Annotated in this window: 58 protein-coding genes and 5 tRNA genes (2 of these 63 cut by a window edge); 13 read left to right on the plus strand and 50 right to left on the minus strand. The window is 61.1% G+C overall.

Annotated elements, in window-relative coordinates:
- The 33 genes from PLANPX_RS26055 to rpsJ form a co-directional block, all read right to left on the minus strand.
- A protein-coding gene (locus PLANPX_RS26055) for a DUF3891 family protein (RefSeq protein WP_152101551.1) crosses the window boundary here: on the minus strand, window positions 1-337 show its 5' portion. It extends 500 nt beyond the left edge of the window; 337 of the gene's 837 nt are visible here — the first part of the coding sequence; the start codon lies at window positions 335-337; its stop codon lies off the left edge, out of view.
- 243 nt (window positions 338-580) lie between these two features.
- Window positions 581-1618 carry a class II fructose-bisphosphate aldolase gene (gene fba / locus PLANPX_RS26060; protein ID WP_152101552.1) on the minus strand — a complete coding sequence of 346 codons (1038 nt, stop codon included), beginning with the start codon at window positions 1616-1618 and terminating at the stop codon, window positions 581-583.
- 530 nt (window positions 1619-2148) lie between these two features.
- Window positions 2149-2961: a hypothetical protein gene (locus PLANPX_RS26065; RefSeq protein WP_152101553.1), complete on the minus strand. Its 813-nt coding sequence runs from the start codon at window positions 2959-2961 to the stop codon at window positions 2149-2151.
- A gap of 266 nt (window positions 2962-3227) precedes the next feature.
- Window positions 3228-3809, minus strand: a complete 582-nt coding sequence (locus PLANPX_RS26070) for a putative metallopeptidase (protein WP_152101554.1) — start codon at window positions 3807-3809, stop codon at window positions 3228-3230.
- Window positions 3810-3909: 100 nt separating this feature from the next.
- The gene (locus PLANPX_RS26075) at window positions 3910-4485 is read right to left on the minus strand and encodes a bL17 family ribosomal protein (RefSeq protein ID WP_152101555.1); all 576 of its coding nucleotides are present in this window, start codon (window positions 4483-4485) and stop codon (window positions 3910-3912) included.
- A 74-nt stretch (window positions 4486-4559) separates the two neighbouring features.
- On the minus strand, window positions 4560-5552 hold the full coding sequence (locus PLANPX_RS26080; protein ID WP_152101556.1) for a DNA-directed RNA polymerase subunit alpha: 993 nt from the start codon (window positions 5550-5552) through the stop codon (window positions 4560-4562).
- Window positions 5553-5638: 86 nt separating this feature from the next.
- Entirely contained in the window at window positions 5639-6265 is a 627-nt protein-coding gene (gene rpsD / locus PLANPX_RS26085; RefSeq protein ID WP_152101557.1) for a 30S ribosomal protein S4, read from the minus strand.
- Between the two features lie 91 nt (window positions 6266-6356).
- Window positions 6357-6758 (minus strand): 30S ribosomal protein S11, encoded by a 402-nt coding sequence (gene rpsK / locus PLANPX_RS26090; RefSeq protein ID WP_152101558.1) that lies wholly within the window; start codon window positions 6756-6758, stop codon window positions 6357-6359.
- 85 nt (window positions 6759-6843) lie between these two features.
- Window positions 6844-7227, minus strand: coding sequence for a 30S ribosomal protein S13 (gene rpsM / locus PLANPX_RS26095; protein WP_152101559.1), 384 nt, complete (start codon window positions 7225-7227; stop codon window positions 6844-6846).
- Window positions 7228-7362: 135 nt separating this feature from the next.
- Window positions 7363-7476 carry a 50S ribosomal protein L36 gene (rpmJ, locus tag PLANPX_RS26100; protein ID WP_145435971.1) on the minus strand — a complete coding sequence of 38 codons (114 nt, stop codon included), beginning with the start codon at window positions 7474-7476 and terminating at the stop codon, window positions 7363-7365.
- 138 nt (window positions 7477-7614) lie between these two features.
- On the minus strand, window positions 7615-8409 hold the full coding sequence (map, locus tag PLANPX_RS26105) for a type I methionyl aminopeptidase (protein ID WP_198421817.1): 795 nt from the start codon (window positions 8407-8409) through the stop codon (window positions 7615-7617).
- A gap of 41 nt (window positions 8410-8450) precedes the next feature.
- Window positions 8451-9011 (minus strand): adenylate kinase, encoded by a 561-nt coding sequence (locus PLANPX_RS26110; RefSeq protein WP_152101561.1) that lies wholly within the window; start codon window positions 9009-9011, stop codon window positions 8451-8453.
- A gap of 142 nt (window positions 9012-9153) precedes the next feature.
- Window positions 9154-10515, minus strand: coding sequence for a preprotein translocase subunit SecY (gene secY, locus PLANPX_RS26115; RefSeq protein WP_152101562.1), 1362 nt, complete (start codon window positions 10513-10515; stop codon window positions 9154-9156).
- Between the two features lie 183 nt (window positions 10516-10698).
- The gene (gene rplO / locus PLANPX_RS26120) at window positions 10699-11220 is read right to left on the minus strand and encodes a 50S ribosomal protein L15 (protein ID WP_152101563.1); all 522 of its coding nucleotides are present in this window, start codon (window positions 11218-11220) and stop codon (window positions 10699-10701) included.
- Window positions 11221-11359: 139 nt separating this feature from the next.
- On the minus strand, window positions 11360-11830 hold the full coding sequence (rpsE, locus tag PLANPX_RS26125; RefSeq protein WP_152102008.1) for a 30S ribosomal protein S5: 471 nt from the start codon (window positions 11828-11830) through the stop codon (window positions 11360-11362).
- A 193-nt stretch (window positions 11831-12023) separates the two neighbouring features.
- Complete coding sequence (gene rplR / locus PLANPX_RS26130) at window positions 12024-12392, minus strand: 50S ribosomal protein L18 (protein WP_152101564.1); 369 nt, start codon at window positions 12390-12392, stop codon at window positions 12024-12026.
- A gap of 109 nt (window positions 12393-12501) precedes the next feature.
- Window positions 12502-13044: a 50S ribosomal protein L6 gene (rplF, locus tag PLANPX_RS26135; RefSeq protein WP_152101565.1), complete on the minus strand. Its 543-nt coding sequence runs from the start codon at window positions 13042-13044 to the stop codon at window positions 12502-12504.
- Window positions 13045-13153: 109 nt separating this feature from the next.
- Window positions 13154-13555: a 30S ribosomal protein S8 gene (gene rpsH / locus PLANPX_RS26140; protein WP_152101566.1), complete on the minus strand. Its 402-nt coding sequence runs from the start codon at window positions 13553-13555 to the stop codon at window positions 13154-13156.
- 141 nt (window positions 13556-13696) lie between these two features.
- Entirely contained in the window at window positions 13697-13882 is a 186-nt protein-coding gene (locus PLANPX_RS26145) for a type Z 30S ribosomal protein S14 (RefSeq protein ID WP_152101567.1), read from the minus strand.
- Window positions 13883-13932: 50 nt separating this feature from the next.
- Window positions 13933-14538 carry a 50S ribosomal protein L5 gene (rplE, locus tag PLANPX_RS26150; RefSeq protein ID WP_152101568.1) on the minus strand — a complete coding sequence of 202 codons (606 nt, stop codon included), beginning with the start codon at window positions 14536-14538 and terminating at the stop codon, window positions 13933-13935.
- A gap of 67 nt (window positions 14539-14605) precedes the next feature.
- Window positions 14606-14953 (minus strand): 50S ribosomal protein L24, encoded by a 348-nt coding sequence (gene rplX / locus PLANPX_RS26155; RefSeq protein WP_152101569.1) that lies wholly within the window; start codon window positions 14951-14953, stop codon window positions 14606-14608.
- Window positions 14954-15074: 121 nt separating this feature from the next.
- Window positions 15075-15443: a 50S ribosomal protein L14 gene (gene rplN / locus PLANPX_RS26160; protein WP_152101570.1), complete on the minus strand. Its 369-nt coding sequence runs from the start codon at window positions 15441-15443 to the stop codon at window positions 15075-15077.
- 90 nt (window positions 15444-15533) lie between these two features.
- Window positions 15534-15839 (minus strand): 30S ribosomal protein S17, encoded by a 306-nt coding sequence (rpsQ, locus tag PLANPX_RS26165; protein ID WP_152101571.1) that lies wholly within the window; start codon window positions 15837-15839, stop codon window positions 15534-15536.
- Between the two features lie 95 nt (window positions 15840-15934).
- Window positions 15935-16141: a 50S ribosomal protein L29 gene (gene rpmC, locus PLANPX_RS26170; protein ID WP_152101572.1), complete on the minus strand. Its 207-nt coding sequence runs from the start codon at window positions 16139-16141 to the stop codon at window positions 15935-15937.
- Window positions 16142-16233: 92 nt separating this feature from the next.
- Window positions 16234-16644: a 50S ribosomal protein L16 gene (rplP, locus tag PLANPX_RS26175; protein ID WP_152101573.1), complete on the minus strand. Its 411-nt coding sequence runs from the start codon at window positions 16642-16644 to the stop codon at window positions 16234-16236.
- Window positions 16583-17278 (minus strand): 30S ribosomal protein S3, encoded by a 696-nt coding sequence (gene rpsC, locus PLANPX_RS26180; RefSeq protein ID WP_152101574.1) that lies wholly within the window; start codon window positions 17276-17278, stop codon window positions 16583-16585. The genes rplP and rpsC overlap by 62 nt, the downstream gene beginning before the upstream one ends.
- 101 nt (window positions 17279-17379) lie before the next feature.
- Window positions 17380-17706 carry a 50S ribosomal protein L22 gene (gene rplV, locus PLANPX_RS26185; protein WP_152101575.1) on the minus strand — a complete coding sequence of 109 codons (327 nt, stop codon included), beginning with the start codon at window positions 17704-17706 and terminating at the stop codon, window positions 17380-17382.
- A 101-nt stretch (window positions 17707-17807) separates the two neighbouring features.
- Window positions 17808-18077 (minus strand): 30S ribosomal protein S19, encoded by a 270-nt coding sequence (gene rpsS, locus PLANPX_RS26190; RefSeq protein ID WP_152101576.1) that lies wholly within the window; start codon window positions 18075-18077, stop codon window positions 17808-17810.
- Between the two features lie 98 nt (window positions 18078-18175).
- On the minus strand, window positions 18176-19039 hold the full coding sequence (gene rplB, locus PLANPX_RS26195; RefSeq protein WP_152101577.1) for a 50S ribosomal protein L2: 864 nt from the start codon (window positions 19037-19039) through the stop codon (window positions 18176-18178).
- A gap of 105 nt (window positions 19040-19144) precedes the next feature.
- Window positions 19145-19459, minus strand: a complete 315-nt coding sequence (gene rplW, locus PLANPX_RS26200) for a 50S ribosomal protein L23 (protein ID WP_152101578.1) — start codon at window positions 19457-19459, stop codon at window positions 19145-19147.
- A 77-nt stretch (window positions 19460-19536) separates the two neighbouring features.
- Entirely contained in the window at window positions 19537-20187 is a 651-nt protein-coding gene (gene rplD, locus PLANPX_RS26205; RefSeq protein WP_152101579.1) for a 50S ribosomal protein L4, read from the minus strand.
- Between the two features lie 68 nt (window positions 20188-20255).
- Window positions 20256-20909, minus strand: a complete 654-nt coding sequence (gene rplC / locus PLANPX_RS26210) for a 50S ribosomal protein L3 (RefSeq protein ID WP_232536443.1) — start codon at window positions 20907-20909, stop codon at window positions 20256-20258.
- A gap of 237 nt (window positions 20910-21146) precedes the next feature.
- The gene (gene rpsJ / locus PLANPX_RS26215) at window positions 21147-21467 is read right to left on the minus strand and encodes a 30S ribosomal protein S10 (protein ID WP_261344412.1); all 321 of its coding nucleotides are present in this window, start codon (window positions 21465-21467) and stop codon (window positions 21147-21149) included.
- A 433-nt stretch (window positions 21468-21900) separates the two neighbouring features.
- Here rpsJ and PLANPX_RS26220 point away from each other — a divergent pair, with 433 nt between their 5' ends.
- The 3 genes from PLANPX_RS26220 to PLANPX_RS26230 are packed head-to-tail and all read left to right on the plus strand — an operon-like array spanning window position 21901 to window position 24856.
- Complete coding sequence (locus PLANPX_RS26220; protein ID WP_152101582.1) at window positions 21901-22326, plus strand: GntR family transcriptional regulator; 426 nt, start codon at window positions 21901-21903, stop codon at window positions 22324-22326.
- A gap of 18 nt (window positions 22327-22344) precedes the next feature.
- Window positions 22345-23277 carry an ABC transporter ATP-binding protein gene (locus PLANPX_RS26225; protein WP_152101583.1) on the plus strand — a complete coding sequence of 311 codons (933 nt, stop codon included), beginning with the start codon at window positions 22345-22347 and terminating at the stop codon, window positions 23275-23277.
- A 43-nt stretch (window positions 23278-23320) separates the two neighbouring features.
- Window positions 23321-24856 carry a hypothetical protein gene (locus PLANPX_RS26230; protein WP_152101584.1) on the plus strand — a complete coding sequence of 512 codons (1536 nt, stop codon included), beginning with the start codon at window positions 23321-23323 and terminating at the stop codon, window positions 24854-24856.
- A 690-nt stretch (window positions 24857-25546) separates the two neighbouring features.
- Here PLANPX_RS26230 and fusA read toward each other — a convergent pair.
- From fusA to PLANPX_RS26315, 17 genes are all read right to left on the minus strand, one after another.
- On the minus strand, window positions 25547-27691 hold the full coding sequence (fusA, locus tag PLANPX_RS26235) for an elongation factor G (RefSeq protein ID WP_152101585.1): 2145 nt from the start codon (window positions 27689-27691) through the stop codon (window positions 25547-25549).
- A gap of 351 nt (window positions 27692-28042) precedes the next feature.
- Window positions 28043-28513 carry a 30S ribosomal protein S7 gene (gene rpsG, locus PLANPX_RS26240; RefSeq protein ID WP_152101586.1) on the minus strand — a complete coding sequence of 157 codons (471 nt, stop codon included), beginning with the start codon at window positions 28511-28513 and terminating at the stop codon, window positions 28043-28045.
- 92 nt (window positions 28514-28605) lie between these two features.
- Window positions 28606-28974, minus strand: a complete 369-nt coding sequence (gene rpsL, locus PLANPX_RS26245; RefSeq protein ID WP_152101587.1) for a 30S ribosomal protein S12 — start codon at window positions 28972-28974, stop codon at window positions 28606-28608.
- Window positions 28975-29139: 165 nt separating this feature from the next.
- Window positions 29140-33549 (minus strand): DNA-directed RNA polymerase subunit beta', encoded by a 4410-nt coding sequence (rpoC, locus tag PLANPX_RS26250; RefSeq protein ID WP_152101588.1) that lies wholly within the window; start codon window positions 33547-33549, stop codon window positions 29140-29142.
- 118 nt (window positions 33550-33667) lie between these two features.
- Window positions 33668-37381 (minus strand): DNA-directed RNA polymerase subunit beta, encoded by a 3714-nt coding sequence (rpoB, locus tag PLANPX_RS26255; RefSeq protein WP_152101589.1) that lies wholly within the window; start codon window positions 37379-37381, stop codon window positions 33668-33670.
- A 346-nt stretch (window positions 37382-37727) separates the two neighbouring features.
- A complete protein-coding gene (gene rplL / locus PLANPX_RS26260; RefSeq protein ID WP_152101590.1) occupies window positions 37728-38138 on the minus strand; it encodes a 50S ribosomal protein L7/L12 in 411 nt (136 codons plus the stop codon).
- Window positions 38139-38242: 104 nt separating this feature from the next.
- Window positions 38243-38764, minus strand: a complete 522-nt coding sequence (rplJ, locus tag PLANPX_RS26265) for a 50S ribosomal protein L10 (RefSeq protein WP_152101591.1) — start codon at window positions 38762-38764, stop codon at window positions 38243-38245.
- A 63-nt stretch (window positions 38765-38827) separates the two neighbouring features.
- Window positions 38828-39505, minus strand: coding sequence for a 50S ribosomal protein L1 (gene rplA / locus PLANPX_RS26270; RefSeq protein WP_152101592.1), 678 nt, complete (start codon window positions 39503-39505; stop codon window positions 38828-38830).
- An 83-nt stretch (window positions 39506-39588) separates the two neighbouring features.
- Window positions 39589-40014 (minus strand): 50S ribosomal protein L11, encoded by a 426-nt coding sequence (gene rplK, locus PLANPX_RS26275; protein WP_152101593.1) that lies wholly within the window; start codon window positions 40012-40014, stop codon window positions 39589-39591.
- A 96-nt stretch (window positions 40015-40110) separates the two neighbouring features.
- Entirely contained in the window at window positions 40111-40830 is a 720-nt protein-coding gene (gene nusG / locus PLANPX_RS26280; protein WP_198421818.1) for a transcription termination/antitermination protein NusG, read from the minus strand.
- Window positions 40831-40940: 110 nt separating this feature from the next.
- A complete protein-coding gene (gene secE, locus PLANPX_RS26285; protein WP_152101594.1) occupies window positions 40941-41297 on the minus strand; it encodes a preprotein translocase subunit SecE in 357 nt (118 codons plus the stop codon).
- Between the two features lie 225 nt (window positions 41298-41522).
- Window positions 41523-41595: transfer RNA gene (locus PLANPX_RS26290), tRNA-Trp, on the minus strand.
- A 72-nt stretch (window positions 41596-41667) separates the two neighbouring features.
- Window positions 41668-42867 carry an elongation factor Tu gene (gene tuf / locus PLANPX_RS26295; RefSeq protein ID WP_152101595.1) on the minus strand — a complete coding sequence of 400 codons (1200 nt, stop codon included), beginning with the start codon at window positions 42865-42867 and terminating at the stop codon, window positions 41668-41670.
- Window positions 42868-42973: 106 nt separating this feature from the next.
- Window positions 42974-43046, minus strand: a tRNA-Thr gene (locus tag PLANPX_RS26300).
- A gap of 120 nt (window positions 43047-43166) precedes the next feature.
- Window positions 43167-43237, minus strand: a tRNA-Gly gene (locus PLANPX_RS26305).
- 39 nt (window positions 43238-43276) lie between these two features.
- Window positions 43277-43358, minus strand: a tRNA-Tyr gene (locus PLANPX_RS26310).
- Window positions 43359-43452: 94 nt separating this feature from the next.
- Window positions 43453-43525: transfer RNA gene (locus tag PLANPX_RS26315), tRNA-Thr, on the minus strand.
- Window positions 43526-43973: 448 nt separating this feature from the next.
- Between PLANPX_RS26315 and PLANPX_RS26320 the strand changes: the two genes are divergently transcribed.
- The 10 genes from PLANPX_RS26320 to PLANPX_RS26365 form a co-directional block, all read left to right on the plus strand.
- Window positions 43974-44858 (plus strand): DUF4394 domain-containing protein, encoded by an 885-nt coding sequence (locus PLANPX_RS26320; protein ID WP_152101596.1) that lies wholly within the window; start codon window positions 43974-43976, stop codon window positions 44856-44858.
- Between the two features lie 209 nt (window positions 44859-45067).
- The gene (locus PLANPX_RS26325; protein WP_152101597.1) at window positions 45068-45634 is read left to right on the plus strand and encodes a hypothetical protein; all 567 of its coding nucleotides are present in this window, start codon (window positions 45068-45070) and stop codon (window positions 45632-45634) included.
- Between the two features lie 88 nt (window positions 45635-45722).
- Window positions 45723-46433 carry a sigma-70 family RNA polymerase sigma factor gene (locus tag PLANPX_RS26330; RefSeq protein WP_152101598.1) on the plus strand — a complete coding sequence of 237 codons (711 nt, stop codon included), beginning with the start codon at window positions 45723-45725 and terminating at the stop codon, window positions 46431-46433.
- Window positions 46433-47251 (plus strand): anti-sigma factor domain-containing protein, encoded by an 819-nt coding sequence (locus PLANPX_RS26335; RefSeq protein WP_152101599.1) that lies wholly within the window; start codon window positions 46433-46435, stop codon window positions 47249-47251. Before PLANPX_RS26330 ends, PLANPX_RS26335 begins: the two co-directional genes overlap by 1 nt.
- A gap of 187 nt (window positions 47252-47438) precedes the next feature.
- Entirely contained in the window at window positions 47439-48761 is a 1323-nt protein-coding gene (locus PLANPX_RS26340) for an efflux RND transporter periplasmic adaptor subunit (protein ID WP_152101600.1), read from the plus strand.
- Between the two features lie 31 nt (window positions 48762-48792).
- On the plus strand, window positions 48793-52200 hold the full coding sequence (locus PLANPX_RS26345; protein ID WP_152101601.1) for an efflux RND transporter permease subunit: 3408 nt from the start codon (window positions 48793-48795) through the stop codon (window positions 52198-52200).
- A 274-nt stretch (window positions 52201-52474) separates the two neighbouring features.
- On the plus strand, window positions 52475-53134 hold the full coding sequence (locus PLANPX_RS26350; RefSeq protein WP_152101602.1) for a 3-keto-disaccharide hydrolase: 660 nt from the start codon (window positions 52475-52477) through the stop codon (window positions 53132-53134).
- 281 nt (window positions 53135-53415) lie between these two features.
- Entirely contained in the window at window positions 53416-53889 is a 474-nt protein-coding gene (locus PLANPX_RS26355) for a hypothetical protein (protein WP_152101603.1), read from the plus strand.
- 174 nt (window positions 53890-54063) lie between these two features.
- On the plus strand, window positions 54064-55260 hold the full coding sequence (locus PLANPX_RS26360; RefSeq protein WP_152101604.1) for a hypothetical protein: 1197 nt from the start codon (window positions 54064-54066) through the stop codon (window positions 55258-55260).
- 255 nt (window positions 55261-55515) lie between these two features.
- On the plus strand, window positions 55516-55873 hold the 5' portion of the coding sequence (locus PLANPX_RS26365) for a biliverdin-producing heme oxygenase (RefSeq protein WP_152101605.1). The gene runs 269 nt beyond the window's last position; the window shows 358 of its 627 coding nt (coding positions 1-358); its start codon is at window positions 55516-55518; its stop codon lies off the right edge, out of view.

The following is a 55873-nucleotide window of genomic DNA, read 5'->3' on the forward strand; positions in this document are numbered from 1 at the left end:
GGCCGCTGGTCATCCAGGCGGCAAGCGGGCCGATTTCTTTGGCCGCCGCGATCGACCGCGACCAGATTGCCGTCGCATCGCCGACTTCCAACTCCATGAACGAAAGCGGGCGGCCAAGCTTCGCGTCGAGCCGCGGAGCCTCTTCCCATTCGCGCCAGCCATCGTCGTGCGCAGCGATCGCAACGAGGACTTCGTCACGAATGAGCGAGGCGCTCTCCGCGGAAAATCGTCCGCGACAGTGCGATGCAAGCTGTGCGCTAATGCGGGCGTGTTCGATTTGCGAGATGAGCGCCCAGCCGGGGGAACCGTCTGCCAGTTGCACGTCTCGCCGGATCATCGGTGGCTTTCTCCGCGAGACGTTGGGCTTCGGCCTGTTACGACAATCCTGCTTAGAAGCCGATGCAGCGTTTGAGCTCTTGGTTGCGCAGAAGAGCACGAGCGATCAGACAATCAACAAGAATGCTCACGCCTGCAGTATACCTCACTAAGTCGGAGGCTATTCAAAGCCAAACGGGCGGTCGCGACGTTGCGCGACCGCCCGCTGGGCATGCAATCTCGGTTCTCGAACCAGCCGATTCGCTTACTTGTAGTAGCTCGCGAACTGCTCGGTCGAGACTGGCTTAATCTTCGGAGCGTGGCCGGCCTGACCGAAGGCAACCATGCGGTCGATGCAGACTTGCTTCATCGCGTCGCGGGCCGGCTTCATGTAGTCGCGGGGGTCGAACTTCTCCGGCGATTCGGCAAAGACCTTGCGGATGGCGCCGGTGATCGCGAGCCGGTTGTCGGTGTCGACGTTGATCTTGCGAACGCCGTGCTTGATGCCGCGTTGGATCTCTTCGACCGGCACGCCCCACGTCGGCTTCAAGTGGCCGCCGTACTTGTTGATGATGTCCTGCAGTTCCTTCGGCACGCTGCTGCTGCCGTGCATCACGAGGTGGCAGTTCGGCAGACGCTTGTGGATCTCGACGATGCGGTCCATCGCCAGCACTTCGCCAGTCGGGGCCGAGGTGAACTTGTAGGCGCCGTGGCTGGTGCCGATGGCGACGGCCAGGGCGTCGACCTTCGTATCCTTGACGAATTGCTCGGCTTCGGCCGGATCGGTGAGCAGCTGATCGTGCGACAGGACGCCGGTGGCGCCGTGGCCGTCTTCTTGCTCGCCTTCGCCGCTGACCAGCGAGCCGAGGCAGCCGAGTTCGCCTTCAACCGAGACGCCGACGGCGTGGGCCATCTTCGTGACTTCGCTGGTGACCTTCACGTTGTAGGCGTAGTCGGCGGGCGACTTGCCGTCGGCTTGCAGCGAGCCGTCCATCATGACGCTGGTGAAGCCGTTCTCGATGGCGCTCTTGCAGGTGTCGGGGCTGTTGCCGTGATCTTGGTGCATCGCCATCGGGATGCCGGGGTAGAGTTCGGCGGCGGCCAGCATGAGATGGCGGAGGTAGTTGTCTTGCGAGTAGGAACGGGCGCCGCGGCTCGCCTGAACGATAACCGGCGATTCAGTCTCGCGAGCAGCTTCCATGATCGACTGGATCTGCTCCATGTTGTTCACGTTGAAGGCGGCCAGACCGTAGTTGTTCTCGGCGGCGTGATCCAAAAGCAGACGCAGGGGTACCAGGGGCATATTAAACTCCTCGAATCGTTAGGCTCGTCGAACCATCGGGCCGGCCCAAATAGCCGACCGCTTTGCCGCCGAAAGCCCCCCATTCTAGCAACTTGCTAGACGCTCCAAGAGGGGGTCGAAAACTGCTACTTCTCGCACCAAACGTGCTAATTCCGGCCTACTCTTCGCTCAATGACATTTGAGTTTTGCGTCACTTCGGGGGGCCCCACTAATATGGTGCAAAAGTCGGTACATCGCCGCCGGACGAATCACCATTCGCCCGCGATTTGCCGATGTTTTCACTGTTTTTAGGATGGCCCGGCGCGGCGACTTTTGCGTTTTTCGCCTCAGCGCAAAACGTGCATAAGTCGCAATCTCTGGCAGGATCATCGCATTCACGACGCCATCCCAAACGAACTATCGAGAATGTAATCCGTCGGAATCAGCCGCCGCCGCTACGGCGCATCGCTAGATTCAACCCTAACTTATCGCCGCGAGATCGATCATTGCAGCTGGCCGTTTCGGCCATCTGGCGCCGACTGAATGCGCTGCTACTTCTTTTCAGCGAGAATCTCGCTCGGCGGCACCTGCATTAGGCGGATAAGAATGAGCTTGCGCTCGTCGCGGCCGGCGGCGCTCGCGGTGTGGAAGACGCCGCCCAAGCTGGCTTTGGCGTCGGGGAGGCAGCCGACGACCAACAACTCGCCTGGCGTGAGATTCGCCTCCATCGCCAGATCGTTGAACACCTCGCGCTCGCGCGAGGGAATCGACATGAAGATTCCCTGATCGCTGCCGGCGTAACGTTGCTTCATCTCCCCGTGGTGCAGCTCGGGAATCAACCGTACGCGCACCTGCTGGCCGGGAATCGACTCGGCCTCCAGCGCGTAAACGCCTTGCATCTGACGAAAGGTTTTGCCGCCGATCGAACTGCCGCTGCTGATGAGCACCTGAGCCTCGTCGCGGAGCTCCGAAACTTGTATCGACGTCGGCTCGCGACGCTTCACCTGCACGACGCGGCGCGTCACGCGCGGCATCGCAGTCTGATCGGTGATGACCCGCGAGGCGGATTCTTCTTCGGCGTCGCTCTTCAGGGCAAGCAGCTTGGAGAGGTCTTCCGGCAACGTCCCGCCGACGACGCCGACGCGGAGGCCGTTAGCGATCAGTTTTCGCCGCAGGTCGGCGTCAAACTCTTGTTCGTCGATTCGCTCCCAGAGGGCGTCGGCTTTCTTCTCTTGATCGAGCGGAATGCGAGCCTGAAAGATTTCGAGCGTGACGCTGTCGCTTGACGTCTTCACCGGCTTCAACAGCGAATCGAATGCTTGCTCGGGTGGCTTGTCGAATACCGTGCAGCCGAGCGCAATCATTGCAGCGCAGCTGAGAAGCCAAGCATTGCGGCAGATTGATGGCGAGGGCGAAGGCATGTGTGCCGTGAGAACCAGCCGGTGACGGAGCGAGAAGCTGGCGGACGTTACAAATTGCGACAGACGGCGTCAACGGCGAGTGGGTGCTAGCACGAGCTAAGCTACGCATCGAGCCTAGCGTGCTGCTGGACTGGTCGCTTAAGCGACCAGTCCAATGCGGGCTCCATACCGTGGGCAAAGCGCGAAGCTGGGCTGAAGAGCACGCTCGATCACGAGGGAATCATCTTCGGCGCGGGCCAGCGCTGGCCGCGGATGCCGCCGTGCTCGGCGGCAAGCGCGTCGAAGTCCCCTTCCAAGAACTCGTACAGATGCGGCGGCGGATCGCTCGCCAGCCACTTGCGCGTCATGCGATCCATCAACTCGTCGTACTTGCGCTGCGACGAGCCGTGGGCGTAGCAACGGCCCTCGTGGCGCCGTAGGTCGCCGTCGAAATCGGGGCCAATGTGCCACAGCTCGTGGACGATCGTCGAAAGCTTCTCCTCCAGCGGCAAGTTCATGAACCGCGGGAGATAGAAATTGAGGAGGTAGAGATACTCCTGCCCTGCACCGTCGACTAGCGGCTGAATACGGAGCGTGCGGCCGCGATACTTGCGTTCGGCGCTGCCGCCGGCAAAGCGGAGCGGCGTGAGCGTGGCGAACACGCCGTGCATGGCGCGATTTCGAGTCTGGCAGACGCCGATCGCGACGCGATCCATCTCGACGTGGACCATCTCCGGCAGGCGTTGCGCGATGTCCGCGCACACCAACCGCATCGCAGCGGTGAAGTCGAATCCATTCGACCGACGAGACATGGCGGATCGCCGTAGATGACAAACGAAACGCAGCTAAAGCTAAAAGCCACCCGCAATGCGGGTGGCTTTTAGGCTTGAACAATAATCTCAGCAGTGAGGCTTACTTCGCAGCGGCGTCGTCGAACGACGGCTTCTGGCTCTTCTGCACGACGCGATCACGCACGCCGACAAGTTCCAGAATCGCTTGCTCGCCGGCGTCGCCGAGGCGGACGTTCGGCAGGCGGACGATGCGGGTGTAGCCGCCATCACGGTCGGCAAAGCGACCAGCGACTTGGCTAAACAACACGGAGACGGCTTGCTTGTCGCCGAGCAACTGCAAGCAGCGACGGCGAGCCGTGACCGACGGAGCAATCGCGGCAGCCCAGGCGTTCCACTTCGGGCTTTGACGCCAAGCCTTCCACTGCTCGCTGTTGCGCTCGGCATCGGTGCCGTGCTTCGCAGCGGCTTCTTCAGCCACGAGCGACTTCTTCGCGATGGTGATGCACTTTTCGACCAGCGGGCGAACTTCCTTCGCCTTCGGCACCGTCGTCGTGATGCGGCCCTTCACCTTGGGCGGATTCGGATCGAACTCCGCATCCCGCTCGGTGAGGAACAGCGCACTCGCCAAGAAACGCAACAGAGCGCGCTGATGACTGGGGTTACGCCCTAACTTACGACCGGCTCTACGATGACGCATGGCTCTAACTACCTAACGCTGTCTCTCGCTCGGCAACTACGTCGCTCGACGAAAGAAAACTAATTGAACTTAAATTAAAAACTGGCCGCGGCGCTCGCCACCCGCATCCCGAGGTGCAGGTTGAGGTCGCGAAGCTTCTGTTGGACTTCAGCCAAGGTCGTCTCGCCGAAGTTGCGGACTTCCAGCAACTGATCCTCGGTGCGGACCACGAGATCGCGAACCGTCATGATGTTTTCCGACTCGAGGCAGTTGCTCGCCCGGACCGACAGGTTGAGGTCGGCGAGCGGCATGTTGAGCTTCGACTCGAGGGCGGCATCGCCCGTCGGCTGGCTACCGCGAGCCGCGGCGTGAACCTGCGGGCCGAGGTGGGTGTACTGCACGAACGGCGTGAGATGCTTCCGCAGAATCTTGGCCGATTCGACAATCGCCATTTCCGGGCCGACCGAACCGTCGGTCCAGATTTCGATCGTTAGCTTGTCGTAGTTCGTCTTTTGGCCGACGCGGGTTTCTTCGACGTCGTAGCGAACGCGGGTGACGGGGCTGAAGACCGCGTCGATCGGAATGATGCCGATTTCGTGGACTTGCTCAGCTTGCTCGGTCGCGGAAACGTAACCGCGGCCATTTTCGACGACCATTTCGACGACGAAGGGAACGTCGGTCGTCAGAGTGGCGATTAAGAGATCCTTGTTGATGATCTCGACCGATTCATCGGTTTCAATGTCCGACGCACGAACTTCGCCGGCAGTCTTACGCTCGACGCGCAGAACCTTCGTCGAATCGCTGTGGTTCTTCACCACGAGCGACTTGATGTTCAGCACGATGTCGGTGACGTCTTCGAGAACGCCTTCGATCGTGGTGAACTCGTGCTGGGCGTTGTGAACCTTGATCTGCGTGACCGCACTGCCTTCGAGGCTCGAAAGCAAGATGCGACGCAGGCCGTTGCCGACCGTCGTGCCGAAACCGCGCTCAAACGGCTCGGCAATAAACTTGCCGTAGGTCCGCGTGAGGGTCGACGCGTCGCAGATCACCTGACTGGGCAGTTCAAGTCCACGCCATCGAATATGCATCGTTTATCTCCACCGTCTCTGTGTACCGGCCGCCTGGGGAAGGCGGCGAATGCGTCGTGGCCCGGGGAGGGCCGCAGCTCGAAGCGTTACCGCGAGCACAATTCGACGATCAACTGCGTCTGCACCGGAATCGATACGTCGTCCGAAGCGGGCAGCCGGCCGACGATCCCTTCTGGAACGTCCGAGCCAGTGACCGACAGGAAGTCGGGCGTTTGCCGCGAATTCTCGGCCATGTGGCCCTTGGCCAAATCGAGGCTCTTCGAACGGTTCTTCACGCGGATCACGTCGCCGACTTGCACCAGGTAGCTGGAGATGTCGCAACGCTTGCCGTTGACGGTCACGTGGCCGTGGCAAACCAGCTGGCGAGCCGCCGAGCGGCTCAAGCCGAAGCCGAGGCGATGAACGACGTTGTCGAGCCGACGCTCGAGCAGGCTCATCAGCACGTCGCCGGTGTTGCCCTTGGTCGCTTCAGCCCGCTGGTAGTACTTGCGGAACTGACGCTCGAGCACGCCGTAGTAATGCTTGACCTTCTGCTTTTCGCGAAGGTGGACGCCGTAGTCGGTCAGCTTGCCGCGGCGGCTTTGCTGCTGGCCCGGAGGGGTGTCGCGACGTTCGATGCCGCACTTCGGCGTATCGCAGCGAGTGCCCTTGAGAAACAGCTTCATCCCGTCGCGGCGACAGAGACGACAAACAGGTCCGGTGTAACGTGCCATGAATAAGCGATCGGTGACTGGTGATCAGTGACTGGTAATGTATTGGTGCGAGCCGGGTCGTCTCGACCCCGGCGAATTGAGCGGCGACGACTTAGACGCGGCGCTTCTTGCGGGGACGGCAACCGTTGTGCGGCAGCGGGGTGACGTCTTCGATCGACTTCACCTTGAGGCCGGCGGCTTCCAGGGCGGTGATGGCGCTTTCGCGACCGCTGCCCGGACCCTTCACCTTCACCTCGACGTCCTTCATGCCGTACTTGCGCGCCTTTTCAGCGGCTTGCTGAGCGGCCATCTGACCGGCGAACGGGGTGCTCTTACGGCTTCCCTTGAAGCCGCTCGTCCCGGCGCTGGCCCAGCAGAGGGTGTCGCCCTTGGTGTCGGTGATCGTCACGGTCGTGTTGTTGAACGTCGCCGTGATGTAGGCGATGCCAACGGTGACGTTGCGACGCACCTTCTTGGGCTTCGGGGCTGCTGCGGCTTTGGTCTGCTTGGCCACTGGTCGATTACTCCAAACTTGGGGCCGCGGTCGGCGATTGCGTCGCGGCGAACTAACGGTGAATGAATGAACTCAGGCTGCGCGACTAGCGCAGATCCTTGACGCCCTTCTTGCCGGCGACCGTCTTCTTCGGTCCCTTGCGAGTGCGAGCGTTCGTCTTCGTCCGCTGGCCGCGAACCGGCAAGCCCCGGCGATGACGCATGCCGCGGTAGCAAGCGATGTCGCGAAGGCGCGAAATGTTTTGGCTGACTTGCCGACGAAGCTGACCTTCGACGGTGTAGTCCTTGTCGAGAAGCGCCGCGATGCGGGCGACTTCGTCTTCGCCAAGGTCGCGGGCCTTGCCAGCCGGGTCGATGCCCGCCTTGTGGCACAACTCGCGGGCGATCTTCGGCCCCACGCCGTACAGGTACGTGAGCGAAATCACCACTTGGCGATCATTCGGGATGTCGACGCCGAGCAAACGAGGCATTTTTTAATTACTCCAACTCATACGGAATGCCGGCGCGCCAGCGCCAGGCAACCGGAGGAGGGTTCGGGGTTCGGGGTTCAGGAATGCGAACCAGCCAAACTCAACTGAACCCTATACCCTGAAACCTGAACCCTATTAACCTTGCCGCTGCTTGTGCCGCGGATTGCTGCAGACAACGCGGACCACGCCTTGGCGGCGGACCACCTTGCACTTATCGCAGATTCGCTTGACGCTAGCCCTAACCTTCATCGCACGCGCCCTTCTCGACCGCAACCGTTTCTGGGGAAACGGTGCAATATAGCCGCTTGACAGCCGACCCTTCAAGGCCTCCATCTCGCGGAAAAATACCTAATCCCCCATCCCACCGCGGAACGGGGTATAAAACGCTTAAACCGCCATGTTTTCCATCTCCGCCGGCGTCGGCGCTACCGTCAGCAGCACCGGCCCGTCCGAAGTGATCGCCACCGTATGTTCAAAATGGGCGCTTGGCTTGCCGTCCGCCGTCACCTGAGTCCAGGTATCGGCGAGCATTTTGACCCGCTTCGTTCCCATATTGACCATCGGCTCGACCGCGATCACCAGCCCTGGCTCGATCCGAAAATCGCCGCTGCCGCGTAGCGACCGGCTGGCAAAATTCGGCACCTGCGGCTCTTCGTGCATCTCCCGGCCGATGCCGTGCCCAACAAAGCACTCCACCGTCGAGAAACCGTGATCGCCAATGTACGTCGCCATTTCCCGAGCGATGGCGCTCCAATAACTCTTGGAGTTCATCAACTCGATCGATAGCTTTAACACGCCATGCGTCGCATCGAGCAACCGCTGAACTTGCGGGGAGATGGCGCCCACCGGGTAGGTAAACGCTGCATCGCCGCACCAGCCGTTCAGCCGGCAACCCGTATCGAGACTCAGGATATCGCCTTCCACCAACGGCTTGTTCGTCGGAATGCCGTGAACCACGGCCTCGTTGACGCTCATGCAACAAACCGCGGGAAACGCGGGCTTGTTGCGGATGCTGTTGGGGTAGTTTTTAAACAGCGGTTCGGCGCCTAGCTGGGCGAAGTGATCGGCGATGGCATCGTCGATCTCCACCGTCGTCACGCCGGGGCGAACCATTTGCGCTGCGATCTGATGAGCCTGCCACACGGCGAGCCCAGCTCGCCGCATCAGACCGATCTCACGCATCGACTTAAGATTCACCATCGCCGCTTTGATCGTCGCCCGCGCTAGGCGCGGACGCCGTTCAACTCCGCTTCAATTCTCGCAAACACTTCATCCGGCGAGCCCAACCCGTCGATTTCGCGAAGGGTTCCGCGGCCTTGGTAGTAGGCCGCCATCGGTTCGGTGAGCTCGTCGTACTGTTCCAATCGCTTCACGATCACCAGTTCGTCGTCGTCCTGACGACCGCGACCGGCGAGGCGTTCCAGCAAAATTTCTTTCGGCACATGGATCTGCACCGCTAAATCGAGCGGCGTTTTCCGTTCCGCCAACATCTTGTCGAGCATGTTCGCCTGGGCGGCCGTCCGTGGAAAACCATCCAGCAGATACCCGCCCGCGCAGTCGGCCCGCGCCACCCGCTCGATCACCAACTGGTGCACCAACTGGTCCGGCACGAGTCGGCCGGTCTTCATGAACGGCTCGGCCTGGTGACCGGCTTCAGTCCCCTGCCGCATCGCTTCGCGAAGCATATCGCCCGTCGACAGGTGGGGCACCTGCAGCCGTTCGGTGAGACGCTTGGCCTGCGTCCCTTTGCCGGCGCCGGGAGGTCCGATTAGCACGATACGCATGACGCAACCACCCAAGCGACGACGAAAAAAAGCCGGCTCGCCAATTCTTTCGCGGCTCCGCCCGCGATTGGCTATCGACCTTTCCTCATCGGCAATGCCTGTCCGAATATCGTGCCCGTGCCTGCGCGGTTGGTCCTAGCGTTTAGGACTCCAACAATCCCTTGTAATTCCGCATCACCAAATGACTATCGATCTTCTGCACCAAATCAAACGCCACGCTCACCGCAATCAGCAAGCTGGTGCCGCCGTAAAAGTTGGCGACCAGCGGCGTGACGTTTAGCGAGCCCGAAATCATGCTCGGCACGATCGCCACGAGCGCCAGGAAGCCGGCGCCGACGTAGGTGATCCGGAACATGACTTTTTCCAGGTAATCGGCCGTCCGTTTGCCCGGCCGGTAGCCAGGAATGAACGAGCCGTAGTTCTTCAAATTGTCGGCGACGTCCTTCGGGTTGAAGGTGATAGCCGTCCAGAAGAAGCAGAAGAAGAAAATCAGAGCGATGTTCGTTACGGCGTAGACGAAGCCGCGACCGCCGAACAACTGAGCGATGCCGTCGAAGGTCATGCCCCAGGCGCCATTGGCGTCAAATAGCTTCCCTAGCCCGCCGAAGACGATCGCCGGCAGCATCAACAAGCTGCTGGCGAAAATGATCGGCATCACGCCGGCCTGATTCACCTTCAGCGGCAAGTACTGGCGAGTACCGCCCATCACGCGGCGACCGCGGACGTGCTTGGCGCTCTGCATCGGGATTTGACGTTGGCCCATCGTGATGAACACGACGCCGAAAATCACCGCCACGAACATTAGCGCCAGGATGATCAATTGCTCGATGCCGAGTTGACCGTCGCCGCCGGTCAGTTCGAGCGACGATTGCTTGAGCAACTGCATGCCGGCGCCAGGCATCGCCGACAGAATGCCGGCCATAATCAGCAAGCTAATGCCGTTGCCGATGCCGAACTCGTCGATTTGCTCGCCGATCCACATCAGAAACACCGTACCGGCGGTCATCGTCAGCACAGCGACGATGGTCCAGCTGAACATTAACGTCCGCGTCGGCGCCGTTGGGTCGACGACGAACGAATCGTAGGCCAAATTGGGCACGATCGACTTCACGTAGATCCAGCTTTGGATAATGCAAATGAAGACCGTCGCGTAGCGGGTGTACTCGTTGATCTTCTTGCGGCCCGCTTCGCCTTCCTTCTGCAGCGCTTCGAGCGGCGGGTACACGCTGCCCAAGAGCTGGAAGATAATCGAGGCCGAAATGTACGGCATGATGCCGAGGCCGAAGATCGTCACCTGGTCGAGTTGGCTGGCGCTGAAGACGGCGACTTGCTTCAAAATATCGGCCATGCCGCCGGCGCGCGAGAACGTTTCGACCTTGTTCGGGTCGACGATCGGCAGCGGAATCTGGAAACCAAGCCGATAGACCGCCAACAGGCCGAGCGTCAGCAGAATCTTCTTCCGCAGCTCAGGGATCTGCCAAACGACGCGAAGCTTTTCCCACATAGCATCATCCTGTCACGCGTACGCGCGGGAAGCTTGTCTACAAAACGCTAAAAGTACCAACACGCAAAAACTGCCGACACTCGGCTGCAACCTTTCGATCAGCTCTTTCTCGCTGACCGAAAACTGACAGCCGATTGACGACAGCCGTGCTAGCGTGTTCCATCTTGAGGCCTGCTCAGGCAATTAAGCCTTCGCTTTGGCGGCAGCGGCCTTCTTTTCTGCCTTCTTCTCCGCCTTGTAATCTTCCACCGAAGCCCGGCCCGGCAGCAAGATCATTTCGCCGCCAGCTTGCTTGATCTTCTCAGCAGCCGATTCGCTGAAGCGATGGGCCGAGATCTTCAACTTCTTCTTGAGGTCGCCGTCGCCCAGAACCTTGAGCACGTCGAACCGGCCGCGGGCCAGGTTCTTCGCAGCCAGGGTGTCGAGCGTGACTTCTTCGCCGGCGGCATAGGCTTCCTCGATCTGGCCGAGGTTCACGACGACGACCTTCAAGCCCCAACGATTGTTGAAGCCGCGCTTCGGAATGCGCTGCACGAGCGGCATGTTGCCGCCGGTAAAGGTGACGCGCGTGCTGTTGCCGTTACGCGAGCCGGCGCCCTTGTGACCGCGGCCGGCGGTCTTGCCGTGGCCCGAACCGATGCCGCGGCCAATCCGCTTGCGCTTCTTGTTCTTAACAATGCCGCGATTGACGTCGTCAATATTCATGGTCGTGTGAAATGCGTTAGTAGGTGAATCGAGGTGAGTAAGTGTTAGGTGAGTAAGTCATTCGGTTTGAGCTAGCATCTGAGGAGGGTTCTGCACCCACTCACTTAAACACCTACTCACTTACTCACCCACTCCCTCCCTACGAAAGGTGCACGCCGCGAAGACGCTCGACGTCGGTCTTCGGACGAAGCTGTTCCAGGGCCGCCATCGTCGCTTTGACCAGCGAGACGGGATTGTTGGAGCCGAAGCTCTTCGTGAGGATGTCGTGGATGCCGGCGGCTTCGCACACGGCACGCACCGCGGCGCCGGCGATGACGCCCGTACCAGGACCGGCCGGGGCCAACACTACCTTGGCGGCGCCATAACGGCCCTTCACCAAGTGGGGGATCGTGCTGCCATCGCGAGCGACGACGATTTGTTGACGCATGCCTTCCTTGACGGCCTTCTCGACGCTCGGCGGCACTTCGTTCGCCTTGCCGTAGCCCCAGCCGACCTTGCCGTCGCCGTTGCCGACCACGACCATCGCCGCGAAGCTAAAGCGACGACCACCCTTGACCACCGCGGCGCACCGCTTGATCTTCACGACGTTTTCTTGCAACTCGCCGCGGATCTTCTCTTTAGGAGCCGCGTTGCGTTGTCCGTCGCGGGACTTGCCACCGCGCTGTCTGTCTTGGCTTCCGGTCGACACGAGTGTTACTCCGCTTGATAGCTGTCAGCTTTCAGCACTCAGCTGTCAGCCAGACGAAACTACATTTGACTTATCTTATCTGGCTGACAGCTGAACGCTGACAGCTGATCGCTCTTTAAAAATCCAAGCCACCGGCACGAGCTGCTTCGGCCAGTGCCGCGACGCGACCATGGAACTTGCAGGCGCCGCGGTCGAACCGGACCTTCGTCACGCCAGCCTTCGCAGCACGCTCGGCAATCGCCTTGCCGATCGCTTCCGCAGCAGCCTTGTTGCCGCCGTACTTGATCGCCTTCGACAGTTCCTTGTCAGCCGTCGAGGCCGAAGCCAACGTCTTACCGATGCTGTCGTCGATCACCTGGGCAGTGATGTTGCGCAGCGTCCGACAAATCGTCAGACGGGGACGTTCGGCATCGCCCTTCAGGCGCTTGCGAACGCGAAACGTCCGCCGCTGCCGTTGCTTGCCGAGTGCCTTTTGATGTTCCATTGTTCTATCCTGAGCGATCAGCTTTCAGCGATCAGCTGTCAGCCAAACTACCTTGGTTCGATCATGCGTCATTGGCTGAAAGCTGAACGCTGATCGCTGAATGCTATTACTACTTCGCGGTCTTACCAGCCTTACGACGGACTTGCTCGCCTTCGTAACGCACGCCCTTGCCCTTGTAAGGTTCAGGCTTGCGAACGGCACGCACTTCGGCGGCGAACTGACCAACCTTTTGACGGTCGGCGCCCTTGATCGAAATGTGCGTCTGGTCGGGGCAGGTCACGGTCAGACCGGCGGGAATCTTCTTGTGAATTTCGTTGGCGAAGCCGACCCGCAATTGCAGCGTGTCGCCAGCAATCGCGGCCAGGTAACCAACGCCCTGAATTTCGAGCTTCTTCTCGTACCCGGTCGACACGCCTTCGACCATGTTGCGGATCAAGGCGCGGGTCAGACCGTGGAGGGCGCGGGGGAGGCGATCGTCGTTCTTGCGAGTGACGACGATTTCCTTGGCGCCAGCGTCAACTTCGACCGTCACTTCCGGACGATGCGTCCAGACCAACTTGCCGAGCTTACCTTCGACGGTGACTTCACGATTGGCGACGTTCACTTTAACGCCATCAACAATCGAAACCGGTTTCTTGCCAATACGCGACATGATTGAGCTCTCAGCTATCAGCCGTCAGCTTTCAGCCAGACGACGCAGTACCTGTCCTAATTCTTATTCTCTCGGGCTGACAGCTGACCGCTGACAGCTCACCGCTTCTCTACCAAAGCTCGCACAGCACTTCGCCGCCGAGCTTCTTCTGCCGGGCTTCGCGATCGCTGATCACGCCGCGGCTGGTGCTGATGATCGAAATCCCCAAGCCGTTCAGGATCGGACGGAGGTCCGACGACCGGCTGTAGACCCGACGACCAGGCTTGCTGACCCGCTTGATGTGGCGGATGACGCGTTCGCCATTCGGACCGTACTTCAGGTCGATGAAGAGCTGCTTCTGGGGATTGCCGTCGGCGGCTTCTTCATGGAAGTCCCAGATATAGCCTTCACGCTTCAGCACTTCCGCCACGCCCCGCTTCACTTTCGAAAGCGGCATCTCCACGACAGGCCGCTCGACGCGGACAGCGTTGCGGATGCGGGTGAGCATGTCGGCAATTGGGTCGGTCATCATAGGGTTGTAGTTCCTACTTACTTCTCTCAGCGAACCGGCCAATAGACCGGCTTACGCTTGTGCGACTGGGAGTTCTAGGATAGCTAGCGGATGACGCCCGCGCTACTGCCTAGCTTACCAATCGGTGACTCGATATTTCGGTTACCAGCTGGCCTTCTTCACGCCAGGGATCAGGCCCTTGTCCGCCAGGTTGCGGAAGCAGATCCGGCACGTGCCGAACTTGCGGTACACCGCGCGGGGACGGCCGCACAGCTTGCAACGCGACTCCCGGCGCGACGAGAACTTCGGCGTCCGGTTAGCCTTCGCGATCTTTGATTTGCTAGCCACTGATTACTCTCTCAAATTACTTGAAGCGACGAGACCCGTAGAACAACGTTCTAGGCTGCGACTTCATCAGGATTTCTGAACGGCAGACCGAACAACCGCAGCATCTCGCGGGACTCGTCGTCCGAATCGCCGGCGATGCAAATCGCGATGTTCATCCCTTGCGGGCGGAGGTACTTGTCGGGGTTCAGTTCAGGGAACACCAACTGTTCAGTCAGACCCAGGCTATAGTTGCCGTGGCCATCGAACGCATCGAGCTTCAGACCGCGGAAGTCGCGAACACGCGGAAGCGCGATTGCGATGAGACGGTCGAGGAACTCATACATCCGGGCACCGCGAAGCGTCACTTTGCAACCAATCGCCACGCCTTCGCGAAGACGGAAGTTGGCGATCGACTTGCGGGCCTTGCAGATCAGCGCCTTTTGGCCCGTCAGATCGGTCATCGCCGAGGCGGCTTCTTCGATGTGCTTCTTATCGCTCATCGCGCTGCCGACGCCCATGCTCACGACGATCTTCTCGATCCGCGGCAAGGCAAGGCGGTTCTGACGACCGAACTTCTCCCGCATCGCCGGAAGAATTTCGCTCTCGAAGCGTTCCTTGAGGCGCGGGACCGGAGCTCCGCCTTCGCTCTTTGCTGGTTTGGTTGCGGCTTTAGCCATCGCTGTCAGCTTTCACATTGCGGGCGAGCCGGGCTGTCTCAGCCCCGGGCGTCTACCCATATTCAAATTACTTTTTCGCGTGAGCCTTCTTAGCGGGAGCAAGCTCGCCGGCCGAGGCTCCGCACTTCTTGCAAAACCGCTCTTTGGAACCGTCGTTCGTGAACCGCGATCCAAGGCGGGTCGCCTTGCTGCACGCACTGCAGAAGTACGCCAGATTCGAAAGTTGAATCGGCGCCTCTTTGCTCAGACGGCCCCCTTGCGGGTGCTTCTGGCTGCGGCGGACGTGCTTGTAAACCTTCGCGACTCCCTCGACCAACGCCTTGCCTTCGGCCCGCAGCACCTCGATAACGCGGCTCTGCTTGCCCTTGCTGGCGCCGGCGATGACTTCTACTGTGTCGCCTGTCTTGATCAACATGATTCAAACTGCCGTTTGGCGATTGACGAATTTCAAAAACCGCGGCGAGCTCTCGAATCCCGCATTCGCCGTCGCGGGAAACTGGCTACGCCCCTTTGTCCAACGGGACTCGATGTCCTAACTAAACTACTTCGTTCGCGAGGCTAACGATCTTCATGAAGCGACGGTCGCGAAGTTCGCGAGCGACGGCGCCGAAGATACGAGTTCCACGCGGGTTGTTGTCTTTGTCGATCAGCACCACGGCGTTGTTGTCGAACCGCACGTAGCTGCCGTCGTCACGACGGGTCGGCGAACGCAAGCGAACGATCACGCCGCGGACGACAGCCTTCTTCTTGACGTCGCTGCCCGGGATGACGCTCTTCACGCTGCAGACGATCACATCGCCAAGATTGGCGAAACGACGACGGCTGCCGCCCAACACCTTGATGCACATCACTTCCTTGGCGCCCGTGTTGTCGGCGACGGCAAGGCGGCTTTCCATTTGAATCATGGCTGACTCTCACTCACAGGGCGTCGAATCGTTCCGTCGCCCGCTTACTTGGATGGTGTTCGCTGACCGAAGCGATCAGGCGCCCTGCCCTCAACCCTCGCCGTCCGCGGCGGCCTGCTTCGCAGCAGCACGCATGGCCGCGATGTCGACCGCGCTCGACTTCTCAACCACCCGGACCAGGTCCCAACGCTTCAGACGGGACTTCGGCGGGCACTCGATGATTTCCACCGTGTCGCCGATCCCCGACTCGTTGTTCTCGTCGTGAACGTGGCACACCGTCTTGCGACGAATGAACTTGCCATACTTGGAGTGCGGCACCAAGCGGTCGATTTCGACGCGCCGAGTCTTCGCACACTTGTCGCTCACCACGACGCCGGTTAGTTGCTTTTTGGGCATTCTTAAGCTCTCAGCTCTCAGCCATCAGCTTTCAGCCAGACCTTGCGTTCAACTATTCGCTGAACGCTGACTGCTGACCGCTAATCGCTTTCTTGTTACTTCGCTGCGGCTGCTCGTTGCCGCTCGCCTTGAATGGTCTTCGCACGGGCAATCAAACGACGCTGACGCTTCAGCTCGCTCGGGGCGTCGAGACGTTCAGTCTGCGACTGGACCCGGGCGCGAAACAGCTTATCGACCGCTTCTTTCACGGTCAGATCGAGCTGCTCGTCGCTCATATCCCGAAGTTCTTTGGCTTTGCTCATTGTTAAGCTCTCAGCTAGAAGCCGTAAGCTCTAAACCATGTCGCCGACGTCATTTCTGATCGACGGCCCGCGGTTTATCGCGTACAGCCCTATTATGTTCTCTTTACCATGCGAACGCGGACCGGCATCTTGTGAGCCAACCGCGCGAGGCACAACTTGGCCGCCGCTTCGCCCACGCCGCTCAGCTCGTACAGGATCGTGCCCGGCTTAATCACCGCCGCCCAGTATTCGGGTTCGCCCTTGCCCTTACCCATACGGGTTTCGAGCGGAATGGACGTGACCGACTTTTGCGGAAACACGCGAATGTACAACTTGCCTTCGCCGCGGATGTATTGCTGGGCAGCGATACGCCCGGCTTCGATCGTCTGAGCGCTTAGCCAGCCGCCTTGTTCGGCCTGCAAGCCATACTCGCCAAAGACGACGCGATTGCCGCGCGTGGCGTTACCTCTTATACGCCCTCTTTGGCTTTTTCTGTGCTTGACCCTCTTGGGCATCAGCGCCATCGGTCTGGTCCTCAAACATGCCTTGGTTGATCCACACTTGGATGCCGATATGACCTTGCGCGGTCATGGCCTCCGTAATTCCGTAGTCGATGTTCGCCCGCAAGGTGCTGAGCGGAATCGACCCTGCAATCTGCTTTTCGCGGCGAGCCATTTCCGAACCGCCGAGACGGCCGGCCAGCTGCACCTTGATTCCCTTGGCGCCAGCTTCCATGGTCTGCTCCACCGAACGCTTCATCGTCCGGCGGAAGCTCGCCCGCTTGCTGAGCTGCTCGCCAATATCTTCCGCCACCAGTTGAGCCATGAGCTCGGGGCGATTGACTTCTTCGATCTTGATGTTGATGCGACGCCCGACGAGCTTTTGCAGTTCGTCTTGCAGTTGCTCAACTTCCTGGCCCTTGCGACCGATGATCACGCCGGGACGAGCCGCGTGCAGGATCACCTTCACTTCGTCGCGAGTCCGCTCGATCTCCACCTTCGGGATGCCGGCGAATTTGTACTTCTTGTGAATGAACTTGCGGATCTTCTGATCTTCCATCAGCAGATCGGCGAATTCCTTCTTCGACGCATACCAGCGGCTCTTCCAGCCGAGCATGATGCCGGTGCGGAAACCAACTGGATTGACTTTTTGACCCATAGGATGGTCTCAGTGTTCGTAGTTACTTAGCGTGCGTTGGCGTTGCGACGAGACGAGACGAGACGAGCGAAACTGCTCGCCACCGCCCCACTCAATACTGCCTATTCGATCGAAATCTTGATGTGCGACATCCGCTTCTTGATGATGTGAGCCATGCCGCGGGCGCCGGGACGAACCCGCTTCACCATCGGACCGCCATCAATGCGGGCGTCGACGACCCGCAGGCCGCCCAAGTTCGGGGCGCGACGATCATCCGCGTTGCCGAGGGCGCTTTGCAGCACTTTCTCGATCAACCGAGCGCCGCGTTGCGGCTGGTACTTCAGCAGGGCCAGAGCCTCGTCGACGCGCTTCCCGCGAATCAAGTCAGCCAGCGGGCGCACCTTGCGGGCGCTGATCTGGGCATGCCGGTGTGTTGCAGTGTAAGCCATTGTTAAGCCTTCAGCTTTCAGCACTCAGCGATCAGCCAGACCGCCGTTGCTTTCGCATTTCCTTTTTGCTGACAGCTGATCGCTGACAGCTGACCGCTACCTTACTTCTTCGCCTTGCCGCCGTGACCGCGGAAGTTGCGGGTCGGCGAGAACTCGCCCAAACGGTGCCCCACCATGTCTTCCGTGACGAAGACCTTCAAATGAGCCTTGCCGTTGTGGACCATGAACGTGTGGCCAACGAACTCGGGGATGATCGTGCAGGCCCGAGCCCAAGTCGTCAGCGGATCCTTGCGGCCCACTTCGTTGAGCTTCTCGACCTTCAGGTACAGCTTCGGGTCGACGTAAGGACCCTTTTTCGTTGAACGTCCCATTTGGAGCTCTCAGCTATCAGCCATCGGCTTTTGGCCAGACGACTTGGTTCAATTCGATCTTCTGGCTGCCAGCTAATAGCCGACAGCCGACAGCTTCTTTACTTCGTGACCAACTTCTGCACGCCGTAGCGGCGGCTGCGACGACGACGAACGATTGCCTTGTTCGAAGGCTTCCGACGTTGACGGGTCGCACCACCCTTGGCGCTCTTGCCTTGCGGGCTCACCGGGTGACGACCGCCCTTGGTACGACCTTCACCACCACCGTGCGGATGGTCGATCGGGTTCATCGCGGTACCGCGGACGTGAGGACGACGCCCCATCCAGCGACTGCGACCAGCCTTGCCCAACACGACGCCGAAGTGATCGGAGTTGCTCGCTTCGCCGATCGTCGCGCGGCAGGCGGACGGGATACGGCGAATTTCGCCGCTCGGCAGCGAGATCTGAGCCCATTCGGCTTCGCGAGCCATCAGCGTGGCGTTGGCGCCAGCACTGCGGCACAGCACGCCGCCGCGGCCAGCTTGCAGTTCGATGTTGAAGATCGCAGTGCCCAGCGGAATCTTCGTCAGCGGCAAGCAGTTGCCCACCTTCGCCGGAGCGTCGGGGCCGCTCATCACCTGGTCGCCAGCCTTCAGGCTGCCGGGGGCGATGATGTAACGCTTCTCGCCGTCGGCGTAGAACAACAACGCAATGCGGGCCGAGCGATTCGGATCGTATTGGATCGAATCAACCTTGGCCGGAATGCCGTCCTTGTTGCGACGGAAATCGATCAAGCGGTATTGCTGCTTGTGACCGCCGCCACGATGACGGGCGGTGATCTTACCTTGATTGTTGCGGCCGCCAGTCTTCGGCTTCGGACGGAGAAGCGACTTCTCCGGCTTGGCGCCCGGCGTCAGTTCAGCGAAATCGCTAACCGTCGCTCCGCGGCGGCCGGCGGTCACTGGCTTGTATTTGCGAATGCCCATGAAAGTTCGCTTTCAGCGTTCAGCCGTCAGCAATCAGCCCGACGACTTCGTTTTTTCAATCCACTTCAAGCTGACAGCTGATCGCTGACAGCTGACTGCTATTTCTTAGAAGAAGTTGATCCGGTGCTCGGCGTCGAGCGTCACGATCGCCTTCTTCCAATCCTTCGTCATGCCGAGACGGAACCGGGTGCGGCGAGCCTTCCCCTTGCGGTTCTGCGTCGCGACCTTCAACACCTTGACTTCGAACAACGTCTCAACGGCCTTCTTCACGTCTTCCTTGGTGGCAAGACGGTTGATTTCGAAGGCGTAGGCGTTGTTGCGAGTCGACTTGTGCATCCCCTTTTCCGTCACCAGGGGCTTTACGATCACCTGGTGCGGTTCGAGAACAATGCTCGTCGAAGCTGGTACGTGCCGTGGCATGACTTACCTTTTATCGCTGACTGCGGGTTTACCGCCCGCACTTCCAGACGGCCGGGCCGTCCGAATGTTTCCAAATACTAGTTGGCTGCGGCCTTGCTCTTGGCAGCGGCCTTCGCCTTGAACGCATCCAACGCTTCCGTGGTCATCACGACCCGCTTGGCCGAGAGAACTGAGAAGGCATTCAGATCACCGGCCGGCGCGACATTGACGCGATCAATGTTGCGGCCGCTCTTGTACACGTTGACGTCGTAGCCGGCGGTGGCCACCAAGACCGACTTGCCTTCGCAGCCGAGGGTCTTGAGGATGCCGGCCATTTCTTTGGTCTTCGGCGCGGCGAAGGCCAACTTGTCGATCAACACGATTTCGTCGTCTTGCACCTTCGACGCGAGGGCCATGCGAGTGGCCAACTGCAGCGCCTTGCGAGGCAGCGAGTACGAGTAATCGCGCGGGTTGATTTGCTTCATGTGACCGCCGCCGCGACGCACACCGCTCTTGCGGTGACCCGCGCGAGCATTGCCCGTACCCTTCTGGCGGTACATCTTCTTAGTCGAACCGGAGACTTCGTGCCGGTTCTTGGTCTTGTGCGAACCTTGACGCAGGTTGGATTGGTACATCACCACCGCGTCGTGCAACAATTGCTTGTTGATCTGCGGAGCGAGATCAGCCACCTCGATATTGTAGGTGCCGACCTTGTTACCCTTGGCGTCGTGTACGTTGAGCTTTGGCATGATTCGTTTTTCGTTGAAGCGAGCCGGGTCGTCTCGACCCCGGCGAGCAGATCGTTAACCCACTCGCCTTACATCTTGTTCGTGCGTTGGATCACGACGTAACCGCCGTTCGGTCCCGGGACGGCGCCGCGGATGAGCAGCAAATTCTGCTCGGCGTCGACGCTCACCAACTTTTGATTGCGGATCGTGCAGCGAGCCGAACCGTACTGACCAGGCATCTTCTTGCCCTTGAACAGACGACTCGGGAACGCGCTGGCGCCGGTGCCGCCGAGAGCACGGTGACACTTCTTCACACCGTGGGTGGCACGCTGACCACTGAAGTTGTGACGCTTCATGGCGCCAGAGAAACCGCGACCCTTGCTGGTCGCGACGACGTCCACCCGAGCAATTCCCTCGAGGGCGGAAACGTCAACTTTCGAACCAACTTGCAGGTCGCCGGCGCCGCCGCGAATTTCGCGGACGAAACGCTTCGGCTCACAACCTGCCTTCGCCAGAGCTTCAACGCCAGCAGCCGCACGAGCCTTGCTCCGCTTGCTGTCGAGCTTGGCGACATGGCCACGCTCGCTACGGCCGGCCAGACGGCGCGGCTTGTCGAGATACCCTAGTTGCACCGCTTCGTAACCATCTCGCTCCGAGGTCCGCACCTGCAACACATCGCAGGGGCCAGCCTGAACGACGGTGACCGGCACGACGTTGCCTTGCTCGTCGTAAATCTGCGTCATTCCAATCTTGCGTCCCAGAATCCCCGGGACGCGCTCAGCAGCGGCCATCGTTTGGTTATCCTAAAGCTGGTGCTCGTTGGCGGGAGACTCGGGCGAAGCCCGGCTTACCCACTCAACTTCCACGGCATAGGGTGATTTACTTAGTGATCGGTGACTGGTGATCAGTGTCCGTTACAACTCTTTGCTCGCCTTTAAGCGAGCCGAGCGGTCCCCCCGCCCCGGCCGACAGGCTAAAAATCAGCCCGCCGTCGCCTTGATCTTGATATCCACGCCGGCCGGCAAGCTGAGCTTATTCAGCGCCTCGATCGTCTTGGCAGTCGCCTGGACGATGTCGATCAGCCGCTTGTGAGTCCGAATCTCGAACTGCTGGCGAGCCTTCTTGTCGACGTGCGGACCGGAGAGAACGGTGTAACGCTCCACCCGGGTCGGCAACGGAATCGGCCCGTGAACCTCGGAATTGGTCCGCTTCGCCGTATCAACGATTTCTGCCGCACTCTGATCCAAGACCGAGTGATCGTAGGCTTCCATCCGAATCCGAATGACTTCCCGCGCTGCCACTGCGATGCCCCTTTATCGGCCGACCACTCAAATTTCGGCAGATAAAGCCGAAAAAGGAGCCCCGGCATACTCCGTCTCGAGGGGAGGCCCCTCGTGCGACAGTAATGTTTCAAAGACCCATAGTTCATCCCCAAAAGCAGGGACGAACCGCGGATTCTATGGCGAATCTGGAAAGCCGTCAATGGGCCTCTCGCCACTCCGCTCACTATTTTTCTTGATCGGCTTCAACGCGGCCAAATGACGCAATTAGCCGACAAAGAGCGCCCACCCCACAACCCTCAATTTATCCAAGCAGCCGCCGGTCAACGACCGGCCGGAGCGACGATCGCTTGAGCCCCCCCCTCGAGCGACGCTCCGGCGGCTCGTTGAGCCGCGGCTACCAGACTCATAACGCGAGCTTGACGCAGGCTAGTGTATTGCGATACTAATACACATGGCCGTTCGCCCCGAGCTCTTCGAACTTCACCCCTCGTCCGGGGTACCCATCTATCGGCAACTTATCGATCAAGTTCACGCCCTAATTGCCGGAAGTCGGCTTGTGGCAGGCGACATGCTTCCCAGCGTTCGCGAAGTTGCCCGGGCCGCCCAGGTCAACCCGATGACCGTCAGCAAGGCTTATTCCCGGCTGGAGCTTGAGGGGGTCGTTGAACGGGTCCGCGGCCAGGGGATGCGAATCCTCGAACCGGGGACACTCGGCCCATTTAGCGAGCGGCAGCAAGAGTTTTGCAACCTCGCCGCCCCGGCGATTCACCGGGCGATTCAGCTCGGACTCACCGAGCAGCAGATCCGCGAGACGCTAGACCAACTCCTCGAAGACCAAGCGATCCTGCACGAAGAGCAACTCCCCACTGACATCTGACAACCACCAGGCCGACCAATGCCCTCCCCCGTGGTTCATATCAACAACCTCCACAAATCGTTTGGCAAAAAACACACCGCCAAACAAGTTCTCCGTGAGGTCAATCTCACGGTTCAACCCGGCACCGTCCTTGGCCTGCTTGGGCAGAACGGCAGCGGCAAGAGCACGCTCCTGAAGTGCTCGCTGGGCTTGCTTCGCGCCACAGACGGCAGCGCGACGATCATGGGCGACGACTCCTGGAACCTCTCCGCCGAGACCAAGTCACGACTCGGCTACGTGCCACAGGAAGCGGTGAGCTACCCTTGGATGCGAGTTCGGCAGGTCATCGCGTACACCGCCGCGTTCTACCCCGCCTGGAACCAACCGCTCGTTGACGAACTCTGCCGTCGGTGGCGGTTGCCGTTGGAAGATCGCGTCGGCCCGCTTTCGGTCGGCCAAATCCAATCACTTGCCATCGTCCTGGCACTTGGCCACGAACCCGACCTCCTCATTCTTGACGAACCAGTCGCCAGCCTCGACCCCTCCGCCCGGCGCGAGTTTCTCCGTACGATCCTGGAGATTGTCGACGACCCGCGGCGCACGGTCCTCTTCAGCACCCACATCACCAGCGACCTTGAGCGCGTCGCCAATCGCGTCGCGATCCTCCGCGATGGTCAGATTGCCTTTCACGGCGAACTCGACGACCTGAAGGACCGATTCAAACGACTTCGCATCACCGCCGCGCACGACCTGCCGCGCAGCTTCGCCGTCCCGAGCGCCTTGCACTGCGAGATCGACGGCCCCGTCGCCACGGTCAGCGTCAGGGACTTCGACGACCGCTTGGCCGACGATCTCCGCAAGCAATGGAGCGCCGACGTTACGGTTCACGACCTGAACCTCGAAGAAATCTTCGTCGAAATGCACGCACCGCGAGCTCCCTCACAGAACCCTCAATTCGCCGCGACTTACTAGCGGAGCGCACCACAACGTCGCCATTAACCGCCACGCGTCTACCATGCCCAATCAAATTCCTGCCGTCCTGTCGACCTATGTTACGCGCCGCTCCGTGCAGTTGCTCCTCGCGCTCGGCGTCACATACTGCGTGCTGATTTTTTTCGCGGCCTTGGCTGATTCGCGACACGGAATCCACGACGAGGAAGGCGTCTTGGGATTATTAACGTTTCCGACGCTGGCCTTCGCGTACCTCATCGCCTCGCAGGCGAGATGGCAATTTGCCGACTCTCGCGCCCGCCTCGTACCGCACTTCGCCGCCAACCACCTTGCGGTCCTCGCAGGCCTTGCGTTACTCACCCTCGGACTCGCGCCCGCCCTCTTAGGCTGGGCCGCCGGCGCAAGTACGCTCGGCGCCGCTGCCGTGTCAATCGCCATCGGTTCGGCGGTCATCTGGCTCATTCAAGGCAAAGCCGCTCAGGCGCTCCTCTTCGGGTTCGGAACGTTTGCGTTAATGCTTCGCCCTGGCATCTCCTTCTGGCTGGCGTCAGAAACAGCCACCTTGAACTGGCCCTACCAACTCGCGCTCTGCGTCGCTGGCTGGGCGGTCTTCGGCGGCTGGCTCGCTCGCCTTACAAAACTTCGCGAGGAACACGACGATTACTCCCAACCGATCTATCTCCCAGCAGGTTCCGCGACGCGGATGGAGCGGATGCAAGCCAGTCGCGGTGCGGCTCGGTTGTATCCCAACGGCACATCAATCTCGCCATCTTGGCAGCTAGGCGACAAGTGGCGCGACCGCCTCGCCGGGATTCGAGCGACCAGCGTCGCGGCGCGCCAGCAATTGCTCCGCTATGGCGCCTCTCAATCGCCCGCTTGGCATACGGCGGCTGGCATTTCAACCGCTTACGCAGTCCTAATCTGCCTCACCCCGGTGTTTTGCTCGATAGGAATCCCGCCCGCTCCCAGCTTTTACTATTTTGGCGTGATCCCAATGTCCGCGCTGATCGCTCCCGGCATGCTGATACTACGCCGGAGCAAAATGCCGCAAGAACTTTTGTTACCGCTCACTCGCCGGGCATACATCGATGGCCTGTACACCGCGATGGCAAGAAGCGCCGTCGTTACTTGGACTATCGTCCATCTTCTCCTGCTGGCAACCGTTTCTCTGATGACTCCGCGGACGATGAGCGTTGCCTTCGCCCTCGCACTGACCGCACTCTCGTTCTCCGCTTACTTGTATGCATTCGGAGTGTTCGCTTGGCTCGCCCAGACTCAATCGGCCACGCGACGACTCCTGCTCATGCTCGTCTTGGGCGCCCCAGTCGCCGGCATACTCAACGCGGGAGTCGATGCCATTACCGTGAAATCTCTCCCGCCGCCGCTTCCCGCGACTATCACCGCCTCGCTCGCACAGCCGTCATCCACCGAAGATCTCGCCAGAGCCGAGCGAATCGTCAGCCGCCACGAAGAGCAGGTACGCCGCAGCAGCCGCACCAAGCCCCTCATGGCTTGGAGCATTGCCGCATCGCTCAGCGTAATCGGCGCTATTTGCACGGTCGTCAGCCGGCGAAGATGGATGAACCTGGAACTGGCTTAGCAATCCTCTCCGTCCAATTCACGCTCACCGTCAATCCCGATGCAGCATAGCAAAATGGAAATCGGCTAGAGCGAGCTTCGGCGGACATGGCGCCAGGAGCGTCCCACTGAGCGACGCGAAGGACCCGGCGGTTTGTGCAACAAGCCTGATGCTTCGCTGAGTCTCTTCTACATTCCCACGAACGGCCCAGCCAGACGAACGCCGCGTTTCGCCGAAACTCGCTCTAACCGACTCGCTGACGACGCTCGAGCGTCGTCAGTCATCAAGAAAAAGAGAGGCACGGCTCTGCTGTGCCGTTGGCGGGTCGAGACCCAACGGCATAGAGTCGCGTCGCAGAGCCGTGCCCGAGGATGGCTTGCGAGTGAGGTGTCCTGCACTCGCCGACACCAGACATACGGGGTCGCGATTCTGGATGGATGCAGGTTTTTTTCGCGCGACTCGCCGCGCAGCTCACGAACGCGCGGCAGGCGTTTGTAGAACGGCGTTTTTTCGCTGATTTCCGGGGCGATTTGGCCGCAATCCCCGCGGCGTCGTTATCCCGCATTCAAGGCAAGCGTTTTCCGTAGTTCGTTTACACTACGGAGAATGGCGACCAATACCGCTACGTTTAGCCCCCGGTTCTTCAAACCGGGGGCACTACGCGGTTAAACATCGACCGCATCGTGACGTCCGTCGGGCTAAAAGCCCAACCTACAGAAACCGCTTCAGCACTTCATCCGGCGCCGCGGCGTAGGTACTCGGCGTCATCGAGCAGCTCGCCCGCCCCTGGCTGAGGCTGCGCATTGCACTCGAATAGCCGAACAGCTTTTCGAGCGGCGCCTCGGCGTGCAGCACCGTGAGATGGCCGCGCGACTGCGTGTGGTTGATGATCGCCCGCCGCTGCTGCAGGTCGCTCACCAAGTCGCCGACGTGTTCGTCGGGCGTGCTGATTTCGAGCTTCATGATCGGCTCCAGCAGCACCGTGCCCGCTTCGCGCACGGCCGCGTCGAACGCCAGATTGGCCGCGGTGCGGAACGCGATTTCGCTGCTTTCGGTTTCGTGGACGTCGCCGCCGAGCAGCGTCACTTTGAGCCACATCAACGGGAAGCCAAAGGCGCCGCCCCCTTGGGCCGCATTCTCAAGCTCTTCCATCACGACCGCCAGATACTCGCCCGGCAGGCCATGGTCGGGCACCGCGCGGACGACGATTTCGGCTGCATTCGGCGCCGGTTCGACCTTCACGCGAACGACGCCCGTGTGCTGCACGCCGTTGATGAGCCGGCGGCACTCCCCTTCCGCTTCGGCTGCCGTGCGAATCGTCTCGCGGTAGCTGACGCGTGGATTGTGGACTTTTACATTAAGTTTGAAGTCTCGCTGCAGGCGATGCTGAATCACTTCGAGGTGAAGCTCGCCCATGCCGCCGATCAGCGTTTGCCCCGTCTCTTCATTTTCGCTGGCCGTGAACGTCGGATCTTGCTTCCGCAGCATATCGAGCGTTTCCGACAGTTTTTTCTTGTCGGCCGTGCTCTCGGGCTCGATCGCCATCGAGATAACCGTCTGCGGAAACTCGATCGACTCCAGCAGAATCGGCTCGCGGGTATCGCAGAGCGTGTCGCCGGTGACCGAATCGCGAAGTCCGATCACGCCGACGATGTCGCCGGCCGTGGCCGACTCGAGCTGCTCGTCCTTCTTGCTGGCGTGGATCCGCCAGAGCTGGGCGACGTTTTCTTTGGCGTTCTTGCCGGGGTTTAGCACGCGGCTGTTGCCTTCGAGCGTACCCGAGTAGACGCGCACCCACGACAGATCGCCCGTTTTGTACGGCAGAATCTTGAAGACGAGGCCGCAGAACGGTTCCTTCGGATCGGGCTTCCGCTTGATCGGCGGCAGGTCCGGCTCGCCTTCCTTCGCTTTCTTGCTTTTGCCGTGCGACTTTTGCGTCGGATCGCGTCCTTCGACCGGCGGCTTATCGAGCGGGCTCGGCAGGTACGCGGCGACGCCGTCGAGCAGCGGCTGGACGCCGATGCCGTGCAGGGCCGAGCCGCAGAGGATCGGCTGAATTTGCTGCTGCACCGTCGCGTCGCGGACGACTTTGTGGATCAGCGGCTCGGGAATCGGCTCGCCGCTGAGGGCGAGCTCCATCAGCTCGTTGCTGTAGTTGTAGAGCTTCTCCAGCAGATCATCTCGCCACAACGCCGCATCGACGGCAAACTCGGCGGGGATCTCCTCCTCGATGATCTTGCGACCTTCCTTCCCTTCGGGAAAGGTGAGGGCCTTCATGCGGATGAGATCGATCACGCCGCGGAAGGGATTCGCGACGTGCGCGGGGCCGAGGCCCATCGGAATCTGCAGCGCGACGGGATTGGCGCCGAGGCGGTCGCGGATTTCCTCGACGAGTGTGTCGAAGTTGGCGCCTTCGCGGTCGAGCTTGTTGATAAACGCGATCCGCGGCACATGGTACTTGTCGGCCTGCCGCCAGACCGTTTCGCTTTGCGCTTCGACGCCTTCACGAGCACTGAAGACGATCACGGCGCCGTCGAGCACGCGGAGACTGCGCTCGACCTCGGCCGTGAAGTCGACGTGCCCCGGGGTGTCGATGAGGTTGACCTCGACCTGCTTCACCGGCATGCCGGGGTTCGAGGCGACCTTCCACGGGAACGCAACGCATGCGCTGTAGATGGTAATGCCGCGCTCAGCCTCTTCGGCGTCGTCGTCGGTGGTCGTGGTGCCGCGATCGACTTCGCCGGCGCGATGCTTCGTACCCGAGGCGAACAGCATCCGCTCGGTCACCGTCGTCTTGCCGGCGTCGATGTGGGCGATGATGCCGATGTTGCGAATTTTGGAGAGGTCTGTCGCCATGGCTGTTTAGGAGTTAACCGCCAAGGACGCCAAGGACGCCAAGGGGGATTAAGTTGTTCTCACTGAGGGAAATTCACCACGACGGCACAACGGGCACGACGAAGATACAAATGACGAATACTTCCGATTGTATCTTTCACTCAGCAACGATGCCTACCGTAACGCCCATGCATGCCTCTCGCCTCTCCGTCGTGCTCGTCGTGTCGCTGTGGTTCAATCAGCGATTATTCCTTGGCGTCCTTGCGTCCTTGGCGGTTCAATTCTTCCGCGCATAAAAAAAGCTAGGGGCCGGGGATGAAGGCGCTCGCAGCGCCCTGATCCTCAGCCCCTAGCTCGTTGACTCTAAAACGACTACCAGCCGAAGTGAGCGAACGCCTTGTTCGCGTCGGCCATACGGTGGACGTTTTCACGACGGCTGACAGCGGCGCCTTCGCGGTTGTACGCGGCGACCAGTTCGTCGGCCAGCTTCTGGGCGGTGGCGCGGCCCTTCTTTTCGCGGATGGCGATCAACACCCAGCGAATCGCCAGCGATTGCTGACGAACGCGGTTGACCTGCATCGGCACCTGGTAGGCGGCGCCGCCGACGCGCTTCGAGCGGACTTCGATCGACGGCTTCACGTTTTCCAGAGCTTGCTGGAAGACTTCGATCGGCTCGGCTTCCGGCAGACGCTCCTTGATCAGGTCCATCGCATCGTAGAACACGGCCTGGGCGGTGCTCTTCTTGCCGTCGTACATCAAGCAGTTGATGAACTTGCTGGCGAGGAGCGACCCGTACACCGGATCTGGCTTCAGTTGCTTACGGCTGGCAGTAATACGGCCCATGGGAATTAGCTGTCAGCGGTCGGCTGTCAGCACTCAGCTCAATGTGATTTGAAAAAGCTGCCGGCTGATCGCTGACAGCTGAAAGCTTCTAACTAGCTCTTCTTCGCACCGTACTTGCTACGGCTTTGCTTACGACCGTTGACGCCCAGCGTATCGAGGGCGCCGCGGACGACGTGGTAACGCACGCCCGGCAAGTCGCGAACGCGGCCGCCGCGGACGAGCACGATGCTATGTTCCTGCAGCGTGTGGCCTTCGCCCGGGATGTAAACGGTGACTTCCTTGCCGTTCGACAACCGCACACGGGTGATCTTCCGGAGAGCCGAGTTCGGCTTCTTCGGCGTCATCGTGCGGACTTGCAAGCAGACCCCGCGCTTGAAGGGGCAGCGATCGAGGATCGGTGACTTGCTGAACTTCCGCTTCGGCCGACGTTGGCTGCGGACCAGTTGGTTAATCGTGGGCATGGGCTGGTAGCCTAAGACGCTTTCTCTAATTAGGGCCCGTCGATACGGGTGGAACCAATCAATTTATCGCAACGGGAACGCCTGTCAACGCCCGTTTGGGACGGCCGCGGCAGGGCTTTTCGTCCCCCGGCGGCTCGCCGGGGGACGAAAACGCTCCGCTATTTCTTACTCATCGTCCAAATCGTCGTCGCCCGTCGGGCCGGTCATGCCGCCCAAGAGGGCGTCGAGGCCGGTCGGAGCAGCCGGCGGGGCTGGCGAACGTTCGCCATTGCCGTGGCCGTTTCCTTCGGAGATCGTCGGGCCGGCGCCATCGCCGCCCGTCCGCAACGCCGATTCCAGCAGCGGGAACGAACGCTCCAGCACCCGCTCCTTCTCCGAAGCCAGAGCCTCGAGAGCCGAAGGTTGGATGCGGACTTCCGATTCGTGAATCGTCTTGAAACCGGTACCGGCTGGAATCAAGTGACCAAGAATGACGTTTTCCTTCAGACCGACTAGGTAGTCGGTGCGGCCGGCGAGGGCTGCTTCGGTGAGGACCTTCGTCGTTTCCTGGAAGCTCGCGGCCGAGATGAAGCTGCCCGACTGCACCGACGCCTTGGTGATGCCCAAGAGCTGGGTGCTGGCGGTCGCCATCTTCGGCTTCGAACCCTTGGCGATGTCGCCGCCGAGCGATTCGATCGTCGCGTTGGCTTGCTCGATCACTTCCTTCGGCACCACCGAACCTTCGGCGAACTCGCTGTCGCCGCGGTGGGTGATCTTCAGACACTTCGCCACCGCTTCGTTGGCCGAGCGGAAATCGAACTTGTCCATCACGGCGCCCGGCAACAGGTCGGTGTCGCCCGGCGATTCGATCTTCACCTTCCGCAACATTTGCGAAACGATGATCTCGATGTGCTTGTCGTTGATTTCCACGCGCTGGCTGCGGTAAACGTTCTGAATTTCGCGGGTGAGGTACTGCTGCACAGCCTCTTCGCCCGAGATCCGCAGAATGTCGTGCGGCACCAGCGGCCCGTCGACGAGGGCTTCGCCAGCACGGACGTGATCGCCGGCATGAACTCGCAAGTGCTTCGAGTGCGACACCAAGTGCTCGCGCTCGATGCCCGTTTCGCTGCGAACGATGATCGAACGCTTGCCGCGCTTCTTCTCGCCGAGTAGTTCGACCAAGCCGTCGATTTCGGCGATGACCGCCGGATCCTTCGGCTTGCGAGCTTCGAAAATTTCGGTGACGCGGGGCAGACCGCCGGTGATGTCCTGCGTTCCCGAAGCTTCGCGAGGCGTCTTGGCGACGAGCGTACCCGGGGTGATGGTCTGACCTTCGTCGACTTCGATGTGAGCCCGTTCAGGCATGTAGTAGAAGTCGAGAATCTTGCCGTCGGCCGGGTCTTCAACCACGAGCTGCGGATGGAGATCGCCCTTGTGTTCGAGAATGACGTAGCGGAGCTTGCCGCTGGGGTCCTTCTCGCCGCGCATCGTCTCGCCTTCGACGAGGTCTTCGTAGCGGATGCGACCGCCCGTTTCGGCGATGATCGGGATGCTATGCGGATCCCATTCGCAGATGACCTGACCAGCCTTGACGACGTCGTCTTCCTTCACCGCCAACACGGCGCCGGTCGGGACCTCGTACTTTTCGACTTCGCGCCCCTTCTCGTCGACCAGCGCGATTTCGCCGTTTCGCGAAAGCACGACTTGCTGGCCGGAGTCGTTGGTCACCATCTTCAGGCGAGCGGTCTTGGCGATACCGCCCTTCTTCGCCTTGATGTCGCTATCTTCGACCGAGTGCTGGCCGGTGCCGCCGATGTGGAACGTCCGCATCGTCAGCTGAGTACCAGGTTCACCGATTGACTGAGCAGCGATGATGCCGACGGCCATACCTTCTTCGACCATCGAACCGGTCGACAAGTCCATACCGTAGCAGCGGCGGCAGACGCCGAGCGATGCGTCGCAGGTCATCGGGCTGCGGACCTGGATCTTCTCCAGGCCCATTTGCTCGATTTTGCGACCGATTTCGCCGGTGATCAGCTGGTTTTCGTGGACGATCACTTCGTCGGTGATCGGGTTGACGATGTTCGCCCGGCTGACGCGACCGCGAATCGAGTCGACCAGGTTCACTTCCACCTTTTCGCCGCGGTAGATAATGCCCTTGGTGATGCCTTGGGTCGTGCCGCAGTCTTCCATCGTGATGACGACGTTCTGAGCGACGTCGGCCAGCTTACGGGTGAGGTACCCGGAGTCGGCCGTCTTCAGAGCCGTATCAGCCAAGCCCTTACGGGCGCCGTGAGTACTGGAGAAGTACTCGAGCACCGTCAGGCCTTCGCGGAAGTTCGCCTTGATCGGCGTTTCGATAATCTTACCGGACGGCTTCGCCATCAGACCACGCATACCGCCGAGCTGCCGCATCTGTTCGATGCCGCCTCGAGCGCCGGAGTGGGCCATCAGGTAGATCGGGTTGACGTAGCCGCCGGTGCGATAGTCGCTTTCCAGCCGCGTCATCATTTCCGACGTAATCTGTTCGCGAGCATGCGTCCAGGCGTCGAGCACCGAGTTGTAACGCTCGAGCTCCGTGATCACGCCGCGTTGGAACAGCTTGTTGAACTTGCTGACCTGCTTGTCGGCTTCGCCGATGATCTTGCCCTTCGTGTCGGGCGTGATCAGGTCGTCCGTCGCGAACGACAGACCGCTGAGCGTGCTTTGACGGAAACCGATCTGGTTCATGTCGTCGAGCAGCTCGATCGTCTGACGACGACCGAGGATTTCGTAGCAGTCGCTAATCACGCGAGCGAGTTCGCTCGACCGCATCGCGATATTGTAGAACGGCATCCCCTTCGGCAGGATCTCGTTGAACATCACGCGACCGACGGTCGTTTCGACTCGCTTGCCGAAGCCCTTCTTCTTGTCGAAGTCGTCCCGCATGCAGCGGTCCTTCGGCAACCGTACCTTGATGGCGGCGTGCGTCCCAACCTTGCCCGCAGCGTAGGCCGTGTGGACCTCGTTGAACGAGCTGAAGACCATGCCGTCCCCCTTTTCCTCGGGGACGGGCATCGTGAGGTAGTAGCAACCCATCACGATGTCTTGCGACGGGCTGATAATCGGCGAGCCGTTGCCTGGGCTGAAGATGTTATGCGTCGACATCATCAGCGTGTGGGCTTCAACCTGAGCCTCGATCGACAGCGGCAAGTGGACCGCCATCTGGTCGCCGTCGAAGTCGGCGTTGAACCCGCGGCAAACGAGCGGATGCAACTGAATCGCGTTGCCTTCCACCAGCGTCGGCTCGAACGCTTGGATACCCATGCGGTGAAGCGTCGGAGCGCGATTCAGGAGCACCGGGTGGTTGGTGATCACCTCTTCGAGGATATCCCACACCTCGTCGTCCTTGCGCTCCAGCATCTTCTTCGCCGACTTGATCGTGTCGGCGTGGCCGAGCTCTTTCAAGCGACGGATGATGAACGGCTGGTACAGCTCGAGCGCGATCTTCTTGGGGAGACCGCACTGATGGAGCTTGAGCCGCGGGCCGACGACGATGACCGAACGGGCCGAGTAGTCGACGCGCTTGCCGAGCAAGTTTTCGCGGAAACGACCTTGCTTGCCCTTGATCATATCGGTGAGCGACTTGAGCGGGCGGTTCGACGAACCGAGCACCGGCCGCTTGCAGCGGTTATTGTCGAACAACGCGTCGACCGATTGCTGCAGCATCCGCTTTTCGTTGCGAATGATGACTTCCGGAGCGTTCAGGTCGACCAGCTTCTTCAACCGGTTGTTACGGTTGATGATGCGGCGGTAGAGATCGTTCAAGTCGCTCGTCGCGAAGTTGCCGCTGTCGAGCAGCACGAGCGGACGAAGATCGGGCGGGATCACCGGGATCACGTCCAGCACCATCCACTCCGGCTTGTTGTCCGAATCGCGGATCGACTCGACCGTCTTGAGCCGGTTGATGAGATCCTTCGCCTTTTGCTTCGAACCGGTCTCGCGCAGATCAACGCGCAATTGTTCGCTGAGCTTCACGAGGTCGAGGTTCTGGAGCAACTTGCGGATCGCCTCGGCGCCCATGTCGGCTTCGAAGCCGCTCTCGCCGTATTGCTCGCGGGCTTGGCGGTATTCTTCTTCCGTCAGCAATTGCTGCGGCTTCAGCGCCGTTTCCTTCGGATCGATGACGACGTAATCTTGGAAGTAGATCACCTTCTCCAGGCTGGTCGTCTTCATGGCGAGCAAGCTGCCGAGACGGCTCGGCATCGCCTTGAAGAACCAGATGTGAACAATCGGCGCGGCCAGCTCGATGTGGCCCATCCGTTTGCGACGGACGCGGCTGTGCGTGACCTTCACGCCGCAGCGGTCGCAGATCATCCCCTTGTACTTCATGCCGCGGTACTTGCCGCAGGCGCATTCCCAGTCCTTCTCCGGGCCAAAGATGCGCTCGCAGAACAAGCCGTCCTTTTCCGGACGGTAGGTGCGGTAATTGATCGTCTCGGGCTTCTTCACTTCGCCAAACGACCAGCTACGAATGTCGTGCGGTCGGGCGAGGCTGATCTTCACCGAGCCGTAGTCGTTTACCCGGTCGTAGTTCGCGCCTTCAAGAATGCTCATATTCGTTCCTCGCTGGAACATGGCCGTAGGGCCGTGGTTTGTATTCTCTGTCCCGAGTCATCCGGCGCGCCGGACTGGCCGCTTGAGCGACCAGTCCAGGAGCACCGCTTGTTCCGATCTACAAGGACCGCTTTTCGAGCTGCATGTTGAGCCCAAGACCGCGGATCTCGTTGGTGAGCACGTCGAAGCTCGCCGGGGTGCCGGCTTGCAGCGTGTTCTCGCCCTTGACCATCGACTCGTAAATCTTCGTGCGTCCTTCGACGTCGTCGCTCTTCACCGTCAGCAGTTCTTGCAGGATATAGGCGGCGCCGTAGGCCTCGAGGGCCCACACTTCCATCTCGCCGAAGCGTTGGCCGCCGAACCGCGCCTTGCCGCCCAACGGTTGTTGGGTGATGAGCGAGTACGGCCCCGTGCTGCGGGCGTGGACCTTGTCGTCCACCAAGTGATGGAGCTTCAACATGTAGATGAAGCCGACCGTCGTTTCCTGCTCGAACGGCATGCCAGTGCGGCCGTCGTTCAGGCGGGCCTTGCCGTGCTTCGGCAAGCCAGCCTTGTCGAGACACTCGTTGATCTCTTCTTCCGTGGCGCCGTCGAACACCGGAGTTACCGCGCGGAAGCCGAGCTTGGCGCCCGCCCAACCGAGGTGGGTCTCCAGAATCTGGCCCACGTTCATACGGCTCGGCACGCCGAGCGGGTTCAGCATGATCTGCACCGGGGTGCCGTCCGGCAGGAACGGCATATCCTCGATCGGCAAGATCTTGGAGATAACGCCCTTATTACCGTGACGACCGGCCATCTTGTCGCCGACCGAGATCACTCGCTTCGTCGCGACGTAAACCTTGACCATCTGCAACACGCCGCTGCGGAGCTCGTCGCCGCGCTTCATCGAGTTGAGCGTCCGATCGCGCTGATCGATCGCCTCTTCGACTTCCGGCCACAGCTGCTTGTAGGCTTGCTGCACCGACTTCTTGCGGTCGTCGCTGCGGATGTCGAGATTGTCGACCTTGAAGTTCACAGCCTGATCGGCGACAAACTGCGCCTCTTGGTTGTGAATCAGCTCGTTGCCATCTTCGTCGGTCAGCTTCTTGCCGAGGATCTTCTCGATCTCGTTCGCCAGGGCGGTGAACGCGGCGGCGATCTTCTCGTTGCCGCTCTTCTCCGCATCCTTCAGCGAACGCTCGAACGCCTTGCGTTCGTCTTCCGAGAGGCTCATCCGGCGGGAGAACTTCTGGGTGTCGATGACGATGCCTTCGACGCCCGACGGAACTTCCAGCGAGTCGTTCTTCACGTCTTCGCCGGCGCGACCGAAGATCGCGTGCAGCAGCTTCTCTTCCGGCGTGAGCTCGGTCTTGCTCTTCGGCGAGACCTTGCCGACCAGGATGTCGCCCGGCCAGACGAAGGTGCCGACCCGCACGATGCCGCTCTCATCGAGATTGCGAAGAGCCTTTTCGCTGACGTTCGGGATGTCGCGAGTGAATTCCTCGCGTCCCAGCTTCGTTTCGCGAATTTCGACGTCAAACTCCTCGATGTGGATCGAGGTGTAGGTGTCGTTGTGGACCAGCTCTTCGCTGATGATGATCGCGTCTTCGAAGTTGTAGCCTTCGTACGACATGAACGCGACGAGGACGTTGCGGCCCAGGGCCAGGTCGCCCTTGAAGGTCGCAGCGCCGTCGGCAATGACGTCGCCCTTTTCGACCTTGTCGCCGATCTTCACCAGCGGCTTCTGGTTCTGGCAGGTCCGCTCGTTGAGACCCACGAACTTGCGCAGTTCATGCTTCTCTTGACCGATCTCGATCCGATTCGAGTCGACGTAGGTGACCGTTCCCTTGTGACCGGCCCGCACCAACATGCCCGAGTGACGAGCGACGTCGCGTTCGAGGCCCGTGCCGACGATCGGCGGCTCGGCGATCAACAGCGGCACCGCTTGGCGCTGCATGTTGGAACCCATGAGCGCGCGGTTGGCGTCGTCATGTTCGAGGAACGGAATCAAACCAGCCGACACGCCGATCATCTGGCTCGGCGCCACGTCGGTGTACTGGATTTTTTCCGTCGGCACGACCATGAAGTCGCTGCGGTAACGAGCGACTACCGTATCGCCTTGAATCTCGTTGTTCTTCACCGGCACGTCGGCCGAGGCGACGTAAGCGTCCGACTCTTCGTCGGCACGCAGCCACACCACCTCTTCGGTCAGCTTGCCGTTCTTCACCTTGCGGTACGGCGTGACCAGGAAGCCGTAATCGTCGACCGTGGCGTACATCGCCAAGCTCGAGATCAGACCGATGTTCGTACCTTCCGGCGTTTCGATCGGGCAGATGCGGCCGTAGTGCGAAATGTGCACGTCGCGGACTTCGAAGCCAGCCCGCTTACGATTCAAACCGCCCGGGCCGAGGGCCGACAACCGGCGTTCGTGCGTGAGCATCGACAGCGGGTTCGTCTGGTCGACGACCTGCGACAGTTCGCCGCGGCCGAAGAAGTACTCGATGGCGGCCGAGATGCTCTTCGGGTTGATCAGGCTCCGCGGCGTCATGTCGGCCGCGTCCTTGAGGCTCATCCGCTCTTGCACGGTGCGGCGGAGCTTCAGGAAGCCCTTGCGGATTTCATCGCACGCCAGCTCGTCGATCGTCCGCAGACGACGATTACCGAGGTGATCGATGTCGTCGACGTACGCTTCGTTCTCGCCGGCCACGAGCAACAACAGGTAGTTGATCGCCGCGACGAGATCTTCCGGACGCAGAACCATTTCGTCTTCGGAGACGTTCAGGTTCAGCTTCCGGTTCATGCGGAAGCGACCGACGCGACCGAGGCGGTAGCGATTGGCGTCGAAGAACTTTTCGCTGAACAGCGCGCGAGCCTTCTCGAGCTGCGGCGGGTTGCCCGGACGCAGACGCTGGTAAATCCGGAGCAACGCCTCCTCATGGCTCGACGTGTTGTCGTCGGCCAGGGCGTTGAGCAGATGCGGCGTCTTCGGCGGCTCCATCACGTCGACCTGCTTGATCCCCGACGTGCAGATGATTTCTGCAACGTTCTTGGTGATCCGCTGGCCCGATTCGATGATGATTTCGCCGGCGCGTTCGCTCTCGGCGGGGTAGACGACGTCTTCGACCGCAACCTTGCCTTCGAGCTTGCCGGCGCTGCGGCCGTCGACGACCTTCTGCTTCGTCACCGGGTAGAAGCGACGGAGAATCTCGGCGTCGGAACCCAGCTCGGGCGACATCGCCCGCAGCAGCGTCATCGCAGAGAACTTACCGCTCTGGTCGATGCGGACCGTGACGCTGTCCTTCTTCGTGGTGTTCAGCTCGATCCAGCTGCCACGCTCCGGGATCACGCGGCACGAGTACATGCGACGCTCGCCCGGATCCATTTCCGAGACGAAGTCGATGCCCGGCGACCGGTGCAACTGCGACACGACGACGCGCTCGGCGCCGTTGATGATGAACTCGCCGCCGCCGAGCATGATCGGCAAATCGCCGAGGTAGACTTCTTCCTCGACCGGCTGATCCTTGAGCAAGCGCAGCCAGATGCGGAACGGCCGACCGTAGGTCAGGCGCAGCTGCCGACACTCGTCCATGCTGTAGCGCGGCTTGCCGAGCTCGTAGCGGACGTATTCGAGCTTGATCGTCTTGTCGTAGCTCTCGATCGGAAAGATTTCCTGCAGGACCGCCTCGAGGCCCTCGCTCTTCCGCTTGGCGGTGGAACCGCCGTTGTATTGCAGGAACCGCTCGTAGCTTTCGGTCTGAATCTGGGTGAGATCAGGAAGGTCGAACGATTCTCGGCCGCTGCCGAAGCTACGAATGTTCTGAGTGACCAGCCGCCGCTGAGCCGTGACTGCCATAGGGCTTGACTGCTCCGTTCTAACGAGGTGGGAACCTAATCCGCGCGCCGCGATCCAGCCGATTGAATGAACGCCCCTCGCTACTGTTCCCCTCTAGCCGGAGGACCACTGTCCTCCAGAACCCGGACCGCGTGGCGGTCCGGCTAGCGCGAACTTAGCTAGCTTTCAACAAACGACAAACGCAGCCAAGAGGCCGTGCTACCTCTTCGCTGCTTCGCACGTTAGGCAAGTATATCGAAACTGCGTCGCTCTGGGCGCCGCTAACGCATCAAGCCGTTCGGAAGCGCAAAGCGGCGACCCCGGCGCCGAAGCGCCAGGGGTCGCGCGATGCGATGCAGCCAAACAGTTACTTGATGGTGACCTTGGCGCCAGCTTCTTCGAGTTCCTTCTTCAGCTTCTCGGCCTCTTCCTTCGAGACCCCTTCCTTCACCTTGCTCGGGACGCCTTCGACCAGGTCCTTGGCTTCCTTCAGACCCAGGCCGGTGGCGCTGCGGACGACCTTGATCACGTTGATCTTGTTGTCGCCGAAGCTGTCCATGATCACGTTGAATTCGGTTTGCTCTTCAGCAGCGGCAGCAGCGCCGCCGCCCGCGCCCGGGGCAGCCATCATGACAGCGCCGCCGGCAGCCGGCTCGATGCCGTGAACTTCCTTCAAGTAATCGCTCAGTTCCTTCGCTTCCTTCAGCGTCAGCTTGACGATGTCGTCGCCCAGCTTCTTGGTCGCGTCGGAAAATTCAATAGTGGCTGCATCGCTCATGACAAACTACCCTTTCGCAAGTGTGGGCGTTACGCCCAATGTGAATTAGTTTTTTTGATTTATGTGATTGGAGAATTGAGAACGTTCGCCGTGACTACGACCGCTCAACCCTCTTCTTCGCTTTTCTTCTTGACCTGGCTCGCGAGCTTGGCGCCCGGACCCAACAGTTGAGACGCCAGGTTGGCCCCTGGAGCCAGGATTTGCCCCACGAGCAAGCTGAGTTGCTCGGTGCGGCTCGGCCAGGTGCTGACCTTCTTCACGTCGGCGGCCGACAACTTCGACCCGCCCATCGACCCGCCCTTAGGGGCGAACGGAGCGTATGCCTTGTCGTCGGTGTACTTCGTGATTTCCTTGGCCAACGAGACGATGTCTTCGGCGCCCCAGACGATCGTCGCCGACCCTTCGCTGCCTTCGAAGGCTGCCGAGAGTGCAGTCCCTTCGGTCGCGCGACGGGCCAGGCTCGTCTTCACCATGAGCATCTTGATGCCCTTCTGGCGAAGCTGCTTCCGCAACTCGACGTTCTTGTTGGCTTCCAGCCCGGCGATATCGACGACCAACACGTCCTCAACGCCGTCCAGACGCTTCTTCAAGTCGTCGGTAATCAGGTCTTTTAGGTATTTGCTCATATAAAAACTCTCACAGCGAGCCGGGTCGTTTCGACCCCGGCGGCTCATTGATTGATTTGAGAACTAGATCGCCAACCGCACGCTGGGGGTCATCGCGCCGCTCACATGAGCGCTCTTCACGTAGATCCCCTTCACGGCCGACGGCTTGAGCGACACGACGCGGTCGACGAACGCCTTCGCGTTCTCGGCCAGCTTTTCGGCGTCGAAGCTCAGCTTGCCGATCGGAGCGTGGACGTTGCCAGCCTTGTCGTTGCGGAACTCGACCTTACCAGCCTTGTACTCGGCGACGGTCTTGGCGACGTCGGGGGTGACGGTGCCGGCACGGGGCGACGGCATCAAACCGCGCGGACCAAGGACGCGGCCGAGCGGGCTCACGACCTTCATCATGTCGGGGGACGCGATGCACGCATCGAAATCCATCCAGCCGCCCAGAATCTTCTGAGCGAGTTCCTCTTCACCGACTTCGTCGGCGCCGGCCGCCTTGGCCGCGTCGGCCTGGGCGCCCTTGGCGAAAACCACCACGCGAAGCTGCTTGCCGATACCGTGCGGCAGCACGATCGAGCCGCGGACGATCTGATCGGCCTGAGCCGCGTCGACGCCGAGACGCATGACGATGTCGACCGTTTGGTCGAATTTGGTGGCGCTAAACTGCTTGAGAGCCGCCACCGCTTCGGCGATCGGCATCGCTTCGGCCGGCCGCTTCTTGGCGGAGGCCTTCATTCTTTTGCTAACTGTGGGCATGAAAGGTGCCGTTATGACAGTGAGTAAGTTGGTTGTACGGAGCGAACGGCGGGGCCGAACGCTCACCCGGCGAGAACGCCGCGCTAGCCTTCGACCACCAGGCCCATGCTGCGCGCCGTGCCTTCGATCATGCGAACCGCGTGCTCAACGTCGCGCGAGTTCAGATCGTTCATCTTCAGCGTTGCGATCTCGGCCAATTGAGCGCGAGTGACCGTGCCGACTTTCGTCTTGTTCGGCACGCCCGAGCCCTTCGCCAACCCCGCGACCTTCTTCAGCAAGACGGCCGCTGGCGGGCTTTTGGTATAGAAATCGAACGACCGGTCGTTGTAGACGCTCACCACCACCGGAATCATCATTCCAGCGGCTTCTTTCGTCCGGTCGTTGAACGCCTGGACGAACTGGCCCAGGTTGATGCCGTACTTACCGAGCGAAGTACCGACCGGAGGAGCAGGCGTCGCCTGACCTCCCGGAATCTGGAACTTCGCGACTCCGACTAACTGTTTTGCCATTGCACTTTCCGTTGTTGGTAGTCAACGGTCTGCTCGACGGAACCCGGCTCCCGAACTCGACGACAGTCGCATTCGGCCCCGACGCCTGCAGACCTCCTACACGCCTTCAACTTGCCAATATTCCAGCTCGACCGGCGTACTCCGGCCGAAGATGCTGATCATCACTTGGACCTTGCCGCTCTGCGGATCGATGGTTCCAACTTCCCCTTCGAACCCTTCGAACGTGCCGTCCTTCACCTTGACGCGATCGCCCGATTTGAACTTGATGTCCAGTTTCGGCGAGTCGTCCGATACTTCTTCGTCAGTTTGCACGATGCGGGCGATCTCGTGGGCGAGCATCGGCTGCGGCTTGCCGCCGGCGCCGGTGAAATCGCCAATCCCCGAGGTTTCGCGAATCGCGAACCAACTGTCGTCGTTGATGTTCATCCGGACGACGATGTAGCCCGGATAAAGCTTCCGTTCGACGATTTTTTTCTTACCAGCCTTGAACTCAGTGACCTTTTCCGTCGGGACGAGAATGTTGTCAACGTCGACGTACTTCTGCAGCCCTTCGATCGCGACCTTGCGCTTGAGCGCGTCGGCGATCGAGCGTTCGCGGTTGCTCTGCACCTTCAAGATGTACCAGTCCATTTGGACCGGTCCCTGAGGTTCGGCAGCCTTCTTCGCGGCGACCTCCGCTTCTGTCGACACGGCGGAAGCCCGCGACAGCGGCTTTTGCTCGACGGGAATCACCTCGGAAGGATCATCGTCGATTTCAGGCTCAACGACTGCCGGCGCCGACGAGTTCGCACCCGTGACGTTCAATTCGTCGTCCACCTTGTTCGGCTCCTCGCTGCTCACCGCTTATGCGCCTTCTTCCCGCCAACCAAAGAACATTCCATCCGCCGTCTGCACTACAGACAGCGGCTGCTTTCCATCGCGACCTACTAGAAGAGGCTCACGATCTTGCCGAACAGGTCGAGCAAGACGCCAATAAACCACTTCAAAAACAAATCGTACCCGAGCAAGATCGCCGTCATGAAGAAGATCACCACCAAGACGACCATCGACGCACGAAAAAGCTCGCCCCGGCTCGGCCAGGAGACCTTTCCCATCTCATTCTCAACCGAGATCAAGAACTCGGCGAACTTCGGCATGTTGACGACGCGAAACGCCGCCCACGCCCCGATCGCCAGCACGATCATCGGCAACACGTATCTTGCAACCACGGCAGGCGAGATTTTGTCTTGCAACGCCGGCGGCACGAAATATTCCCCGAGCTCCGGCGAAGCACCGGAACTCATCGTCCACGCACCGACCGCCGCGACGGCCAAGAGCGCGAAAAACGTAGCCTGCCGGGCCACCTTGCCCTGATTTCGCTTGTAACGCGAAGCAGTGAATATTCCTGCGATTAACTCAGCCACGTTAGTCTTTCCAAAGAGCTATGAGCGACGAGCGGCGAGTTGCGAGTGAAATCCGTTACTCACGAAACCCGAAACTCGAAACTCCTTACTCGCTACTCCCGAATGCAGGGGCGGCGGGAATCGAACTCGCAACCCCCGGTTTTGGAGACCGGTGCTCTGCCAATTGAGCTACGCCCCTGTGTGAAAGAAAAATCGGAAAGGGGGAAGGCGATCGAAATCGCCTTCCCCTTCCGTTTTGCTTTCCCTTGAACTACTCGACGATCTTCGTCACGACGCCCGAACCGACCGTGCGGCCGCCTTCGCGGATCGCGAAGCGAACGCCGTCGTCCATGGCGATCGGCTTCATCAGCTCGACCGACAGACGGGCGTTGTCGCCCGGCATGCACATTTCAGCGTCGCCCACCAGGTTGGCGGTGCCGGTGACGTCGGTCGTGCGGAAGTAGAACTGCGGACGGTAGCCGCTGAAGAACGGCGTGTGACGACCGCCTTCTTCCTTCGACAGGACGTAGACTTCGGCTTCGAACTTGGTGTGCGGGGTGATGCTGCCCGGCTTGGCCAGCACCTGACCGCGCTGAATATCTTCACGCTTGACGCCGCGGAGCAAGCAACCGACGTTGTCGCCGGCTTGGCCTTGATCGAGGCTCTTGTTGAACATTTCGACGCCCGTGCAGGTCGTCTTGGTCGGAGCATCGGTCAAACCGATGATCATGACTTCCTCGCCGACCTTCACGACGCCGCGCTCGATACGACCGGTGGCGACGGTGCCGCGGCCTTCGATCGAGAAGACGTCTTCGATCGCCATCATGAACGGCTTGTCGATTTCGCGGACCGGCTCGGGGATGTACGAGTCAATCGCTTCCATCAGCTCGGTAATGCACTTCGACTTTTCCGGATCGGCCGGGCTGTCGTAGGCGGGCTTCGAGGCGCCGCGGATGATCGGAATTTCGTCGCCGGGGTAGCCGTTCGACGAGAGCAATTCGCGAATTTCGAGCTCAACCAGTTCGAGCAATTCCGCGTCGTCGACGAGGTCGACCTTGTTCAGGAAGACGACGATGCGCGGCACGCCGACCTGACGGGCCAGCAGAATGTGCTCGCGGGTTTGCGGCATCGGACCGTCGGCAGCCGACACGACCAGGATCGCGCCGTCCATCTGGGCGGCGCCGGTGATCATGTTCTTGATAAAGTCGGCGTGGCCCGGGCAGTCGATGTGGGCGTAGTGACGATTCGGGGTCTCGTATTCGACGTGCGACACGGCGATGGTCACCGTCTTGGTCGCGTCGCGGACCGTACCGCCCTTAGCGATTTCCGAGTAGGCCTTCGGCTTGGCGAGGCCCTTAGCGCCCTGAACGGCCAGAATAGCGCCGGTCGTGGTCGTCTTGCCGTGATCGATATGACCGATCGTACCGACGTTCACGTGCGGCTTTGTACGATTGAATGTGTCCTTTGCCATTGTTCTCCCTACTAACTCAACACTTGTTTCATGGGGTCAAAATTTTTTGCCCGCCAGCGAGCGACATGTCGCCGGCAATGGCTGGACGATCGAAACTAACATCGAGAGCTGCTGACGAGACTTGAACTCGTGACCTCGTCCTTACCAAGGACGCGCTCTACCAACTGAGCTACAGCAGCAAAGGATCAAAAAGCCGTCAGCTTTCAGCACTCAGCCGTCAGCTCAGAAACCCACCTCCCGACAACTACCTAACTCTTTCGCGGCGGCCAAAAACTCAGCCAACGCCAACAGCACTTCGAAGCGGGTGAAGGGAATCGAACCCTCGTATTCAGCTTGGAAGGCTGCTGCTCTACCATTGAGCTACACCCGCAAACCTAACCTCTTACTAGCTCTAGCACTTAGCTTCTAGTGGGGAGTACAGGATTCGAACCTGTGAAGGCATAGCCATCAGATTTACAGTCTGACCCGTTTGACCGCTTCGGTAACTCCCCGACGTACTCCTCTAACCACCGCAAAGCCGATTTACCGAAGACCGTCGGTCGCAGCAAAACCGTCCCGGGCGGCGAAAACTCTCTCTATCGACAGAGCTAGCGGAGGGACTTGAACCCACAACCTGCTGATTACAAATCAGCTGCTCTGCCAATTGAGCTACGCTAGCCGGGGTGGGGCGAGCTTGTGCGAATCAACTAATATACCGAAGCCGCAAGGGGTGACAAGGCGGCCTCTAGCGAATTTCGGACCGCATTAACAAGCTGCGCAGGGCAGATACTGCTAGCAAAGAGCCGAGGGCGGCCTCCCAGCCTGACACAAACCTCGCCCGGCGGCGCGACACCCCACACCCCGCAGAGCAACCAAAGCCCCAAAGTCGCAAATTGCGACTTTTTAACGCATCCAGAGACATTTCCCTGGCCGTACCTTCCGTAACGGGGTAGGCTGGCGTCTCGTTTCGCGAGAAACCTAGCCACTTCGTTCGTCTCGCCGTTGATGGATGACGGCTTCGAAGTGGCGTCCGTTTCAACTGGCGCTGCATTTTCCGACTTATCCTCGGCGCCATCGACTGGGTCGACACCGCACCAGACCAGCAACTTGAGCTAGGAGTAAGCTACATGAAGCGATTCACCGCGCCGTTGTGCGCACTGGCACTCTTTATCTCCGGCGCCCAGACGCCTGCTTCCGCAGAACTTATTTACGGCATCGCCGCCGTCGGCAACTCGACGGCCCTTCTTAGCTGGGACTCGGCTTCTCCCGGCAGCATCATCTCCGGTTCGTTCGTCTCGGGCCTCCAGAGCAACGAAACCATCGTCGGCATCGACTTCCGCCCAGCCACCGGCGGCCTCTACGCCCTGGGAACCTCCAGCCGGCTCTACACGCTGAACACGTCGACGGGTGCAGCCACCGCGGTCGCCGCGCCATTTTCGCCGGCACTGAACGGCTTCAACTTCGGCTTCGACTTCAACCCGACGATCGACCGCATCCGCGTCGTCGCCGAGACGAACAAGAACCTGGTCCTCAACCCGATCACCGGCGCCGTCCAACTGGCGGCCACCGACCTGGCCTTCGGCCCCGGCGACCCGAACTTCGGCATCGACCCGAACGTGGTGAACTCGGCCTACACCAACAATTTCGCTGGCGCGACGACCACGCAGCTTTACGGCATCGACACCGCCCTCGACATCCTGGTCACCCAAGCGAACAACGCGGGCACGCTCGGCACGGTTGGACCGCTCGGCTTCAATGTCACCGGCGTCGGCGGTTTCGACATTTCGGGGACGACGGGCATCGCCTACGCGGCGCTGCTGCTGTCGGGCAGCTCGCAGTCGAACCTCTACACGATCAACCTCGCCACCGGCGCCGCGACCCCTGTCGGCCAAATTGACGGCGGCGTGATCATTACGGCCATGACGGTTGCCCCGGCTGTCCCCGAACCGGCCACGCTCGGCTTGGCGGCGATGGCCTTGGCCGCCGTACCGCTGGCCCGTCGTCGTAAGTAGCGCGTCGTGAAATAACTTTGCTTCGAACTCTCCAGGCGGGCAATTCTTCGGAATCGCCCGCCTGTTTTCTTGCCTGTTTCGTTAGTTAAATCCCCCTACGGCCCGCCGCCGCTCCCTCGCTGCGGCCCGCTTTCTTCGACCTCGGCAATGGAAATTCTCCCGCTGACATATGTTCTTGAGAGAGTCCCGCTCGAACGAACAACCAACGCATGACGTCACCCATCATTCAATTCCTGAGACCGACGTTCTACGCAGTGGTCGCGTTCGCGTTTTTTGCCGGCTTGATGAACATCTATTGGTCCGCCAGCGCTTCTTCCGTTGCGGGGATCGACGCAGACGAACTTGCCGGCATCGACCTGTCCGAAGTCGTCTTCCCGTCGCCGAAGCTTAAGCCCGACGACGTCGTTCGCCTGCAACTGAAAGGGCTCGGCGATTCGAAACGAGACGGCGTCGGCATCTTGCAATGTTTTTGTTTGGCATCGCCTGCCAATCGCACGGAAACGGGCCCCCTGAAGCACTTCGGCGAAATGGTGCGCAACCCGCCCTTCGACGCGATGACTTCCCCCCGAGCCGCGCTCGTGGGTCGCCCGCAAATCGAAAACAACGTCGCGAAGTTACTTGTCACGATCATCGACGCTCAACACCATGTCCGCATTTTCGCATTCGTGTTGTCTCGACAAGACGAAGCGCCGTTTCAGGGCTGCTGGATGACCGACGCGGTGCTAGCAACGAATCCCCCTGCGGCGCCTCCGCCCGCAGAACTGCCATCAGCCTGAACGCGCTTCGCCGCGAATCTCACTCTCTGCAACATCTCTCCGCATCCATTCCCGCGCGTTCAGCCGTACTCATTACAGGAACAGACGATTGTCAGCGACTCCCAATCCAATGCCGAGCGACGACGCCCGCGGCGGATTGGGGGTGAACGTCTCCAGAGGTCTCTCGACCGACGAGACGCTGCGCGACCGACCGACGCCTGAGGCCGGCGAGTTGGAACCAGTTCCGACTTCCGACGGATCGGACTTACTCGCCGCGGTGCGCCTCGGAGATCGGACGGCGTTTCGCGCGCTTTACGATCGGTTTGGAGCCGACTTGCTTGCCCTGTGTGAACGGATCCTCCGCCATCGCGCCGACGCCGAAGACGCCGTCGCCGAGGTTTTCTGGGAAGTTTGGAAACGACGCGACCGGTACGACTCGATGCGCGGAGCCGCGCGCCCTTACCTGATGACGCTCGCCCGCAGTCGCGCCATCGATCGCTTGCGCAGCCATGCGGCGCGGCCTGAAGTCCGCGCCGATTCGGGTTGGCGCTTGAACGAACAAGACACGCTCGCCGGCGGCGCCCCGGCGCCAGACGAATCGGCTTCGCAAGGCGAGACTCGCGTTCGCATCGTCGCCGCGATCGCCGAACTCGACGCCCGCCAACGCGAAGCGATGGAACTCGCCTACTACGAAGGACTCAGTCACCAACAAATCGCCCAACGGCTTGGCGCGCCGCTGGGAACCGTCAAAACGCACATCCGCAGAGGATTAAAAAAACTCCGGTACGCCCTCCAAGGCTTGCAGGCTGAAGACGATTGATGATTACTTGCGACCACTGCCGAAATGAGCTGGCCGAGCATGCCTTGGGCCACCTGACCGCGGAAGCCGCCGCGGCCGTGGGCGACCATTTGGCCGCGTGCCCGGTTTGCCGCCATGAAGCGGCGGCGATTGTGGCCGCATGGTCGGCGCTTCCCATGACGCTTGAACCCGTCGCTCCGCCCGCCGATCTCTTCGATCGAATCACAAACCGCCTCGAAGATTGGCCGCAAGGATCGAAATCGCACCCCGCACAGCGTTCGCTCAACCCTTCGACAAACAGCGCCGAAAAACGTGCAACGGCAGCTCGCCGACTTTCCGCACGCCAACGGCTCGCCTCTTATGCGCTCGCCGCGAGCGTCCTGATCGGGCTGACGGCCTCGTTCGCGAGACTCGCCCCCTCTTCCGACCACGCCGCACGGAAGCAGCAGATTGCTAACGAACTGCTGATCACGGGCGCCAGAGACAAAGCGAGGTTACGCTCCGAACAAGTCCGCATCGTCTCTTTTCATGGCGCGCAAGCGCCGGAAACCGCCGCGGCCTACATCATCTGGGACCTGCCAGCCCAACAGTGGCACTTCCATGCCACGGGGCTGCCGGCGGCTTCCGCAGGAAAAAGCTATCAGCTTTGGGCCGCGGATGATCGGGGCGACTACTTCGCCGGTCCGCAATTCACCGTCGATCAGCAGGGAGAAGCCCACGTTATCGCCGACTTCCCGAAACTCACCCCAGGGCGGCCCTCGCGAGCCATCGTGACCCTGGAGTCCGACGCCAAAACTTCGCAACCAAGCGCCGATCTCGTTTTTGAAGCCAAGCTGTAGTCGCTGCTTTTTCTTCTTTTTTGCAGACGTTGCGGGCCGTAAATCCCGCCTCCAGGCCACTTTCGGCCCGCTAAACCTACGGCAACTCACCGGCTCTTTCGCGATTCGGCGGGGTTATACTGTAGGAGGCGGCACTTCTGCGGGCCGCTACGTCCATGCACGTCCCTTCCCGTCGCCCAGGCCGTCGATGCCCTGCCCCGCCCCGACTTCCCGCTCGGTCTTCCTCGCCGCGGCCGCGACTTCGCTGGCGCTGCTCGGCTGCGGGAAAGCCGACCCCGCCGCCACCCCGTCGGCTGCGAAAATGGCCCCCCTCGCTCCGAAGGAAGTCGAAGTCGTCGCCGCCCAACTCCTTCCTTGGCCGCGGACGGTCACCGTCCAAGGCGCTCTCCTCGCCGACGAAGACGCCGTCCTCGGCTCAAAGCTCGCCGGCCGCGTTGCCACGGTGTCCGTCGACCTCGGTTCAATCGTCAAGAAAGGCGATCCGCTTGTCACGCTCGACCGCAGCGAACTCGACCTGCAGGTGAAACTCGCCGAGGCCCAACTCCAACAGGCGTGCGCCGCGATCGGCATCACGCCGAAGGAAGATGAAACGCGGCTCGACTTCGACGACGCCCCCCCCGTCCAATTGGAACAAGCCCTCGTCGACGAAGCCCAAGCTGCCGTCAACCGCGCCCGCGCATTGGTGCCGACCCGCGCGATCACCGGCGGCGAATACGACACGCTAGTCGCGCAACTTCGCGCCGCGAAGGCCCGTTACAACTCGGCGCTCAATTCGGTCAGCACGCAGGTCGCGCTCATCGGCGTCCGCCGCACCGAGCTCTCGCTCGTCAAACAGCAGGTGATCGACTCGCAGCTGATCGCGCCGTTCGACGGCGTCGTCGAAGCCCGCCGCGTCTCGCCTGGCGAGTATGTGTCGATGGGCCAACCGCTCATCGCGCTCGTCCGCGCCGAACGGCTCCGCTTCACGGCCGGCGTCCCCGAAAGCCAGGCCCGTCAGATCAAAACCGGCCAGAAGGTCGAAATCCAAATCGCCGGCGTTGCTGAACCGATCCTCACCGCAGTGACGCGAGTCAGCCCCATCGTCACGCAAACGAGCCGTGCCGTCCGCATCGAAGCCGACGTTCCCAATCCCGACCACGCCCTGCAAGCCGGCCTGTTCGCCAAGGCCGACGTCATCGTCGACGCCGAGGCGCAAGCCCTCGCCCTGCCCGAGGCGGCGGTCACTCGCTTCGCCGGCGTCGAAAAAGTCTGGGTCGTCGCCGACGGCCAAGCCGCGCAGAAGTCGATCCGCACCGGCCGCCAGGAACGGGGCCGCGTCGAAATCCTCGACGGCCTCCCCGCCGGCAGCGAGGTCGTCGCCAACGCCGAGCAAGGCCGCACCGGACCGGTGACGCTTAAAGCGGTCAGCGGTCAGCTTTCAGCAATCAGCCAGAAAAGTGAGGAACGGAAGGCGTCCGCAGAGGAAGCCGCCGCTCCTACTAACAAACAGTCCACTCCTCCTGCTGGCTGACAGCTGAACGCTGACAGCTTCCTAGCTTCTCATGCAATGGCTCGCCCGAGTTTGCGTTGAGCGTCCCGTCTTCGCCCTCATGCTGATCGCAGCAGTGGTCGTCGCCGGCGCCGCTGCGTATCCGCAGCTCGGCATCGACCGCTTTCCGAACATCGACCTGCCGACGATTCGCGTCGCCACCAACTACCCCGGCGCCGCGGCGGCGGAAGTGGAGTCGGAAGTCACCCAGCCGCTCGAAGACGCGGTCGCCACCGTGGCCGGCATCGACGAACTACGTTCGCTCTCGAACGACGGCGTCTCGATGCTGATGATTACCTTCCGCCTCGACGTCAACATCGGCGTCGCCTCGCAAGACGTCCGCGACGCCGTGAACAGCGTCCTCAACCGACTTCCGCCCGGCATCGACCCGCCGGTGGTGCAGAAGCAAGATCTCGACGCCTCGCCGATCATGACGCTTGCCGTCTTCGGCCAGCGCGAGCCGCGCGAGCTCTACGTTCTCGCCGATCGCAGCGTCAAAAGCATCATCGAATCAGCCCGCGGCGTTGGGCAGGTGACGATCGAAGGCGCCTCGGATCGAGCGGTGCAGATCAATCTCGAAGCCGACCGCCTCGCCGCGCATCGCACGTCGGTGATGCAGGTCTATGACGCGATCTCCTCGCAAAACGCCGAGATTCCCGCCGGCCGAGTCGACGCCGGCTTCCGCGAGTTGAGCCTCCGCACCCTCGGCCGCTTGCCGAAGACGAGCGAGTTCAACAACCTCGTCGTATCGACCGTCGGCGACGTGCCGCTCCGGATCTCCGACCTCGGCGAAGCGGTCGACCTCACCAAAGAACGCCGCTCGCTCGCGCTGTTCGATGGCCAACCCGCCGTCGTGCTGCAAGTGCAGCGGCAATCGGGCGAGAACACGGTCGAGGTGATCGACGCCGTGAAAAAGCGGCTCAAGCAAGTCCGCGAGCTGCTTCCCCCGGACGTGCGAGTCGAAGTTCTGCAGGATCAGTCTCGCTACATCCGCGCCGCCCTCAACGAAATCCAGCACCATCTCGTCATCGGCAGCCTCATGGCGAGCGTCATCGTGCTGCTCTTCATGCGATCGTGGCGGTCGACCATCATCGCCGCCGTCGCGATTCCGACTTCGATTATCGGCGCCTTCGCCGTGATGAAGGGGATGGACTTCACGCTCAACAATGTCACGATGCTCGCGCTGGTGCTGATGGTTGGCGTCGTCATCGACGATGCGATCATCGTCCTTGAAAACGTCTTCCGCGTCATCGAAGAACAGCGGCTTGAACCGAAACGGGCCGCAATCGTCGGCACGCAGGAAATCGGCCTCGCGGTCCTCGCCACGACGATCTCGCTGGTGATCGTCTTCCTGCCGGTGTCGTTCCTTTCGAGCGTCACCGGCCGGCTGCTCTACGAATTCGGCATCACCTCGACTGTCGCGGTGATGATCTCGATGCTCGTGAGCTTCTCGCTCACGCCCATGATGTGTAGCCGGATGCTGAAGCGTCCGAAGCAGGAAGCACCGGAGGATTCAGATCCTGTGGCTCCCTCCCCCTCGAGGGGAGGACTGGGGAGGGGAGCGGAAGCGTCGAGCGACTCCGCCTCAAACAACCCCCCTTCGCACATTCACGCCAGCCACGAAGTCGCCTCCCGCCGCGGCTTCTACCGCTACATCGAAAACTCCTACATGTGGTGCCTCCGCCTCTCGATGCGGCAGCGCTGGTTCATCCTCCTCGTCTCGGTCGTCGTCATCGCCTCGAACATCCCGCTGTTCAACCTCGTCCAACAAGACTACATCCCGACCGACGTCGACGAGGGCGAGTTCGAAGTCCGCATCTCCGCGCCCGAGGGAACCAGCATCACGGCGATGGACCAAATGATCTCCGCGGTCGAGCCGAAAGTCCGTGAAGTCCCCGGCGTGGTGCACGTTCTCTCGACCGTCTCCGGCAGTTCGCCCCGCGGCACGAGCCAGGCGAGCATGTACGTCCGACTCGACGACCTCGAAACGCGCACCTTCTCGCTCGGCAGGCTTTGGCACGGCCTGCTGGAAGGCAACCCCAACCAGGCGTTCGAGGGCAATTACAACCAACGCGACAAGATGCGCGAAGTCCGCTCGATTATCGCCGCGTATCCCGACCTGCGGGCGTCAGTTCGCAACCTCACCTCGTTCCGGCAAGGGGCCCCGGTCGATCTCGACTTCGTCGTCACTGGCCCCGACCTGCAAGAACTCGCCGACTTCACCGACCGCCTCCGCGATCGCGTCGCCGAGATGCCGGGGCTCGTCGACGCCGACAGCACGCTGCGGATGGACAAGCCGAACTTGCTCGCCCACATCGATCGCGAACGGGCCGCCGCGCTCGGCGTCGACGTCCGCGAAATTGCCGACACGCTGCGGATCGCCGTCGGCGGCGACGATCGCGTCTCCCGCTTCTACGATTCGCAAGCCGACGACGCTTACGACGTTGAGCTTCGCCTCCGCGGCGTCGATCGCGCGGATCCCCGCGACATTTCGCAGCTCTACGTTCGCACGGCCAATCCCCGCGCCGCCGGCAACACTAACCGCACGATTCCGGCCGCCGAGCCGACGCTCATTCCCGGGCTCGGTTACGAAACCGGCGACCAGCCGCTCACGCGACTCGACAACGTCGTGTCGTTCGAAGAGACCTTCAGCCCGTCGCGCATCGACCGGCTCGATCGCCTCCGCATGGCCGCGGTGCGGGCGAACCTCGCCCCTGGCTACGCCCTTGCCGAGCAAGCGCGACTCGTGCATAAGGCCGCCGAGGATCTCGGCCTGCCGCCCGGTTACTCCACCCGCGTCGTCGGCGGCGCCCGCGAACTGCAAACGACGCTCGAAGAGTTTATCTGGACCTGTGCGTTGTCGTTCGTCTGCATGTATATCGTGCTCGCCGCCCAGTACGAGCATCTCATCCACCCGCTGACGATCCTCGCCTCGCTGCCGATCGCGATTCCCTTCGGCCTGTTCAGCCTGTGGCTTGGCGGCGAATCGCTCAACCTCTACTCCGCCCTCGGCATCCTTGTGCTGTTCGGCATGGTGAAGAAAGCTTCGATCTTGCAGGTCGACCACATCAACCAGCTCCGCGCCGCCGGTCTGCCGCGCAACGAAGCGATCCTCGAAGGGAACCGCAACCGCCTGCGGCCGATCCTGATGACGGCGATCGCGTTCGTCGCCGGCATGGTGCCGCTGCTGATCGCCACCGGCCCGGGCGCCGAGGAACGCCGGTCGATCGCCGTGCTCGTCGTCGGCGGTCAGGCCCTCTCCCTGCTACTGACGCTGTTGGCCGTGCCGGTTATTTACTCACTGCTCGACGACCTGAGCGCCCTGTTCGTCCGCCGCGCCACCGCCCCCTCCCCTGCACCGCCGCCGACAACGACGCCCACGGCAACGACAACGCTTACCGGCCAAGTCGCTCCCGCTTAGGCATTAATCTCTTCGTTGCATTTCCTTTGCGCCTCTGCGCCTTTGCGAGAGATAAAAAAGATGTCTCACGCAAAGGCGCAGAGGCGCAAAGAAAACGCCAAGAAAACCATGCCTTTAGTCATCAACTCAGTCTCGCAACATGCATCGCCGCTTGCTCCGCGAGCATGCCATTAGTAGCCTGTCACTACCGCGTTCGCACTCGCCACGAGCCACTTCTAGCGACGCGTCTGCCCCTCTATTCCATCCCAGGCAATAACTCTCAAGGAACCTTGCGATGAAATTCGCCCTCGCTTCCGTCGCCCTACTGCTGGGCCTCGCGTTCACGCCCTTCGCTCAAGCCGCCGAAGCCCCCAAACCAGACAAAGATGGCTGGTACCAACTCTTCAACGGCAAGAATCTCGACGGCTGGAAGGTCACGGAAGACAACCCCGACACCTTCAAAGTCGTCGACGGCGAAATCGTCGCCCACGGCGAAGCGGCCCACATCTTCTACGAGGGCCCGGTTGAAAACCACAACTTCAAGAACTTCGAATATGAGTGCGAAGTTCTCACCAAGCCGAAGGCCAACTCGGGCATGTACTTCCACACGAAGTACCAACCGACTGGCTGGCCCAGCACTGGCATCGAAACCCAGGTGAACAACACCCACGGCGACCCGAAGAAGACCGGCAGCCTCTACAACATCAAGAACGTCATGGACAAGTCGCCCGCCAAGGACGATGAATGGTTCACGCAGAACATCACCGTGAAAGACAACCACGTCACCGTGAAGGTCAACGGCGAAGTGGTCAACGAGTGGGATCAACCCGCCGACTTCAAGCGCGAAGACGGCTGGCAAGACGCGAAGATCGGCTCGGGCACCTTCGCCCTGCAAGGCCACGACCCCGGCAGCGAGACGCACTACCGCTCGGTGAAGGTGAAGCCGCTGAAGTAAGCAGCGGTGGCGAGCGTGAGTAGGTGTTTAAGTGAGTAGGTAAATTTCCAAACAGCCCTCGACTCCGGTCGAGGGCTGTTTGCGTTTCCAGACATAGGCTCACGCGCACCAGCCCCTCTCCCCCTAGCCCCGGGCGGAGCCCGGGGCTAAGAAGCGCCGTAGCGAGAATGAGGCGAGCGCTCTAGCGACCCGCCAAGTGCCGAGGGTAAGATTCCGCCACTCGCCAAGTCGCTGTTCCCCGCGACGCTCACCGCCCGCCATCCGCCAGCCCGAGAGTTTCCATGGACGCCGTCTTGATCATCCACGTCATCATCAGCTTGCTCGGCATCGTCTCGGGCTACATCGTCATCGGCGGCATGCTCCAAGCGCAGCGACTGCCGCGGTGGACGGCATTCTTTCTGGTGACGACGGTCCTCACTAGTGCGACCGGATTTTTGTTTCCTTTCGTGAAGCTGCTGCCGTCGCACATCCTGGCCGTCCTATCGCTGATCATCCTGCCGATCTCCATCTACGCACTCTATGGCAAGAAGCTCGTCGGCCGTTGGCGCGCGACGTACGTCATCACAGCAATCGTAGCGCAGTATCTCAACGTCTTCGTCCTGATCTTCCAGGCATTCCAAAAGCTCCCGCCGCTCCACGCCTTGGCGCCAACGCAATCGGAGCCGCCGTTTGCGGTCGCCCAGGGCGTCAACCTGCTCGCCTTCATCGCACTTGGATACCTCGCCACCAAAAAGTTTCATCCGACGGCCAGCTAGCCCATTCGCCCGCCACATTTCGCTACTTTTTACCCAGTTTTGCAGGTTTTCTTGCGTCGCTCTGCCAAACCGGCAACAATGACGGCGTCAATCGCAGCGGTCGCCTGCTCGCAAGGCCGCCTCGCGGCTGATGCATCTTCCGGAACAGCAGAAAAACCCACGGCCTCGACTCGCGTGACGCCCAAGAACGCCACCGCCCGCGCTGTTGCGCGCGACCATGAAGTCGACTACGCAGCCTTCCCCCCGTGGCTGGTCTCGCTCATTTGCCACGCCGGAATCGTGCTCATCCTCGGGCTCCTCATTCAGGCAGTCCCTAAAGACCCCGGCCATCTCACGCTCGACTTCCAAGCTGATCCTGGACTCACCGACGTCAACGCCGGCGGCGGCGGCGATCCAGGTCTTGGCGAAGCCACGGCGCCGCTCGTCGACTCGGCTGACATTGACGCCTCGATTGATCCACTCGCCGTCGACTCCGCAGAAATCCCGCTCGCCGAGTCGGCCGCCGATCCGATCTTCAACACGAAGTTCGATCCGCTCGTCACCACTCCCCCCGAGAGCGATGCCGTCGCTTTCGATCGCGACATGCTCCTCACTTCCGCCGCCGCAACGAACCGTGGCCCCAAGGAAGGCGACGCCCGCAATGGCGGCGACGGCGGCTCCGGCACTGGCAGCGGCGGCGGCCATGGCAAGGGCGTCGGCATGGGAACGGGCGACGGCACAGGCCCCGGCCACGCCACCACGAGCATGTTCGACCTCGTCGGCGAGGGGGGCGACTTTGTTTACGTGTTCGATCGCTCGCTCAGCATGAGCTCGTTCTACACGCTAACGGAAGACGACATAGCAGTCGTCAAAATCACGCCGCTCGAAGCCGTGAAAAAGGAACTCGTCAACAGCCTCGAAGACCTCAACGAGTCGTGCCGGTTTCAAATCGTCTTCTATAACGGCTACGTCTCGCTGCTCGGCAACACGCGGCGGATGTACGACGCGACGTACGAAAACAAGGTCCTGGCCAAGTCGTTTGTCTATTCGATGCCGGCCGAGGGCGACACGCACCACCTGCCGGCGCTCGAAGAAGCGATCATGTGCGAACCCGAGGTGATCTTCCATCTCACCGACGGCGAGGAAAAGGACGACCCAAGCCCCGAGCAAATCGCGATCCTCGTACGCGAGTGCAAACAGCGGAAGATCAAGATCAACGTCGTTCACTTCGGCGTGGAGCCGCGCACCACCTGCTCGCTCATCGATCTCGCCCAGGAGACGGGCGGCAAGTACCGCTTCATCACTCTCGCCGAACTCGCGCAGAAGAAACTCGCCGCCGCCCGCGGCACGCCGACGCTCCGCGCGGTGCAATCGCTGCCGGCGCTTGAATAGGCACTCTCGACGACGCGCACCCGACGGGCCCCGCCGTCGCAACACTCGCCTCTTCTACCGGCTCCGGCCCGAGCAGGGCGAAGGCTCTCGGCATGCCGATTGCATCGTAGTGTGCCCTTCATTTTTGAACCTCGTAACGCGTTAAAACGCCCCGTTTTTACGATTGTCGCTTTGCGCGACCAACCTCAGCGCTGATCTCTGCGCTGCCGGGTCGGTCGCTCCTTGGACACCGCGCGATTAGAACCCCGAAAAATCATGCACCTCCTGCCGCTTCGCACCCGTCTCAAAGACTCAACTCACGACGCCCATACGGCGCTCGAACGCGAACTCGATCTGCTGAACCCGGCGCTTCGCCTACCCGACTACTGCGATCTACTCGCCCGGTTCTACGCCTACTACCTGCCGCTCGAAGCCTCCTTGCAGCGGACGGCCGACCGACAGTTGATGGCTGGACGGTGGAAGTGCACGGCGCTCGCCGACGACCTGCGCTCACTCGGCATGAGCTCGACCGAACTCCGGTCGATCGCGCCAGCCGCCACCCCGCCCCTCCGCAGCGTCGCCGACGCCGTCGGCGCCTTGTACGTCGTCGAAGGTTCAACGCTCGGCGGAATGA

Origin of the sequence: Lacipirellula parvula, from assembly GCF_009177095.1 — a bacterium.
Lineage (GTDB): Bacteria > Planctomycetota > Planctomycetia > Pirellulales > Lacipirellulaceae > Lacipirellula > Lacipirellula parvula.

Excerpts from the sequence above, each read along its gene's own strand:
- fba (WP_152101552.1), bottom strand. The coding sequence starts at position 1,618 with ATGCCCCTGGTACCCCTGCGTCTGCTTTTGGATCACGCCGCCGAGAAC.
- PLANPX_RS26065 (WP_152101553.1), bottom strand. The coding sequence starts at position 2,961 with ATGATTGCGCTCGGCTGCACGGTATTCGACAAGCCACCCGAGCAAGCA.
- PLANPX_RS26070 (WP_152101554.1), bottom strand. The coding sequence starts at position 3,809 with ATGTCTCGTCGGTCGAATGGATTCGACTTCACCGCTGCGATGCGGTTG.
- PLANPX_RS26075 (WP_152101555.1), bottom strand. The coding sequence starts at position 4,485 with ATGCGTCATCGTAGAGCCGGTCGTAAGTTAGGGCGTAACCCCAGTCAT.
- PLANPX_RS26080 (WP_152101556.1), bottom strand. The coding sequence starts at position 5,552 with ATGCATATTCGATGGCGTGGACTTGAACTGCCCAGTCAGGTGATCTGC.
- rpsD (WP_152101557.1), bottom strand. The coding sequence starts at position 6,265 with ATGGCACGTTACACCGGACCTGTTTGTCGTCTCTGTCGCCGCGACGGG.
- rpsM (WP_152101559.1), bottom strand. The coding sequence starts at position 7,227 with ATGCCTCGTTTGCTCGGCGTCGACATCCCGAATGATCGCCAAGTGGTG.
- rpmJ (WP_145435971.1), bottom strand. The coding sequence starts at position 7,476 with ATGAAGGTTAGGGCTAGCGTCAAGCGAATCTGCGATAAGTGCAAGGTG.
- map (WP_198421817.1), bottom strand. The coding sequence starts at position 8,409 with ATGCGTGAGATCGGTCTGATGCGGCGAGCTGGGCTCGCCGTGTGGCAG.
- PLANPX_RS26110 (WP_152101561.1), bottom strand. The coding sequence starts at position 9,011 with ATGCGTATCGTGCTAATCGGACCTCCCGGCGCCGGCAAAGGGACGCAG.
- secY (WP_152101562.1), bottom strand. The coding sequence starts at position 10,515 with ATGTGGGAAAAGCTTCGCGTCGTTTGGCAGATCCCTGAGCTGCGGAAG.
- rplO (WP_152101563.1), bottom strand. The coding sequence starts at position 11,220 with ATGAATATTGACGACGTCAATCGCGGCATTGTTAAGAACAAGAAGCGC.
- rplR (WP_152101564.1), bottom strand. The coding sequence starts at position 12,392 with ATGGAACATCAAAAGGCACTCGGCAAGCAACGGCAGCGGCGGACGTTT.
- rplF (WP_152101565.1), bottom strand. The coding sequence starts at position 13,044 with ATGTCGCGTATTGGCAAGAAACCGGTTTCGATTGTTGATGGCGTTAAA.
- rpsH (WP_152101566.1), bottom strand. The coding sequence starts at position 13,555 with ATGATGACCGACCCAATTGCCGACATGCTCACCCGCATCCGCAACGCT.
- rplE (WP_152101568.1), bottom strand. The coding sequence starts at position 14,538 with ATGGCTAAAGCCGCAACCAAACCAGCAAAGAGCGAAGGCGGAGCTCCG.
- rplX (WP_152101569.1), bottom strand. The coding sequence starts at position 14,953 with ATGTTGATCAAGACAGGCGACACAGTAGAAGTCATCGCCGGCGCCAGC.
- rplN (WP_152101570.1), bottom strand. The coding sequence starts at position 15,443 with ATGATTCAAATGGAAAGCCGCCTTGCCGTCGCCGACAACACGGGCGCC.
- rpsQ (WP_152101571.1), bottom strand. The coding sequence starts at position 15,839 with ATGCCCAAAAAGCAACTAACCGGCGTCGTGGTGAGCGACAAGTGTGCG.
- rpmC (WP_152101572.1), bottom strand. The coding sequence starts at position 16,141 with ATGAGCAAAGCCAAAGAACTTCGGGATATGAGCGACGAGCAGCTCGAT.
- rplP (WP_152101573.1), bottom strand. The coding sequence starts at position 16,644 with ATGGCGCTGATGCCCAAGAGGGTCAAGCACAGAAAAAGCCAAAGAGGG.
- rpsC (WP_152101574.1), bottom strand. The coding sequence starts at position 17,278 with ATGGGTCAAAAAGTCAATCCAGTTGGTTTCCGCACCGGCATCATGCTC.
- rplV (WP_152101575.1), bottom strand. The coding sequence starts at position 17,706 with ATGGCTTACACTGCAACACACCGGCATGCCCAGATCAGCGCCCGCAAG.
- rpsS (WP_152101576.1), bottom strand. The coding sequence starts at position 18,077 with ATGGGACGTTCAACGAAAAAGGGTCCTTACGTCGACCCGAAGCTGTAC.
- rplB (WP_152101577.1), bottom strand. The coding sequence starts at position 19,039 with ATGGGCATTCGCAAATACAAGCCAGTGACCGCCGGCCGCCGCGGAGCG.
- rplW (WP_152101578.1), bottom strand. The coding sequence starts at position 19,459 with ATGCCACGGCACGTACCAGCTTCGACGAGCATTGTTCTCGAACCGCAC.
- rplD (WP_152101579.1), bottom strand. The coding sequence starts at position 20,187 with ATGCCAAAGCTCAACGTACACGACGCCAAGGGTAACAAGGTCGGCACC.
- rplC (WP_232536443.1), bottom strand. The coding sequence starts at position 20,909 with ATGACGCAGATTTACGACGAGCAAGGCAACGTCGTGCCGGTCACCGTC.
- PLANPX_RS26220 (WP_152101582.1), top strand. The coding sequence starts at position 21,901 with ATGGCCGTTCGCCCCGAGCTCTTCGAACTTCACCCCTCGTCCGGGGTA.
- PLANPX_RS26225 (WP_152101583.1), top strand. The coding sequence starts at position 22,345 with ATGCCCTCCCCCGTGGTTCATATCAACAACCTCCACAAATCGTTTGGC.
- PLANPX_RS26230 (WP_152101584.1), top strand. The coding sequence starts at position 23,321 with ATGCCCAATCAAATTCCTGCCGTCCTGTCGACCTATGTTACGCGCCGC.
- fusA (WP_152101585.1), bottom strand. The coding sequence starts at position 27,691 with ATGGCGACAGACCTCTCCAAAATTCGCAACATCGGCATCATCGCCCAC.
- rpsG (WP_152101586.1), bottom strand. The coding sequence starts at position 28,513 with ATGGGCCGTATTACTGCCAGCCGTAAGCAACTGAAGCCAGATCCGGTG.
- rpsL (WP_152101587.1), bottom strand. The coding sequence starts at position 28,974 with ATGCCCACGATTAACCAACTGGTCCGCAGCCAACGTCGGCCGAAGCGG.
- rpoC (WP_152101588.1), bottom strand. The coding sequence starts at position 33,549 with ATGAGCATTCTTGAAGGCGCGAACTACGACCGGGTAAACGACTACGGC.
- rpoB (WP_152101589.1), bottom strand. The coding sequence starts at position 37,381 with ATGGCAGTCACGGCTCAGCGGCGGCTGGTCACTCAGAACATTCGTAGC.
- rplL (WP_152101590.1), bottom strand. The coding sequence starts at position 38,138 with ATGAGCGATGCAGCCACTATTGAATTTTCCGACGCGACCAAGAAGCTG.
- rplJ (WP_152101591.1), bottom strand. The coding sequence starts at position 38,764 with ATGAGCAAATACCTAAAAGACCTGATTACCGACGACTTGAAGAAGCGT.
- rplA (WP_152101592.1), bottom strand. The coding sequence starts at position 39,505 with ATGCCCACAGTTAGCAAAAGAATGAAGGCCTCCGCCAAGAAGCGGCCG.
- rplK (WP_152101593.1), bottom strand. The coding sequence starts at position 40,014 with ATGGCAAAACAGTTAGTCGGAGTCGCGAAGTTCCAGATTCCGGGAGGT.
- secE (WP_152101594.1), bottom strand. The coding sequence starts at position 41,297 with ATGAGTTCCGGTGCTTCGCCGGAGCTCGGGGAATATTTCGTGCCGCCG.
- tuf (WP_152101595.1), bottom strand. The coding sequence starts at position 42,867 with ATGGCAAAGGACACATTCAATCGTACAAAGCCGCACGTGAACGTCGGT.
- PLANPX_RS26320 (WP_152101596.1), top strand. The coding sequence starts at position 43,974 with ATGAAGCGATTCACCGCGCCGTTGTGCGCACTGGCACTCTTTATCTCC.
- PLANPX_RS26325 (WP_152101597.1), top strand. The coding sequence starts at position 45,068 with ATGACGTCACCCATCATTCAATTCCTGAGACCGACGTTCTACGCAGTG.
- PLANPX_RS26335 (WP_152101599.1), top strand. The coding sequence starts at position 46,433 with ATGATTACTTGCGACCACTGCCGAAATGAGCTGGCCGAGCATGCCTTG.
- PLANPX_RS26340 (WP_152101600.1), top strand. The coding sequence starts at position 47,439 with ATGCCCTGCCCCGCCCCGACTTCCCGCTCGGTCTTCCTCGCCGCGGCC.
- PLANPX_RS26345 (WP_152101601.1), top strand. The coding sequence starts at position 48,793 with ATGCAATGGCTCGCCCGAGTTTGCGTTGAGCGTCCCGTCTTCGCCCTC.
- PLANPX_RS26350 (WP_152101602.1), top strand. The coding sequence starts at position 52,475 with ATGAAATTCGCCCTCGCTTCCGTCGCCCTACTGCTGGGCCTCGCGTTC.
- PLANPX_RS26355 (WP_152101603.1), top strand. The coding sequence starts at position 53,416 with ATGGACGCCGTCTTGATCATCCACGTCATCATCAGCTTGCTCGGCATC.